This window comes from Pseudomonas fluorescens (assembly GCF_001307275.1).
GTDB classification, from domain to species: Bacteria; Pseudomonadota; Gammaproteobacteria; order Pseudomonadales; family Pseudomonadaceae; genus Aquipseudomonas; species Aquipseudomonas fluorescens_AA.
Genome location: NZ_CP012831.1, coordinates 4,066,622 through 4,123,176 on the forward strand (window position 1 = coordinate 4,066,622; position 56,555 = coordinate 4,123,176).

General features: G+C 61.4%; 53 protein-coding genes and 1 tRNA gene (1 of these 54 cut by a window edge). 25 read left to right on the top strand and 29 right to left on the bottom strand.

What is annotated here, in order from left to right; genetic code table 11:
• The 11 genes from ruvB to AO356_RS18100 all read left to right on the top strand — a co-directional run.
• Window positions 1-196, top strand: the end of a protein-coding gene (gene ruvB / locus AO356_RS18050; RefSeq protein WP_003178599.1) for a Holliday junction branch migration DNA helicase RuvB. Its footprint begins 866 nt before the window's first position; only the last 196 of its 1,062 coding nucleotides appear in the window; its start codon lies beyond the left edge, outside the window; it ends in the stop codon at window positions 194-196.
• 127 nt (window positions 197-323) lie between these two features.
• A complete protein-coding gene (gene ybgC / locus AO356_RS18055; protein ID WP_003205037.1) occupies window positions 324-791 on the top strand; it encodes a tol-pal system-associated acyl-CoA thioesterase in 468 nt (155 codons plus the stop codon).
• Complete coding sequence (gene tolQ, locus AO356_RS18060; RefSeq protein WP_014339916.1) at window positions 781-1,476, top strand: protein TolQ; 696 nt, start codon at window positions 781-783, stop codon at window positions 1,474-1,476. The genes ybgC and tolQ overlap by 11 nt, the downstream gene beginning before the upstream one ends.
• Before the next feature lie 23 nt (window positions 1,477-1,499).
• Window positions 1,500-1,952, top strand: coding sequence for a protein TolR (gene tolR, locus AO356_RS18065; protein WP_161798348.1), 453 nt, complete (start codon window positions 1,500-1,502; stop codon window positions 1,950-1,952).
• The gene (gene tolA / locus AO356_RS18070) at window positions 1,952-3,031 is read left to right on the top strand and encodes a cell envelope integrity protein TolA (RefSeq protein WP_003205033.1); all 1,080 of its coding nucleotides are present in this window, start codon (window positions 1,952-1,954) and stop codon (window positions 3,029-3,031) included. Before tolR ends, tolA begins: the two co-directional genes overlap by 1 nt.
• Window positions 3,028-4,329: a Tol-Pal system beta propeller repeat protein TolB gene (gene tolB, locus AO356_RS18075; RefSeq protein WP_060740900.1), complete on the top strand. Its 1,302-nt coding sequence runs from the start codon at window positions 3,028-3,030 to the stop codon at window positions 4,327-4,329. The genes tolA and tolB overlap by 4 nt, the downstream gene beginning before the upstream one ends.
• Before the next feature lie 52 nt (window positions 4,330-4,381).
• Entirely contained in the window at window positions 4,382-4,879 is a 498-nt protein-coding gene (pal, locus tag AO356_RS18080) for a peptidoglycan-associated lipoprotein Pal (protein WP_003205029.1), read from the top strand.
• 6 nt (window positions 4,880-4,885) lie between these two features.
• Window positions 4,886-5,719, top strand: a complete 834-nt coding sequence (ybgF, locus tag AO356_RS18085; RefSeq protein WP_060740901.1) for a tol-pal system protein YbgF — start codon at window positions 4,886-4,888, stop codon at window positions 5,717-5,719.
• A 166-nt stretch (window positions 5,720-5,885) separates the two neighbouring features.
• Window positions 5,886-6,533, top strand: coding sequence for a 7-carboxy-7-deazaguanine synthase QueE (gene queE / locus AO356_RS18090; protein ID WP_003205025.1), 648 nt, complete (start codon window positions 5,886-5,888; stop codon window positions 6,531-6,533).
• Window positions 6,534-6,552: 19 nt separating this feature from the next.
• Window positions 6,553-7,227: a 7-cyano-7-deazaguanine synthase QueC gene (queC, locus tag AO356_RS18095; RefSeq protein WP_162491257.1), complete on the top strand. Its 675-nt coding sequence runs from the start codon at window positions 6,553-6,555 to the stop codon at window positions 7,225-7,227.
• Between the two features lie 63 nt (window positions 7,228-7,290).
• Window positions 7,291-7,366: transfer RNA gene (locus AO356_RS18100), tRNA-Lys, on the top strand.
• Window positions 7,367-7,484: 118 nt separating this feature from the next.
• Here the strand turns inward: AO356_RS18100 and AO356_RS18105 are convergent.
• On the bottom strand, window positions 7,485-8,420 hold the full coding sequence (locus AO356_RS18105) for a LysR family transcriptional regulator (RefSeq protein ID WP_060740903.1): 936 nt from the start codon (window positions 8,418-8,420) through the stop codon (window positions 7,485-7,487).
• 172 nt (window positions 8,421-8,592) lie between these two features.
• Here AO356_RS18105 and AO356_RS18110 point away from each other — a divergent pair, with 172 nt between their 5' ends.
• The 6 genes from AO356_RS18110 to AO356_RS18135 are packed head-to-tail and all read left to right on the top strand — an operon-like array spanning window position 8,593 to window position 15,497.
• Window positions 8,593-9,210: a thermostable hemolysin gene (locus AO356_RS18110; protein ID WP_060740904.1), complete on the top strand. Its 618-nt coding sequence runs from the start codon at window positions 8,593-8,595 to the stop codon at window positions 9,208-9,210.
• The gene (locus AO356_RS18115; RefSeq protein WP_060740905.1) at window positions 9,207-10,772 is read left to right on the top strand and encodes an AMP-binding protein; all 1,566 of its coding nucleotides are present in this window, start codon (window positions 9,207-9,209) and stop codon (window positions 10,770-10,772) included. The genes AO356_RS18110 and AO356_RS18115 overlap by 4 nt, the downstream gene beginning before the upstream one ends.
• Complete coding sequence (locus AO356_RS18120; protein ID WP_060740906.1) at window positions 10,747-11,628, top strand: TauD/TfdA family dioxygenase; 882 nt, start codon at window positions 10,747-10,749, stop codon at window positions 11,626-11,628. Before AO356_RS18115 ends, AO356_RS18120 begins: the two co-directional genes overlap by 26 nt.
• A gap of 8 nt (window positions 11,629-11,636) precedes the next feature.
• Window positions 11,637-12,761 carry an aminotransferase class III-fold pyridoxal phosphate-dependent enzyme gene (locus AO356_RS18125; protein WP_060740907.1) on the top strand — a complete coding sequence of 375 codons (1,125 nt, stop codon included), beginning with the start codon at window positions 11,637-11,639 and terminating at the stop codon, window positions 12,759-12,761.
• Window positions 12,739-14,079 (top strand): aspartate aminotransferase family protein, encoded by a 1,341-nt coding sequence (locus tag AO356_RS18130; protein ID WP_060740908.1) that lies wholly within the window; start codon window positions 12,739-12,741, stop codon window positions 14,077-14,079. Before AO356_RS18125 ends, AO356_RS18130 begins: the two co-directional genes overlap by 23 nt.
• A gap of 2 nt (window positions 14,080-14,081) precedes the next feature.
• Window positions 14,082-15,497 (top strand): amidase, encoded by a 1,416-nt coding sequence (locus AO356_RS18135; protein WP_060740909.1) that lies wholly within the window; start codon window positions 14,082-14,084, stop codon window positions 15,495-15,497.
• A 6-nt stretch (window positions 15,498-15,503) separates the two neighbouring features.
• On the opposite strand, the gene AO356_RS18140 is transcribed toward AO356_RS18135, so the two are convergent.
• The 6 genes from AO356_RS18140 to AO356_RS18165 form a co-directional block, all read right to left on the bottom strand.
• Window positions 15,504-16,415, bottom strand: coding sequence for a DMT family transporter (locus AO356_RS18140; RefSeq protein WP_060740910.1), 912 nt, complete (start codon window positions 16,413-16,415; stop codon window positions 15,504-15,506).
• A gap of 129 nt (window positions 16,416-16,544) precedes the next feature.
• The gene (locus tag AO356_RS18145) at window positions 16,545-17,732 is read right to left on the bottom strand and encodes a cyanate transporter (RefSeq protein ID WP_060740911.1); all 1,188 of its coding nucleotides are present in this window, start codon (window positions 17,730-17,732) and stop codon (window positions 16,545-16,547) included.
• 250 nt (window positions 17,733-17,982) lie between these two features.
• Window positions 17,983-18,894, bottom strand: coding sequence for a copper homeostasis membrane protein CopD (gene copD / locus AO356_RS18150; protein WP_060740912.1), 912 nt, complete (start codon window positions 18,892-18,894; stop codon window positions 17,983-17,985).
• Between the two features lie 4 nt (window positions 18,895-18,898).
• On the bottom strand, window positions 18,899-19,276 hold the full coding sequence (gene copC / locus AO356_RS18155) for a copper homeostasis periplasmic binding protein CopC (RefSeq protein WP_060740913.1): 378 nt from the start codon (window positions 19,274-19,276) through the stop codon (window positions 18,899-18,901).
• Between the two features lie 41 nt (window positions 19,277-19,317).
• Window positions 19,318-20,220 carry a copper resistance protein B gene (locus AO356_RS18160; protein WP_060740914.1) on the bottom strand — a complete coding sequence of 301 codons (903 nt, stop codon included), beginning with the start codon at window positions 20,218-20,220 and terminating at the stop codon, window positions 19,318-19,320.
• A gap of 10 nt (window positions 20,221-20,230) precedes the next feature.
• On the bottom strand, window positions 20,231-22,039 hold the full coding sequence (locus AO356_RS18165; RefSeq protein WP_060740915.1) for a copper resistance system multicopper oxidase: 1,809 nt from the start codon (window positions 22,037-22,039) through the stop codon (window positions 20,231-20,233).
• A gap of 307 nt (window positions 22,040-22,346) precedes the next feature.
• Here AO356_RS18165 and nadA point away from each other — a divergent pair, with 307 nt between their 5' ends.
• A complete protein-coding gene (gene nadA, locus AO356_RS18170) occupies window positions 22,347-23,405 on the top strand; it encodes a quinolinate synthase NadA (protein WP_003205010.1) in 1,059 nt (352 codons plus the stop codon).
• Window positions 23,406-23,511: 106 nt separating this feature from the next.
• Here the strand turns inward: nadA and AO356_RS18175 are convergent, their stop codons facing one another.
• From AO356_RS18175 to AO356_RS18210, 8 genes are all read right to left on the bottom strand, one after another.
• On the bottom strand, window positions 23,512-24,000 hold the full coding sequence (locus AO356_RS18175) for an RDD family protein (protein ID WP_060740916.1): 489 nt from the start codon (window positions 23,998-24,000) through the stop codon (window positions 23,512-23,514).
• A gap of 94 nt (window positions 24,001-24,094) precedes the next feature.
• On the bottom strand, window positions 24,095-24,307 hold the full coding sequence (locus AO356_RS18180) for a cold-shock protein (RefSeq protein ID WP_003175786.1): 213 nt from the start codon (window positions 24,305-24,307) through the stop codon (window positions 24,095-24,097).
• Window positions 24,308-24,702: 395 nt separating this feature from the next.
• Entirely contained in the window at window positions 24,703-25,827 is a 1,125-nt protein-coding gene (gene gcvT / locus AO356_RS18185; RefSeq protein ID WP_060740917.1) for a glycine cleavage system aminomethyltransferase GcvT, read from the bottom strand.
• A 31-nt stretch (window positions 25,828-25,858) separates the two neighbouring features.
• Complete coding sequence (locus AO356_RS18190; protein ID WP_060740918.1) at window positions 25,859-27,235, bottom strand: L-serine ammonia-lyase; 1,377 nt, start codon at window positions 27,233-27,235, stop codon at window positions 25,859-25,861.
• 238 nt (window positions 27,236-27,473) lie between these two features.
• Window positions 27,474-30,323: an aminomethyl-transferring glycine dehydrogenase gene (gene gcvP / locus AO356_RS18195; RefSeq protein WP_060740919.1), complete on the bottom strand. Its 2,850-nt coding sequence runs from the start codon at window positions 30,321-30,323 to the stop codon at window positions 27,474-27,476.
• Window positions 30,324-30,333: 10 nt separating this feature from the next.
• A complete protein-coding gene (gene gcvH, locus AO356_RS18200; RefSeq protein ID WP_060740920.1) occupies window positions 30,334-30,717 on the bottom strand; it encodes a glycine cleavage system protein GcvH in 384 nt (127 codons plus the stop codon).
• Between the two features lie 467 nt (window positions 30,718-31,184).
• Window positions 31,185-32,693 (bottom strand): sigma-54-dependent transcriptional regulator, encoded by a 1,509-nt coding sequence (locus AO356_RS18205; RefSeq protein ID WP_060740921.1) that lies wholly within the window; start codon window positions 32,691-32,693, stop codon window positions 31,185-31,187.
• A gap of 219 nt (window positions 32,694-32,912) precedes the next feature.
• Window positions 32,913-33,818 carry a LysR family transcriptional regulator gene (locus AO356_RS18210; protein WP_060740922.1) on the bottom strand — a complete coding sequence of 302 codons (906 nt, stop codon included), beginning with the start codon at window positions 33,816-33,818 and terminating at the stop codon, window positions 32,913-32,915.
• A 113-nt stretch (window positions 33,819-33,931) separates the two neighbouring features.
• Between AO356_RS18210 and AO356_RS18215 the strand changes: the two genes are divergently transcribed.
• Together AO356_RS18215 and AO356_RS18220 are read left to right on the top strand one after the other, a co-directional pair.
• Complete coding sequence (locus tag AO356_RS18215) at window positions 33,932-34,810, top strand: MBL fold metallo-hydrolase (RefSeq protein ID WP_060740923.1); 879 nt, start codon at window positions 33,932-33,934, stop codon at window positions 34,808-34,810.
• Between the two features lie 254 nt (window positions 34,811-35,064).
• Complete coding sequence (locus tag AO356_RS18220) at window positions 35,065-35,679, top strand: NAD(P)-dependent oxidoreductase (RefSeq protein ID WP_060740924.1); 615 nt, start codon at window positions 35,065-35,067, stop codon at window positions 35,677-35,679.
• A gap of 42 nt (window positions 35,680-35,721) precedes the next feature.
• On the opposite strand, the gene AO356_RS18225 is transcribed toward AO356_RS18220, so the two are convergent.
• The 12 genes from AO356_RS18225 to AO356_RS18280 all read right to left on the bottom strand — a co-directional run bounded on the left by AO356_RS18225 (window position 35,722) and on the right by AO356_RS18280 (window position 49,162).
• Window positions 35,722-36,051 (bottom strand): GlpM family protein, encoded by a 330-nt coding sequence (locus tag AO356_RS18225; protein ID WP_170842284.1) that lies wholly within the window; start codon window positions 36,049-36,051, stop codon window positions 35,722-35,724.
• 24 nt (window positions 36,052-36,075) lie between these two features.
• Complete coding sequence (locus AO356_RS18230) at window positions 36,076-37,356, bottom strand: sigma-54-dependent transcriptional regulator (protein ID WP_231139257.1); 1,281 nt, start codon at window positions 37,354-37,356, stop codon at window positions 36,076-36,078.
• Between the two features lie 44 nt (window positions 37,357-37,400).
• Window positions 37,401-39,302: a sensor histidine kinase gene (locus AO356_RS18235; protein WP_060740926.1), complete on the bottom strand. Its 1,902-nt coding sequence runs from the start codon at window positions 39,300-39,302 to the stop codon at window positions 37,401-37,403.
• A gap of 159 nt (window positions 39,303-39,461) precedes the next feature.
• Window positions 39,462-40,196, bottom strand: coding sequence for an amino acid ABC transporter ATP-binding protein (locus tag AO356_RS18240; protein WP_003204983.1), 735 nt, complete (start codon window positions 40,194-40,196; stop codon window positions 39,462-39,464).
• Entirely contained in the window at window positions 40,193-40,864 is a 672-nt protein-coding gene (locus AO356_RS18245) for an amino acid ABC transporter permease (RefSeq protein WP_060743144.1), read from the bottom strand. The genes AO356_RS18240 and AO356_RS18245 overlap by 4 nt, the downstream gene beginning before the upstream one ends.
• A complete protein-coding gene (locus AO356_RS18250; RefSeq protein WP_060740927.1) occupies window positions 40,864-41,610 on the bottom strand; it encodes an amino acid ABC transporter permease in 747 nt (248 codons plus the stop codon). The genes AO356_RS18245 and AO356_RS18250 overlap by 1 nt, the downstream gene beginning before the upstream one ends.
• 191 nt (window positions 41,611-41,801) lie before the next feature.
• The gene (locus tag AO356_RS18255; RefSeq protein ID WP_060740928.1) at window positions 41,802-42,716 is read right to left on the bottom strand and encodes a glutamate/aspartate ABC transporter substrate-binding protein; all 915 of its coding nucleotides are present in this window, start codon (window positions 42,714-42,716) and stop codon (window positions 41,802-41,804) included.
• Between the two features lie 447 nt (window positions 42,717-43,163).
• The gene (gene glpD / locus AO356_RS18260; protein ID WP_060740929.1) at window positions 43,164-44,702 is read right to left on the bottom strand and encodes a glycerol-3-phosphate dehydrogenase; all 1,539 of its coding nucleotides are present in this window, start codon (window positions 44,700-44,702) and stop codon (window positions 43,164-43,166) included.
• A 219-nt stretch (window positions 44,703-44,921) separates the two neighbouring features.
• Window positions 44,922-45,656 carry a hypothetical protein gene (locus AO356_RS18265; protein WP_060740930.1) on the bottom strand — a complete coding sequence of 245 codons (735 nt, stop codon included), beginning with the start codon at window positions 45,654-45,656 and terminating at the stop codon, window positions 44,922-44,924.
• Between the two features lie 221 nt (window positions 45,657-45,877).
• Entirely contained in the window at window positions 45,878-46,633 is a 756-nt protein-coding gene (locus AO356_RS18270) for a DeoR/GlpR family transcriptional regulator (protein ID WP_003204973.1), read from the bottom strand.
• 85 nt (window positions 46,634-46,718) lie between these two features.
• A complete protein-coding gene (gene glpK, locus AO356_RS18275) occupies window positions 46,719-48,224 on the bottom strand; it encodes a glycerol kinase GlpK (protein ID WP_060740931.1) in 1,506 nt (501 codons plus the stop codon).
• Between the two features lie 86 nt (window positions 48,225-48,310).
• Entirely contained in the window at window positions 48,311-49,162 is an 852-nt protein-coding gene (locus AO356_RS18280; protein WP_060740932.1) for an MIP/aquaporin family protein, read from the bottom strand.
• Window positions 49,163-49,485: 323 nt separating this feature from the next.
• Here AO356_RS18280 and ybaK point away from each other — a divergent pair, with 323 nt between their 5' ends.
• The gene (gene ybaK / locus AO356_RS18285; protein WP_060740933.1) at window positions 49,486-49,956 is read left to right on the top strand and encodes a Cys-tRNA(Pro) deacylase; all 471 of its coding nucleotides are present in this window, start codon (window positions 49,486-49,488) and stop codon (window positions 49,954-49,956) included.
• Between the two features lie 115 nt (window positions 49,957-50,071).
• Window positions 50,072-50,863, top strand: a complete 792-nt coding sequence (locus AO356_RS18290) for a PhzF family phenazine biosynthesis protein (RefSeq protein WP_060740934.1) — start codon at window positions 50,072-50,074, stop codon at window positions 50,861-50,863.
• A 216-nt stretch (window positions 50,864-51,079) separates the two neighbouring features.
• Here AO356_RS18290 and AO356_RS18295 read toward each other — a convergent pair whose 3' ends face one another.
• Both AO356_RS18295 and argF read right to left on the bottom strand, forming a co-directional pair.
• Complete coding sequence (locus AO356_RS18295) at window positions 51,080-52,189, bottom strand: ABC transporter ATP-binding protein (RefSeq protein WP_060740935.1); 1,110 nt, start codon at window positions 52,187-52,189, stop codon at window positions 51,080-51,082.
• On the bottom strand, window positions 52,186-53,106 hold the full coding sequence (gene argF / locus AO356_RS18300; RefSeq protein WP_060740936.1) for an ornithine carbamoyltransferase: 921 nt from the start codon (window positions 53,104-53,106) through the stop codon (window positions 52,186-52,188). Before argF ends, AO356_RS18295 begins: the two co-directional genes overlap by 4 nt.
• 404 nt (window positions 53,107-53,510) lie before the next feature.
• Here argF and AO356_RS18305 point away from each other — a divergent pair, with 404 nt between their 5' ends.
• The 3 genes from AO356_RS18305 (at window position 53,511) to grxD (ending at window position 56,469) form a co-directional block, all read left to right on the top strand.
• A complete protein-coding gene (locus AO356_RS18305) occupies window positions 53,511-53,798 on the top strand; it encodes a hypothetical protein (RefSeq protein ID WP_060740937.1) in 288 nt (95 codons plus the stop codon).
• A gap of 131 nt (window positions 53,799-53,929) precedes the next feature.
• Window positions 53,930-56,038 (top strand): molybdopterin oxidoreductase family protein, encoded by a 2,109-nt coding sequence (locus AO356_RS18310; protein WP_060740938.1) that lies wholly within the window; start codon window positions 53,930-53,932, stop codon window positions 56,036-56,038.
• Window positions 56,039-56,127: 89 nt separating this feature from the next.
• Window positions 56,128-56,469, top strand: a complete 342-nt coding sequence (gene grxD, locus AO356_RS18315; protein WP_060740939.1) for a Grx4 family monothiol glutaredoxin — start codon at window positions 56,128-56,130, stop codon at window positions 56,467-56,469.
• Window positions 56,470-56,555 lie beyond the last annotated feature (86 nt).

The following is a 56,555-nucleotide window of genomic DNA, read 5'->3' on the forward strand; positions in this document are numbered from 1 at the left end:
GGCGGCCATCAGCGAAGAGCGCCACACCATTGAAGATGTGCTGGAACCGTACCTGATCCAACAGGGCTACATCATGCGCACGCCTCGTGGGCGCGTGGTGACCCGCCATGCTTATCTGCACTTTGGCTTAAACATCCCGACACGAATGGGCGAGATGCCGGTGGTAGACGAATTCCTCGATGCCGTGGACGATTGAACGAGCTCTGTACGCCGACTTTTTTCCGGTTCGTGCTGTCCCAGACGAAGCCCGGAGCGTCAATGCGTTCGAGAATGAAAAAACAGTTGCCTGGCCGATTGGCAACCTGAGGAGTAAGCACTAGAGTATGCGCGCGCAAAACGGGCTGGAGTCGTTCGCACATCGCTGTCGCGTTTATTACGAGGACACCGATGCCGGCGGCATCGTCTACTACGTCAATTACCTCAAGTTTATGGAACGGGCTCGAACCGAACGGCTGCGGGAACTGGGTTTTGCCCAATCCGCGCTGGCAGGGGAGGACCTGTTATTCGTCGTGCATTCCAGCGAAGCGCGTTACCACGCGCCGGCGCGACTGGACGACGAACTGGTGGTAAGTGCCGATGTCATCGAATTGAACCGTGTCAGCCTGCGCTTCAAGCAGCAGGTCAGGCGGGCTACGGATAACGTGCTGCTCTGCGAAGGGCAGTTTTTGGTGGCCTGTGTGCGCACCCATAGTTTGAAACCCCGGGCCATTCCCGAAGCTCTACGTGCGGCCTTTGCCGGCGTGAGCGGCGCGGGTACACACTCAGAGCAGGAGATAAAGCGTGGAAGCTAACGTCGTCGACCATTCCTCCATGTGGAGCCTGGTCAGCAATGCCAGCGTCGTGGTGCAACTGGTAATGCTGACCCTGGTAGCCGCATCGGTGACCTCATGGATCATGATCTTTCAGCGCAGCAACATGCTGCGCGCCGGTCGTCGTGCCCTGGAGAGCTTCGAAGAGCGCTTCTGGTCCGGCATCGACCTGTCCAAGCTCTATCGCCAGGCCGGCAGCAACCCGGACCCGGACTCGGGCGTCGAGCAGATCTTCCGTGCCGGCTTCAAGGAGTTCTCTCGCCTGCGCCAGCAGCCGGGCGTCGACCCTGAGGCGGTGATGGAAGGTGTGGCCCGTGCCATGCGCGTCGCCATTTCCCGCGAGGAAGAAAAGCTCGAACAGGGCCTGTCGTTCCTGGCCACCGTTGGCTCGGTCAGCCCGTACATCGGTCTGTTCGGTACCGTGTGGGGGATCATGAACTCCTTCCGTGGCCTGGCTTCCGCCCAGCAAGCGACCCTCGCCACCGTGGCCCCGGGCATCGCCGAGGCACTGATCGCCACCGCCATCGGTCTGTTCGCGGCCATTCCAGCCGTTATCGCCTACAACCGCTTCGCTGCCCGCAGCGAGATGCTGACTGGCCGTTACTACACCTTCGCCGATGAATTCCAGGCGATCCTGCACCGTAAAGTGCACACCAGCGAAGAATAAGCAGGTATTTCCCAATGGCTTTAATCGCTCGAGCCCGAAAAAAGCGCAAGCCGGTCGCCGAGATGAACGTGGTGCCCTACATCGACGTGATGTTGGTGCTGCTGGTCATCTTCATGGTGACTGCGCCCATGCTCAATCAGGGCGTGAAGGTCGATCTGCCCAAGGTTTCCAGCGAAGCCTTGCCGCAGGACAACAACACCCAGGTACTGACCATTTCGATCAAGGCTGACAAGACCTACTACTGGAACCTTGGCAGTGAAGTGGATACCGAGAAGCAGCAGGACCGGGCCATGACCTTGCCGCAGATGACCGATGCGGTGACCAAGATCATTCGTGTCGGCAACGATGCCGGCAAGCGCACGCAAGTCTTCATTCGCGGCGACAAGACCGTCGACTACGGTGCCGTGATGGGCGCCATGGGCGGCCTGCAGAAAGCCGGTGTCGGTAATGTTGGCTTGATCACCGAGGCCCCCTGATGCAGCAACAGCGAGAGCCGTCCGCCTCGGAAAGCTACTTCTGGCCCAGTGTCCTGGCCATCGGCCTGCATGTGCTGGTGTTCGGCATGCTGTTCGTCAGTTTTGCCATGACCCCGGAGTTGCCGCCGGCCAAGCCGATCGTGCAGGCGACGTTGTACCAGCTCAAGTCGAAAAGCCAGGCTACGACCCAGACGAACCAGAAGCTTGCCGGTGAGGCGAAGAAATCCGCCGCGCGCCAGACTGAAGTCGAGCAGATGGAACAGAAGAAGGTCGAGCAGGAAGCGATAAAGGCCGCGGAACAAAAGAAAGAGGAAGCGGCTCAAAAGGCCGAGGAAGCCAAGAAGGCCGATGAGGCGAAAAAAGCGGACGAGGCGAAAAAGGCTGATGAAGCCAAGAAAGCCGACGAAGCGAAGAAAACCGCCGAGGCCAAAAAGGCAGAAGAGAAACAATTGGCTGATATAGCCAAGAAAAAAGCCGAAGAAGAAGCCAAGAAAGCCGCTGAAGAAGAGGCCAAGAAAGCGGCCGCTGAAGAAGCGAAGAAAAAGATCGTCGAGGACGCCAAGAAGAAAGCGGCCGAAGACGCCAAGAAAAAAGCTGAAGCTGAAGAGGCGAAAAAGAAAGTCGCCGAAGATGCGAAGAAGAAAGCCGCCGCCGACGCCGCCAAGAAAAAGGCCCAGGACGCAGCGCGTAAGTCCGCCGAAGACAAAAAGGCCCAGGCCTTGGCAGATTTGCTTTCCGACACGCCGGAGCGCCAGCAGGCCTTGGCCGATGAGCAGGGTGATGAAGTTGCCGGCAGCTACGATGATCTGATTCGCGCCAGGGCGGCAGAAGGCTGGGCTCGTCCACCTTCGGCGCGCAAAGGCATGACGGTAGTATTGCAAATCGGCATGTTGCCCGACGGTACGGTTACCTCGGTCAGCGTCGCCAAGTCCAGTGGTGACGGTCCGTTCGACGCTTCGGCGGTCGCAGCGGTCAAGAACATTGGGCGTTTGACGGAAATGCAAGGAATGAAACCGAGCGACTTTGCTCCCTATCGTTCATTCAAGATGACATTCACACCTGAGGATCTAGCCTTGTGAGAAACCTTCTTCGAGGAATGCTTGTCGTTATCTGCTGCCTGGCAGGGATAGCGGTAGCAGAGGAAAAGAACATTCTGGTCACCAGCGGCAGCGACCGGGCGACCCCGATCGCCGTCGTACCGTTCGGCTGGCAGGGCGGTAACGTCCTGCCGGACGACATGGCGGAAATCATCGGCAACGACCTGCGCAACTCGGGTTACTACGCGCCGATTCCGAAACAGAACATGATCAGCCTGCCAACCCAGGCCAGCGAAGTCATCTACCGTGACTGGAAGGCCCTGGGCGCCCAGTACATCATGGTCGGCAGCATCGTTCCGGCCGGTGGTCGCCTGCAGGTGCAGTACGCCCTGTTCAACGTCGCCACCGAGCAGCAAGTGCTGACCGGCAGCGTGTCGGGCAGCGTCGATCAACTGCGCGACATGGCGCACTACATCGCCGACCAGTCGTTCGAGAAACTCACCGGCATCAAGGGCGCGTTCTCCACTCGCATGCTCTACGTGACGGCCGAGCGCTTCTCCGAGAACAACACCCGCTATACCCTGCAGCGTTCCGACTATGATGGCGCCCGTGCGGTGACCTTGCTGCAATCGCGCGAGCCGATCCTGTCGCCGCGCTTCGCCCCCGATGGCAAGCGCATCGCCTATGTCTCGTTCGAGCAGAAGCGTCCGCGTATTTTCGTGCAGCACATCGACACCGGTCGTCGCGAGCAGATCACCAACTTCGAAGGCCTGAACGGCGCACCCGCCTGGTCGCCGGACGGCTCGCGCCTGGCGTTCGTGCTGTCCAAGGACGGTAACCCGGACATCTATGTGATGAACCTGGCTTCGCGCTCGATCTCCCGCGTCACCAACGGCCCGGGCATCAACACCGAACCGTTCTGGGGCAAGGATGGCTCGACCATCTACTTCACCTCCGACCGTGGCGGCAAGCCTCAGATCTACAAGACCAGTGCCGGTGGTGGCGGTGCCGAGCGCGTGACCTTCGTCGGTAACTACAACGCCAACCCTAAACTGTCGGCGGACGAAAAGACCCTGGTGATGATCCATCGCCAGGACGGTTTCACCAATTTCAAGGTGGCGGCCCAGGATTTGCAGCGCGGTAGCGTAAAAATCCTCACTGATAGCACTCTGGACGAGTCACCTACTGTTGCGCCCAACGGCACCATGGTAATCTACGCCACCCGCCAGCAGGGCCGGGGAGTCTTGATGCTCGTGTCCATTAATGGACGCGTGAGGCTCCCGCTTCCTACCGCTCAAGGCGAAGTCAGAGAACCGTCCTGGTCCCCTTACCTGAACTGACGCGGCGCAATACGTTTTACTTAACACACTGGGGTTCATTAGGAGTTTCACGATGGAAATGCTGAAGTTTGGTAAATTTGCTGCGCTGGCTCTGGCCATGGCTGTAGCTGTAGGTTGCTCGTCCAAAGGCGGCGACAATGCCGGTGAAGGCGCTGTTGATCCAAACGCTGGTTACGGCGCTAACACTGGTGCAGTTGACGGCTCCCTGAGCGAAGAAGCTGCTCTGCGCGCAATCACCACCTTCTACTTCGAATACGACAGCTCGGACCTGAAGCCAGAAGCCATGCGCGCTCTGGACGTTCACGCCAAAGACCTGAAGTCGAACGGCGCTCGCGTTGTTCTGGAAGGCAACACCGACGAACGTGGTACTCGTGAGTACAACATGGCACTGGGCGAGCGTCGTGCGAAAGCCGTTCAACGCTACCTGGTACTGCAAGGTGTTTCCCCAGCTCAGCTGGAACTGGTTTCCTACGGCGAAGAGCGTCCAGTTGCCACTGGCAACGACGAGCAGTCCTGGGCTCAAAACCGTCGCGTCGAACTGCGTAAGTAATTCGTCATGCGAACGTGCCGTCGTGCTGTAACTGTTCTGGCTCTCAGCCTCGCGCCGCTTGCGGCGTGGGCTGCGGTTCCTGTGGTCGATAACGATGCCGGCTATAACAATAGCGGGAGCAGCTATCCGCCTGCAGGTTACGGTACGAACGGCGCCTATGCCGGGGGAGGGGTTTCGGCCCCTGTCTCGGCACAGGGCCAGCTGTTCAACCAACTGCAGCAAATGCAGGATCAGATCTCGCGCCAACAGGGTGTGATCGAAGAACTGCAAAATGATATTTCGCGCATGAAGCAGGAAAGCCTGGAGCGATACCAGGATCTTGATCGGCGCATAGGATCCGGCGTTGCACCTGCCGCGACTCCTGAGAATTCTCCAGCCGGTGGCGACTTGAACGCCCCCGGTGCAGCCGCAGGCGCGGGGGCGGCTGCTCCGGCAGCACCTGCCGCCGGTGGCGAGCCGGCTGATCCGGCGAAGGAAAAGCTCTATTACGATGCTGCCTTCGACCTGATCAAGGCCAAGGATTTCGACAAGGCCAGCCAGGCTTTTGCCGCTTTCCTGCGCAAGTACCCAAACAGCCAGTACGCGGGCAATGCCCAATACTGGCTGGGCGAAGTGAACCTGGCCAAGGGCGACCTGCAAGGTGCCGGCCAGGCGTTCGCCAAGGTTTCGCAGCTGTATCCCAAGCACGCCAAGGTGCCGGATTCGCTGTACAAGCTGGCTGACGTCGAACGCCGTCTCGGTCACGCTGACAAGGTGAAAGGTATTCTGCAGCAGGTGGTGGCCCAATATCCGGGGACATCCGCCGCTCAGTTGGCCCAGCGTGATCTACAACGCATGTAAGCCGGTTTGACCTGTTTTGAAGAAACCCGCGCCTGTCGCGGGTTTTTTCGTTAGAATTCACGCCCTTTTTATGAAACACGCTTTTTGGGATCTGCGCGTTGGCGGGGTTCCTTGAAGTGCCTGACGGAGGCGGACAGCCTGTTTAGCTGTTACGCCCGTGGCGACTATGCAAGACACATTGAGAATCACCGAAGTTTTTTACTCGTTGCAGGGTGAAACGCGAACGGCTGGGCTGCCCACGGTATTCGTGCGCCTCACCGGTTGTCCGTTGCGTTGCCAATACTGTGACAGCGCCTACGCCTTCAGTGGCGGCACCCTGCGAACCCTCGACGATATCCTGGAGCAAGTGGCCAGTTATCGTCCGCGTTATGTCTGTGTCACGGGCGGCGAGCCCTTGGCGCAACCCAACGCCATCCCCTTGCTCAAGCAGTTGTGTGATGCCGGTTACGAGGTTTCGCTGGAAACCAGCGGCGCCCTGGATATCTCGGCCGTCGACCCGCGCGTCAGCCGCGTCGTGGACTTGAAAACCCCAGGCTCGAAGGAAGCGCACCGCAACCGCTATGAGAATATCGAACTGCTGACGCCCAACGATCAGGTCAAGTTCGTGATCTGTTCGCGGGAGGATTACGACTGGGCCGTGTCCAAGTTGATCCAGTACGGGCTCGACCAGCGGGCCGGCGAAGTGCTGTTGTCGCCGAGTCATCACGATTTGAGCGCCCGGGATCTGGCGGATTGGGTGGTGGCGGATAACTTGCCGGTGCGCCTGCAACTGCAACTGCATAAATATCTTTGGAACGACGAGCCGGGGCGCTGAGATGACTGAACATTCGAACATGGCTGAAAAACGTGCGGTCATCCTGTTGTCCGGTGGCCTGGATTCGGCCACGGTCGTGGCCATGGCCCGTGCCGAAGGCTACCGCTGCTACACCATGAGTTTCGACTATGGCCAGCGCCACCGCGCTGAGTTGCACGCCGCGCAACGGGTTGCCCGGGACTTGGGCGTGGTGGAACACAAAGTGATCGGCCTGAACCTCAACGGCATCGGTGGCTCGGCCCTGACCGACAGCTCCATCGACGTGCCCGAGGCGCCTAGCGAGGGCATTCCGGTGACCTATGTGCCTGCGCGTAATACGGTGTTCCTGTCCCTGGCGTTGGGGTGGGCTGAAGTGCTGGGCGCCCGTGACATTTTCATTGGCGTCAATGCCGTGGATTATTCCGGCTACCCGGATTGCCGTCCTGAGTTCGTCGAAGCGTTCGAGCGCATGGCCAATCTGGCGACCAAGGCCGGCGTGGAAGGGCAGGGTTTCCGCATCCAGGCGCCGTTGCAGAATCTCAGCAAGGCCGACATCGTCAAGGCGGGCGTGAAGCTTGGCGTGGACTACGGGCTCACCGTTTCCTGCTATCAGGCCGACGATCAGGGCCGCGCTTGCGGCAAATGCGACAGCTGCCGCCTGCGTGCAGAAGGCTTCACTGCGGCGGGTGTGAGCGATCCAACCCGTTATTTTTGATTTATTTCAAATTAAGTGTTGAATAGTCCTTAGAAATCAGTATTATACGCGCCACCACACAGCGGGTCGTTAGCTCAGTTGGTAGAGCAGTTGGCTTTTAACCAATTGGTCGTAGGTTCGAATCCCACACGACCCACCATTTTTAGCTGTTTTAAAAGTCTGGAAGGCCCACGAAAGTGCGGATTTCCGGATTTTTTTTTGCCTGATGAAAAGTCAGAACCTGAACCGCTCGACGACTCGAGCGGTTCTCGGCGGATTTAAAGCAGGCCGTCCTCGGCACAAACCTTGATGATCTGTTCGCGAAACCAGCTGTTGGCGCTGTCCTGGCTCGGTTTTTCGCTCCACATCATGTCCAGCGTGAAGTTCGGTAGGCCTGCCGGTGGGCGACGATGGCTGAACGTGTTCTCGTCGCAGGTCAGCGCTTGGATGCGTCGAGGCAAGGTCAGGATGAAGTCGGTACCGGCGATCATGTTCAATGCCGCTACGTAGCTGTTGGCTCGAGCGACAATTTGGCGGTTATAGCCTTGCCGGGCGAGCCATCCATCGATCATGTTGGTGTCGGATGTCCAGGGTGTCGGAAAAACGTGCTGGCAGGCGACGAACGTTTCCAGGCTGAACGCCTCTTCCGACAATGTGAAGTTCTTATCGACTACACAAACCAGTTCATCTTCCAGTAGTACTTGCGAACGCAGTCCCTTGACGCCGCGATGGAAGTTCGGGCCGAAACAAATAACCAGATCGAAGCGACCCTCCATCAACTCATCGGCTGGAATATCCCTGTGAAACTTGGTGATATTAATGATGACCGGGAAGCGGCTGCCAATAAAGCGCTTGACCAGTTTGGGCAGGATGAGGAGTTCAAAGTATTCCGGTGCGCAGACATTGAAGGTTATCTCTTTCTGGGTCGGATCGAATGCCGGAATACCAGAGTGGCATGTGTTTATTATCTTGAGGATACTAAGTATGTGAGGGTACATGGCCGTGGCTTTGCTTGTCGGCAACATGCCACTACGGGTATTAACAAAAAGTTCATCTTCGAAGCTCGTACGCAGCTTCTTCAGGCAATAGCTTACGGTTGACTGGCTGACACACAGGGCTTCGGACACCTCGGTGACGCTGCTTTGCTCATACACCGCGACAAACACCATCAAGTCCTGCATATCCAGCTTTCTAAGCATATTACTATTGAGCATAAGATCCTTCTTTGGCGCATTCCGTTGGCTAGCATCCCCGGTTTTTATGACAGGAACGTTTATTTATATATTAGCGGAAGCATTTTATTTTTTAAATGGCCTGTAGGAAATTTCCCCAATATGCTCGCCTCGCTTTTTGTAGAAATCCTGTACATGGACGGAGGAGGACGATATGCAAATACGTGTCGCGGAAACTAAGACACCGTTATGGGTGCAAGCCACAGAAGTTGTAAGGGATAAATTTCGCAGTTCTTATTCGGCCTCGGTTGAACCGAATCCGCAGTACTTTGCGGTTACTCAGGATCCGGCGGATCGTATTCTTGCCTGCGCCGGTATTACTTTCGCCGATCACCGGATACTGTTTTCCGAGCAATACCTGACGCAACCCATCGACGAGATTTTGTCTCAGCGTTTCGAGAAAACCATCGAGCGCTCGAACATTGTCGAAATCGGCAACCTGGTCTCCCATCACCTGACGGCCGGAATGATTCTGGTCAACATGATTCCGTTGTTGGCCTGGTGCATGGGCGGGCATTACCTGTTGTGCACCGTGACACCTCGCGTCCGGCAAATGATGGAAAGTTGCCAGATCGATTTCGAGCCCCTGCTGACCGCAGACCCAACGCGCCTGGCCGACGACGGCGGCAAGAATTGGGGAAGCTATTACGCCAAGTTGCCCGTCACCGGTTTCATCCGGGTCGACCCGCAACGTTCACGGTTTGCCGCCATGACGCTCAATACTTCATTCACTCAACTGCCCGGCGATGTCATGGCGAGGGCGCAGCCATGAGCGGCGGGTTTATCACTCAGCTACAACGGGCGTTGCAAGACAATCGCCAGGCCGTCTGTGCGGTGGACTGGTTGGATTCAGGCACGGAGTCGGTGACGCTGACCTACGGCGAACTGGAGCACCGGGCCCTTAACCTGGCAGCCGAACTGCAGCGACGCTTCCCGGAGCCGGCCTATGGCGATCGTGTGGTGTTGGGGATCGCGACGCGCAACAGCAGCGACTGGCTGGTCGCCGACTTGGCCTGTCTGTTCGCCGGGATCACCGCGTTGCCGCTGCCGCTGGCGTTCAGCCAATCCCAGGCCGAACACCTGGCATCACGCTGCGATGGATTTCTGGTGGATGCGGCAGGGCAGCGAACGCTGGCGCAGCGCTGGAAGCTGAATTTTGCCGACAGTCGCCTGCGCCGCCTCAACGAGCCGGTGATCGAACAGCCTTTGCTGCGGCTGCCGGACGGCGAGGGTGAGTGGATCTGCAAGATCATTCACACCTCGGGCACCACCAGTCGGCCAAAGGGGGTGCGCCTGAGCAGCCAGGCAGTCGGCACGGTGCTCGCCTCGTTGCGCCAGAGCATGCCGGTCGGTGCTCATCGCCGTTACCTGTCGCTGGTGCCCCTGAGTCTGCTGCTTGAGCAAGTCACCGCCGCCTACCTGCCACTGTTGGCGGGCGGCACCGTGCATTTCCTGCCGCCGGACGAACCGTTGCTCGGCGAGCCAGGGGCGTCGGCACAGCGCCTGGTCGACTGGATCCTGCGAGTCCAGCCAACGGCCCTGACGGTGCCGCCGGTCATGATCAATCGTTTCCTGGAGCAAGTGAACGAAGGGGGCGAGCAGGGCGAGCGGCTGGCGCGTTACCTGCAATCGGGCGCCCATATCACCTGCGGCGGCGCGGCGGTGAGTATCGATGCCCTGCGTGGCTTGGCTGCGCAAGGCATCGAGGTATATCAGGGCTACGGGCTTTCGGAGAACGCGTCGGTGGTCAGTGTGAACACCTTCGAACAGCAACGTCTCGGCAGCGTTGGCAAGCCATTGCCCCATGTCCAGGTGCGCATCGGCGCCGACCAGACCATCGAGGTCAAGAGCAGCTCGCTGTTCAGCGGTTACTCAGGTACGGACCCGAGTGCCTGTTCCATGTCGGACGACGGCTGGATGGACACCGGTGACCTGGGCGCGCTGGATGCCGATGGCTACCTCTATGTGCACGGGCGCAAGAAGAACGTGATCTGCCTGCCCAATGGCCGCAACGTCAGCCCCGAGCAGGTTGAACTGGAGTATCGCAAATACCCCGGCGTGAGCGACGCCGCGGTGTTTTTCGATGAGCAGCACGGTCTGGTGGCGTTGCTGTGTGTCGAGTCGACACCGGCGCGCGATGAACTGCTCGCCTGGTCGGCGGGGCGCTTCTCTGATATCGAGCGCCCGAACCGGCTCTGGTTGTTGACCCAGGACGACCCGTTGCTCGAGCAACTCTACACCGTTACGGGGCGGCCGAAACGCGCCGATATCGCTACGACTTTTTCCACGCTGCAAAGGAATGCATCCAATGAGCACACCTGCCTTTCACTTTGAGAACCCGGACGTCTCCATCGTCGAGTCGCGCCACTTCGCCAGCCTGGGCAAGGCTGAGTTGTATGAGTTGCTGGGGCATTACGGCGTCGTACTGTTTCGCAACTGTATTCACAACGCCGAGGATTTCAGTGCCTACGTGAAGCAAAACAGTTCGCGGTTGAGCCTGGACCCAGCCCGGGTCATGGTCGGCGGCGCGGCGCAATTGGTGGACGCCGGGCGCCAGGCGGTTGGCCTGCACTGCGAAAATGGCAACTCACCGTTCTGGCCGGACATGACCTGGTTCTATTGCCAGGAAGCACCGCGCAAGGGTTCGCAAACCACCCTGTGCGATGGCGAACGGGTGCTGGAGAAACTGTCCCCAGGCTGCCGCACGTTCTTTGAAGAAAATCCGATTCGCTACAGCCGCACCGTGGCGGGGGAGAAATGGCGCCGGCTGGTCTGTCATTACTCGCCAACGTTGTCGGATCCGGCAGCCGTCGTGATCGAGGATCTGTTGCAGATCATCGGTGACGACCCGCAAACCCTGATTTCCTTCAACCCGGCCGATGACTCGATCCATTACGCCTTCAGTACGTCGGCGATCCTGACGTCCCCCTTCAGCCAGCGTCCGGCCTTTGCCAACAGCATTCTGGGGCCTTCCTTCAATTACGAGGCGCCGGTCATCGACACGGTGTCCGGGCAGCCGATCCCAGCCGGGTTCCTGGCTGAAATCGCTGAGGTTTCCGCCCAATACACCTACCCGGTTGGCTGGCGTGACCACGACATGGTGATGATCGATAACCGCCGGGTCATGCACGGTCGGGAAACCATCGTCGATGAGCGTCGACGCATTTTCAACGCCTTGAGCTATCGCTGAGAGAGTCCATGAAAAACAACAAACAGATTATCGGCGGGCAGTACGAGACCTACCTCGACGGCGAGGGTCGGCAGATCATTGACCTGACCGGCGGGTTTGGCTTCCAGGTGCCGCCCGTGATCGAGGCGGTCACTCGCCAGGCAGAGATCATGGGCCTGTCCAATCGGGTGCTGATGTCCGAACCGCTGATTGCCTTGTGCCGACGCCTGGCCGAGCTGCTGCCCGCCCCGCTGGCCAGCTCTTATGTGTGCAGCTCCGGCGACGAAGCGTTCGAGGGCGCCTTGAAGTTGTGCAAAGGGCTCAAGCCCAAGGGCAACACCATCGTGTTCATCCAGGGCGGCGACTACGGTTCGCTGACTTACGGACGCTGCCTCAATGCCGCGCAAGGTGACCTGGGTGTCCAGGCGTTCCTGGGGTTCAAGCGGGTGGCGATCCGTCACTTGGCTGACCTGGACACGGTGGACTGGAATGATTGCTTCGCGGTGTGCCACAGCAATACCCGCACGGATGCAAACGGCCGGTTGCAATTGCTCGATGCCGATTTGATCGAGCAATTGCATGCTCGCGCGGCAAAAGCGTCGGCACCGGTCATCGCGGTCGATACCCACAGTTGCCTTGGCAGCCTGGGTTCGCTGTTCGGCTTCCAGCGTTATCGTCCGATTCCGGACATCGTTGTACTCGGCGGCCCCTTGGGCGGCAGTGCAATTCCCATCGGCACCTATACCTGCAGCGAACACATGGCCTGGCAGGTCTATGGGCGCAGCAGCCCGGCCAAACACGGCAGCACCACTGCCGGTAATCCCATGGCCTGTGTGGCAGCCCTGGCCGCGCTGGATTACGTGCAAGCCCACGACTCGCCCCGGCACTGTCAGGAAAACGGCCAGTACCTGGCACAAGCCCTGGCGTCATTGGGGGCTGTGGCTGTCGGTGCCTGGGTCAGCTTGCCGCTGGCCGACGACCTGCAACCGGCCGTGCTGTGCGAGGCGCTTTACCAGCAGGGGGTCTATGTCAGTACGCCCCGTGGCCGCGAAGTGATTTTGCGCTGCCCGATCACTGCACGCCCCGAGCAGATCCAACGTGCCGCACTCATCATCAAGGAGACGTTAAGCCATGTCCTTACTCAGGCCGCATGAACAATTGCTGGACGATTGCCAGCGCCACTGGAGTGCGTCGGCGGCCAAGCTGTATCGCCTTGGCAAGACCACTGTCGAACAGCAGACCGATGGCATCCACGTCACTGACCACACGGGCAAGCGCTTCATCGACTGCGCGTGCAGCTACGGGGTGTTTATCGTCGGGCATCGCAACCCGATGGTGCGTGAGCGGGTGCAGGCGCAACTGAATCAACTGGCCTGGGTGCCGGAAGGCCGGCGCCATCCGCTGCAGGACACCTTGTCCGAGCGACTGTGCCAGTTGGTGCCGGGGGAGTGGGGCGACGTGCAATTCATGGTCTCGGGCGCCGAGGCCGTCGAGCAGAGCCTGCGCTATGTGCTGCGGATCCAGCCTAAACGGCGTGGCATCGTGGTGATGAGCGGCTCCTACCATGGCAAGACCCTGGCGGCGATGAGCATCCTGGGCCAGCAGCAGAACCATGGCAGCTATGGTATCGATCCTCCCGACGTGACCTGTGTGCCCTACGGTGATTTCGCCGCGTTGCAGAAGGCGGTGGGCGAAGGCGTGTGTGCGGTGTACGTCGAGCCGATTCTGGGCGGGGCTCATTTGCAGGTGCCGCCGGTGGGCTACATGGCCAACATCCGGGCCCTGTGCGACGCCACCGGCACCCTGTTGGTGGCCGATGAAATCCAGACCGGTTTCGGTCGCTGCGGCAAATGGTTCGCCGTGCAATACGATGACGTGGTGCCCGACATCATGATCCTTTCCAAGGGCTTGACCGGCGGCTATACCTCGTTTGCCTGTGCCATGTACAGCCAGCGCCTGGCCACCCAGTACCCCCTCAGTGATATCGAGCCGGATACGCGCACCAACGGCGGGCACCCGGTCGCATGCGCGTCGGCGCTCGCGGCCATCGATTACATCGAACAAAACAACCTGGTGGAGCTGTCCCGGGTCAACGGCGGCGTGTTGCGCCACGGCCTGCAACGGTTGGCCCTGCGCTATCCGCACATTGTCGAAGACGTCCCGGGCGTCGGCTTGATGACAGGCCTGCGTTTGCGTGGCTCAGTCTATGAAGCCTTGATGAGCATGGAATTGGGCAAGCGTGGCGTGCATGCCGGGCATTCGATGAATGAGAAGGCCGAACGCCCGGTGCTGCGCTTCTATCCGCCGTTGAATATCGAACCCGAAGCGTTGCGGCATGTGCTGGCGATGATCGAAGAGGCCCTGGAGGCCATCGACCAACGTCCGGCCCTGGCGGTGAAGGCGTTTTCCCTGGTGGTGCGCAATATGTATCAGTTGCCCAACAAGTGGTTGCGCAGCAAGGAGGCGTCGTGAGTATGTTCAACCCCGACACGCTGACGTTGCGGGAAATGGCCGGCCTGTTGCGCCGTGGTGTGCTGACCAGCGTGACGTTGCTGGAGTTCTACTTGCAGCGCATCGCCGAGCGTAACCGGCAGATCAATGCATTGATCCAACTGGCGCCGGTCGAGGACCTGCGGCGCCAGGCCCGAGAGGCCGACGAGATGGCGCGCATCGGCCAGATCAGCGGTCCGCTGCATGGCATCCCCATCACGGTCAAAGACGTCCTCCATGTTCGCGGATTCAAGATGTCCCGCGGCGTGGGGGAGCTGATGGGGGATGTCAGCCAGGAGGACGCGACGGCGGTCGCCCGACTTCGGCAGGCCGGCGCGATCATTCTGGGCATCAGCAATGTGCCGGAACTGTGCATGGCTTTCGAGACCGAGAACCTGATCTACGGGCGCACCCTCAACCCCCACGATCTGCTTCGCTCGGCGGGCGGCAGCAGTGGCGGTGAAGCGGCCGCCATCGCCGCCGGGTGTTCACCCGCGGGGCTGGCGTCCGATGCCTGCGGCAGTGTGCGGATCCCGGCGCACTTCAATGGCATCTGCGGCCTGAAACTGACCCAGGGACGGGTGCCGTTGACCGGCCAGTTTCCCAATGACCGTTCCGGGCTGTTTCACCTGACCTCGGCCTTTGGCGTGATGGGGCGCTATGTCGATGACCTGGCGCTGCTCGGGCCGCTGATCAGCGGTGCCGACGGCCATGACCCAGACACCGTCGATGTGCCGTTCGCCGCCAGCGAGCCCCTGGCCGACCTGCGTATCGCGCTGTTCTCGGCGTCGAGCCGAACCCCCGTCAGCGCGGCGGTGAGCCAGGTGTTGCAGCAGGTCGAACGGTGCTTGAGCCCCGTGGTGACGCAGGTGAGCGAGGTCGCGCCGCCGATGCTCGACGAAGCCTGCGATGTCCTGTGGCGGGTGTTCATTACGGGCGCCGACGCCGGACGCGGCTGGCGGCGTTTGTTCGAGTCCATGAACAAGCGCAGCTTTACCCCGGCGATCGCTCAGTTGCTGGACATGAGCGAGGCCGTGGAATTGAGCGTGGATGAAGTCAAGCGCGACTGGATCATGATCGATACCTTCCGCTATCAGTTGGCGAAGTTCTTCAAGCAGCACGATCTGTTCATCTGTCCGGTCTTCCCGGATGTCGCGTTCCGCCATGGGGCGTCCCTGGAGGACCGCGATCAGTATGCCTTCGTGTTCCCGTTCAGTCTCAGCGGCTCACCCGCGGTGGTGATCCGCGCCGGCGTCGACCCGTCCACCGGGATGCCCATCGGCATTCAGATTGTCGGGCCTCACTGGCAAGAGGAACGGTTGTTGGCGGTGGCCGCTTTCCTTGAACGGGAACTGGAGCGCTGGAGCCCGGTTGCGCCTCGCCCGGTATCGACGTACTGAGGGGGCTCAAGCCGTAACGGTTCTGGCGTTACGGCTGCTGACCACCAGTGCCAGCATGCCGCCTCCCACCAGCGCAGCGCCGATGATCTCGATCATCATCGGTTGCTGCCTGAGCCAGAACCAATTCAGCAGGGTGACGAACAGGGTGTTGAGGTAAACGTAGGAAATCACCGTGGAGGGCGAGATCACCCCGATTGCCCGGTGCAGCAACCAGAACGTGGCGAGGGTGCCGAACAAGGCCAGGTACACCAGCCAGCCGATGTCCAGCGTCGACAACTGCAGGCCGCTGCGCCATCCGCCACTGATCAGGCAGAACACCAGCAGGAACAGCGAACCGAACAGCATGTTCCAGAACGTCATCGCCACCGGATCGCGGCCCTGCAACGCTGTTGCCTTGAAGCGTTGGCTCAGCGGCGAATACAACGCCATCGCCAGGCAACCGGCACCGAACACCAGCACCGGATAGAGCGCCGGCATTTGCCCCGGGGCCGAGCCCTTGAGCGTCAGCAACACGGCGCCGACTGCCGCCACCAACATGGGCAGCAGGCGGGTCTTGAGGCTGGGACTGGGCAGCAGGAATACCTCGAAAAACAAAGTCATCAAGGGCACCAGCGTGTACAGCGTCGCGGTGTTGACCGCCGAGGTGTAGCGCAGCGCTTCGAACAACGAACCAAAGTAAGTCGCCAACAGCAGGCCGAGCACGGCGTGGGCCAGCAGACCCCTGATGGAAATGGGCGAGGTGTTTTTCAGGAGCAGCAGCGGCAGGAACATCAGCGCGGAAAACAGCAGCCGCAGACCCGTGAGCAGGATCGGGTCGATCGTCTGGCTGACCTGGGCCGCGGCAAAGAACGACGAGGCGATCAGCATTGCCCAAATGAGCATGCCCCAGTGAGCGGCGGCAAAACCGACGTTTTTCATCAAGGTCTTATTCCTGTGTTGCGGATCGGAACGTCATGATGGACAAAACGGTCTGCCGTCATGGGTGAATTGTCAAAACCGGGGCTGCATCGAATGCAGCCCCGGGCGCGAGCGGCCGGTCTTCGTCGACTAGCTGATATGCCGCGCGTATTGCTTGGGATTGAAGCGCAGGACCATCAGGAGCATCAATGCCATGACGGCGGTGAGCGACCACCAGGCCCATTCGAAGCTGCCCAACTGATCGCGGATCATCCCGGCAATCAAGGGCGAGAGCCCGGCGATCAGGTAGCCGATGCCTTGCACGAACGCGGTCAGGCCACCGGCCCGTCGCGGGTTGTCCAAGTGGTCGAGGGACACGATCAAACTCATTGGGAACAGGCCACCGATGCCCAGGCCCAGCAGGCAAGGCCACAACAGGCTGAAGTGTTCCGGGCTGAGGATCAGGCCGCAGAAGCCGCCCATGATCAGCACCAGCAACACGGCGAGGACCACGCGTTTATCCTGGCTGCGGTTGGCAATCGCCGGGGTGACGAGGCCGGACAGCACTTCCATGGCCGTGAGGAACCCCAGCAGCAGGCCCGCGTGTTGTTCACTCCAACCCTTTTCCACGTAGTACGGGGCCAGCCAGGCCAGTACGCAGGTGTAGGAGGCGGTGCCCAGGCCGAAGAAAATCGCCAGCAACCAAGCCCGGGAATTGCTGAAGAATGACTCTTGCTGCCGGACAGGGGCTTCGGGCAACGGTGTCACGGCTGAGCGCTGGGCATACCAGCAACCCAGGGCGACTAACGCCAACAGCGCCCAGATCGCCAGGCCGATGCGCCAGCTGCCGGTCTGCGCCAGGACAAACGGCGAAAACGACGCGGCAAGCGCCGCGCCGCCCATGATCGACGTGACATACAGGCCCATGAACAGCGAGACGTTGTCGGCGTAGCGCGACTTGATCAGCGCTGGCATCACCGCCTGGATCAGCGCGATGCCGAGTCCGGCTAGCACCGCGCTGATGATCAGCTCGGCGGCGCTGTCCAGGTACAAGCGCGATGCGGTGGCGATACCGATGATCAGCAGCGACAGGACAATGGTGCGGTGCTCACCGATGCGCAGGGCGATGCGCATGCCCAGGAACATCGCCAGGCCCATGGCCATGACCGGCAACATGGTCAGCAGCGAGGCCGTGCTGAAGCTCAGGGGGACCTCGCCGCGAATGGCTGACAGCAACGGCCCGACCGCGGCCATCGAGGGCCGCAGGTTCAGCGCCACCAACACGATGCTGACCATCAGCCAGACGGCGTGGGTGCTTGATGTTCGAACGTTTTCCATAACAGAGCCTTGGTTAACAAAGCGTCATTTAGGCTGGGGTGGCCTGGTATGGGCAAACTGAAAACTGGCGGGGGGTATTGAAAAATTAAATGCGGCGCGCAATCAGTCAAGATCCAGGGCTTTTGTGGCGAGGGAGCTTGCTCCCGCTGGGGCGCGTAGCGGCCCCTTGCGGTGTGTCAGGCAAAACCAGGGGGCTGCTTCGCAACCCAGCGGGAGCAAGCTCCCTCGCCACACTGTAGTTCACTACCCCTTATTCCATCGCCGGGCTCAGCGTGCCCAGCCAGGCCACCAACCCCAGGATGACCACCGCCACGGCGAACTCCAGCACCATGCTGCGCCGCAGGGCCTTCACCGCAACCTCGTGCTCGCCGCTCTGTCGGGCTTGTTCCAGCAGCGGGCTCAGGTGAAAACGGTTCAACGCGGCGAACACCAGCATGGCCGCGAACAAGATGAGTTTGAGCGCTAGCAACTGACCATAGGTGCTGTCCAGCAGCCCTTCGACACTCGGGCCGACGATGAACAGATAATTGGCCACCCCTGTCACGCTGATGACCACCACGATCACCGCCCCGGCGGTTTCGAACCCGGTCAATGTCCGGGCCAGCACCGCCAACGCAGGTTCGGCCTGGCGAAGCAGCAGGGCAAACGCGGCCAAGGCACCGACCCAGCCACCTGCCGCCCACAGGTGCAGGAAGTCGGTGATGAAGTGCCAGTTGCGACGGCTGCCTTCGTCCATGGCGCCGTGACCTGCCCAAGCCAGTGTCGCCAGCGCTACGGCCCCGGCCAGTGTGACCAGGCCGAGGCTGGCGCTCGGCCAACGGTGATTGAGCGTCACGGCGAAACCGGCCAGCAGCAGCGCCGCCATGCGCACTGTCCAACTCAAGCCGACATCGGTTTGCACGACCATCATTTCAAGGTGCGGCCACAGTTCGGCCCACGCCGAAACACCGCTCATGGCCCAGGCCATGCACGCCATGGCCGCCAGGGAGAGCAAGCCCCCCAGCAGCGCCGTGGTCAGCAGCAGCGGTGCGAAAGGCAACTGCATCCCCGAGACCCGCTCCTGGCCTCGCAGGCTATAAAGGCCAAACGCAGCGAGGCCAAACAGCAACATCAGATCCAGGTACAAGGCAAAGCGCAGCGCGATGTTGATCGAATCGCTCATCAACTCACTTCACCTTGAACGTGACATTGCCGGTGATCGGGTGAGTGTCGGACGACACCGCGCGCCACTGGACTTGGTAAGTGCCGGTGGCAAGCGGGGCATTCGGCGTGATGACCATGGTTTTCGGATCATCGCTGCCGGACACCTTGGCCGGCATGGGCATCGGCGAATGCGCCGCCATGCCCGGCATCGCGGTCATCATCAGCTTGGCGCCGGAAAACTGGGTCATCAGGTTTTCGGAAAAATGCAGCTCGATCTTCGCCGGCGCCGCCCCTTCGGCGCCTTCTGCCGGGGAGGAGGACAGCAGTTTCGGATGGGCCTGGGCCAGGCCACTGAGCAACAGGCCGGCGGACAAGGCGACGGCGGTTTTGATGAATGACATGCAAGGACTCCTAGCTCGATTTTTAGTTTTAGTGAAACAGATCAGAACCACAGGCGCAGGCCCAGCACCAGGCGCGCTTCGCTGCGGTCTTCGCCTTCTTCCCGGGCGTAGTCGGCGGTGTTGCCGTAGACCCGATTCCAGGTGACGCCAATGTAGGGCGCGAATTCGCGGCGTATTTCATAGCGCAGCCGCAGGCCGAGCTCGGTGTCCGACAGCCCCGAGCCGACGCCACGGGCGGGATCGTTCTTGCCATAGAAGTTGGCTTCGGCGGTGGGCTGCAGGATCAGGCGGTTGGTCAGCAAGATGTCATAGTCGCCCTCCAGGCGCGCCGCGCTCTGGCCACCTTCGCCGATGAACGCGGTGGCCTCGGCTTCGAAGTTGTAGAGCGCCATGCCTTGCACACCGAAGGCGGCCCAGGTTTGCGGATCGCCTGGCTTGAAGTCCTGGCGCACGCCGGCCACCAGGTCCCACCAGGGGCTGACGGCGTGGCCCCACAGGGCCTGCAATTCGGCTTCTTCGGTCTTGCCGTTGAGGCGTTCACCTTCGGAGCGCAGCCACAAACGGTCGATGTCGCCGCCGATCCAGCCCGATGCATCCCAGCTCAGGGCGCTGCCGTCATCGGCGTCCTGCCATTCCAGTTGGTCGATGAGGAAAAACGAATGGATGGCGCTGTCATGCACCGCGTGCCCGCCATGATCTTCGTAGACAGCGGCGCGGTCGGCGGCGGTCAGTGCCGGGATCGGTGTGCGGCTGCTGGTCGGCGCTGATTGCATGGGTTCCATGCCCTGCATTGAGTCCATGCCTTGCATCTGGCTGTGGTCCATTCCCGGCATCTGGCTGTGATCCATGCCGGGCATGTCGTTGCTGGCCGCCCAGGTCGAGGTGGTGGCGCTGAAGGCCAGGCTGGCAATGAGTGCCATGGAGTAGTGAAAAACAGTGGTCATGGTCGGCTCCTCATTCCTGCACCCGAACTTCACGGAACATGCCCATCTCCATGTGAAACAGCAGATGGCAGTGATACGCCCAGCGCCCGAGGGCATCGGCGGTGACCCGGTAGCTGCGCCTGGCGCCCGGTGGCACGTCGATGGTGTGCTTGCGGACCATGAATTGGTTGTTCTCATCCTCCAGGTCGCTCCACATGCCGTGCAGGTGGATGGGGTGGGTCATCATGGTGTCGTTGATCAGCACGATGCGCAGTCGCTCGCCGTACTTGAGCAGCAGCGGCGCGGCGTCGGCGAACTTCACGCCGTTGAACGACCAGACGAATTTCTCCATGTGCCCGGTCAGGTGCAGCTCGATCGTGCGGCCCGGCTCGCGGCCGTCGGGGTCGGGAAAGGTGCTGCGCAGGTCGGAGTAGGTCAGCACTTTGCGGCCGTTGTCCCGCAGCCCCATGCCCGGGTCATCGAGCTTGGGTTTGACGCTCATGGCCTGCATGTCCACCAGGGGATTGTCTTTCTCGGTGTCGGGGTGCGCGAGCATGCTGTCCATGCCCTGCATGGCACCGTGATCCATGCCGGCCATGTCGCCCATGCCCTGCATCTGGCTGTGATCCATGCCTTGCATCGAGCTGTCGTCCATTCCCGCCATGCCCTGCATCGAGCCGTGGTCCATGCCGTTCATTTGCCCCATGCCGCCGTGGTCCATGCCACCCATGCCCATGTCGTCCATGGTCACCAGGGGCCGAGGGTCCAGGGGCGGTACCGGTGCCGACAATCCGGCCCTGGTCGCGAGGGTGCCGCGGGCATACCCGGTGCGGTCCATGGACTGGGCGAACAGGGTGTAGGCCTCTTGGGTCGGTTCGATGATGACGTCATAGGTTTCGGCCACGGCGATCCGGAACTCATCGACGCTCACCGGTTTGACGTATTGGCCGTCGGACGCCACCACTGTCATCTTCAAGCCGGGAATGCGCACGTCGAAATAGCTCATGGACGAACCGTTGATAAAGCGCAGGCGAAGGCGCTCGCCAGGCTTGAACAGGCCGGTCCAGTTCATGTCCGGTGCCTGGCCGTTCATGAGGTAGGTGTAGGTGGCGCCACTGACGTCGGCCAGGTCTGTGGGGTTCATCTTCATCTCGGCCCACATCTTGCGGTCGGCCACGGTGCTGGCCCAGCCGTTCTTGCCCACGTCGTCGATGAAGTCGCCGACGGTGCGTTTGTTGTAGTTGTAGTAGTCCGATTGCTTCTTGAGCTTGCGCAGGATGTTGGCGGGGTCTTCATCGGTCCAGTCGGTGAGCATCACCACATAGTCCCGTTCGTACTGGAAGGGCTCGGGCTCCCTGGCGTCAATCACCAGCGGGCCGTAGACCCCGGATTGCTCCTGGAAACCGGAATGGCTGTGGTACCAGTAGGTGCCGTTCTGCCGGACCTTGAATTGATACACGTACAGGCCGCCGGGCTCGATGCCTTTGAAACTCAACCCCGGAACACCGTCCATGTTGGCCGGCAGCAGGATGCCGTGCCAGTGGATGGAGGTGGTGTCCTGCAAGCGATTGCGCACCCGCAGGGTCACGGTGTCGCCTTCACGCCAGCGCAGCAGCGGGCCGGGGATGCCGCCGTTGATGGTCTGGGCGGTGCGGGGGTTGCCGGTGAAATTGACCGGGCTTTCGCCGATGAACAGGTCGAACTCGGTACCGCTCAGCACGTTGGGCTGGCCCGGGCCGGTGACTGCCCAGACGGGCGCGCGCCACAAACCCAAGCCGCCGAGGATGCCGCCGGCAGTCAGGCCCTTTACGAAGGTTCGCCGGGAAGTTTTTGTTTGCATGCGATGAGAGTCCGTCAGTCGATTCGCTGCGTGCATGGGAGGTGGTCTCCCTGTGCAGGTTTGAGCGAAAGATGACACAGGCGGACGAGGCGAGTGATTACATTTCAGTCAGCTTGGCCGGGCGCGAAGTCGCCTGGCGGGGCACAGGTCAGAATGATCTTTTGCATCGGCGGGATATTCTGTAGCCTTGCCGGCTTCACGCTGTCCCGTGCCTGATTGATACCCACTTTCCCGGCGGTACCCGAGTGGTCCGGAGCCGGGTGTATACTCGACTTTCGCGCTAAACGCGCTTGCAGGTCTTGCGAACATGACGCAAATTTCCGAACGCCTTCTGGTCCAGGCCCACCTCGACGCCAAGCAGCCCAAGCCGCTGACCGCCGAGCAGGAAGCCTGGTACCGCGCCGCCATCGCCGCCGAGCTCAAGGCTCAGGACGCGGTACTGGTCGCGCACTTCTACTGTGACCCGATCATCCAGGCCCTGGCCGAAGAGACCGGTGGCTGCGTGTCCGACTCCTTGGAAATGGCCCGCTTCGGCAATGCCCACCCGGCCAAGACCGTGGTGGTGGCCGGGGTCAAGTTCATGGGCGAGACCGCCAAGATTCTCAACCCCGAGAAACGCGTGCTGATGCCCACCCTGGAGGCCACCTGCTCCCTGGACCTGGGCTGCCCGGTGGACGAGTTCTCGGCGTTCTGCGACCAGCATCCGGAGCGCACCGTGGTGGTTTATGCCAACACCTCGGCGGCGGTCAAGGCCCGGGCCGACTGGGTGGTGACGTCCAGTTGCGCGTTGGAAATCGTCGAGAGCCTGATGGACAACGGCGAGACGATCATCTGGGGGCCGGACAAGCACCTGGGCACTTACATCCAGCGCAAGACCGGCGCCGACATGTTGCTCTGGGACGGTGCCTGCATCGTCCACGAAGAGTTCAAGTCCAAGCAGTTGGAGGACATGAAGGCGCTGTACCCGGATGCTGCGATCCTGGTGCACCCGGAGTCGCCGACGTCGGTGATCGAGCTGGCGGATGCCGTGGGCTCCACCAGCCAGTTGATCGCCGCGGCCCAGACCCTGCCGAACAAGACGCTGATCGTCGCCACCGACCGGGGTATTTTCTACAAGATGCAGCAGCTGTGCCCGGACAAGGTCTTCATCGAAGCCCCTACCGCCGGTAACGGCGCGGCGTGCCGCAGTTGCGCGCACTGCCCATGGATGGCCATGAACACCCTGGAGCGCACGCTCAAGAGCTTGCAGGAAGGTGCCAACGAGATCTTCGTCGACCCGGCGCTGATCCCCCAGGCGATTCGCCCGCTCAAGCGCATGCTGGACTTCACCCAGGCGGCGCGGATGAAGCTGGCGGGCAATGCCTGATCGTTGGGAGGCTGATGGTCTTTGAACGTTAGGGGCTTGAGGCCTTAAAGCTTTTTGTGGCGAGGGAGCAAGCTCCCTCGCCACAAGGCTGTCTTGCAGTCGGGAATTACTTGGTCTTCTTGGGAATTCGCACCAGCTGCGTTTCCGAGTAGATGTCATGCCAACTGCGCTGGCGCTTGTCGAACAGCGCCCAGATGAACCCCAACCCCACCAGCAGCAGTGATGCAATCGACACCACGAACCGCAACAGCGCCTGCCACAGGCTGATGGCCGTGCCATCGGCGTTCTGTACGCGGATGCACCACACTTGCATGCCCAGGGTCTGGCCGTTGTGGGTCCAGAACTTGGCGAAGAAGCCGAACAGCACGAACAGCAGCACGGTGGACAGCAGCGGGTCGCCGTCCAGCGCACCGGCTTCGGTCAGGGCGCGCATTTTTTCTTCGCCGATGATCGCCATCTGGATCATCTTGTAGGCACCGCTGGTGACGATCAGCAGCGCTGTGCACAGCAAAAAGTCATAAAACATCGCCGCCAGGCGACGGCCCAGGCCGGCGGGGGGAAAGTCGCCCTGGGGCGTGAGCAGGTGTTTCGGCATGACGGCCTCGGCTGAAAAAAGAAGCCATTTTACGGATTTACGCCCATAAAAAAGCCCCTGATATCAATCAGGGGCTTTTTAGTGTGCGAAAGCCTCAGGCTTCGGCTTGAACCTCGTCAGCCTGCATGCCTTTCTGGCCTTGCACGGCAACGAAAGTGACTTTCTGGCCTTCTTTCAGGCTCTTGAAGCCGTTGCCTTGGATGGCGCGGAAATGCACGAACAGGTCCGGACCGCTTTCAGGCGTGATAAAACCAAAACCCTTTTCGTCGTTGAACCACTTGACGGTACCGCTCTGACGTTGAGACATTTTCTTATTTCCTTTGACGCTAAAATTGATGACAGCCTCTTTCACATGAAAGAGTACTGGGCTGGGTTGCAGGAAAGTAAGAGACGTCGAACGGGATGTAGCGAACTTCATAAGCTACTGCCCAGGTCACGATTCCAAGCGACCCATGCAAACACAGTGACCAAACTCTACGCCAACTTCGAATAAAAAAACAACCCCCTCGGAAGGCCCCGTATTTGCTCAGCTTGCCCGCATTTACGCCGCTTGCGGAGCAGGGCTTATTCGATAGGCTAGTTCAATTGTTTACGATCGTTATAAGGTCGGTTGAATGTCTAAAGATATGCACCTTTTTATGGCGGTTGCGTGACACATTAGTGCACGTATAACGCAACCGCGTTACTTATAGAAACAACCAATCAGCCGCGGTAGTAGCGCTGTGGAACGAATGGCATTTTGCTTACAAGCAAAGGCACCCTTTTCCCACGCACGATGGCCCAGACCGGCGTATCCAGTGCCACATAGGCGCTGTCCAGGTAACCCATCGCCAGCGGAGCGCCCAGGGTCGGGCCGAAACCGCCGCTGCACACAGAACCGATGATCTCGCCGGCGTCGTTGACGATCTCCGCGCCTTCACGCACGGGTGTGCGTTCCTGGGGCAGCAGGCCGACGCGTTTGCGCTTCACGCCGCCCTGTTGTTGGGCGAACACGCTCTCGGCGCCGGGGAAACCACCGGCGCGGCCGCCATCGGCACGGCGCACTTTGGAAATGGCCCACAGCAGGCTGGCTTCGATCGGCGTCGTCTCGGTGTTCATGTCGTGGCCATACAGGCACAGGCCGGCTTCCAGGCGCAGGGAGTCACGGGCACCGAGGCCGATGGCCGCGACTTCCGGCTCGGCCAGCAAGGCGCGGGCGAGTTTTTCCGCGTCGGCGGCGGGTACGGAAATTTCGAAACCGTCTTCACCGGTGTAGCCCGAACGGCTGACAAAGCAATCCACGCCCAACAGCGTGACGCGCTGGAACTGCATGAAGGTCATCTTTGCCACGTCCGGCGCCAGGCGGGCGAGCACGGTGACGGCGGCCGGACCTTGCAGGGCAAGCAGGGCGCGGGCCTCGAACAGCGGCTCGATGTTGCACTGATCGCCAATGTGCGCACGCAGGTGGGCCAGGTCCTGATCCTTGCAGGCGGCGTTGACCACCAGGAACAGTTCGTCATTGCCCAGGTTGGCGACCATCAGGTCGTCAAGGATGCCGCCGTTGTCGTTGGTGAACATGGCGTAGCGCTGCATGCCCACCGGCAGGTCGATGATGTCCACTGGTACCAGGGTTTCCAGGGCCTTGGCGGCGCCTGCGCCGCTCAGGCGGATCTGGCCCATGTGGGACACGTCGAACAGCCCGGCCTGATCGCGGGTGTGCTGGTGTTCCTTCATCACGCCCAGTGGGTACTGCACCGGCATGTCGTAGCCGGCGAACGGCACCATGCGGGCGCCGAGTTCGAGGTGCAGGGCGTGCAGCGGGGTTTTCAACAGTTGTTCGGTGGACATATCAGCTCCTGGAAAATGAGAATGGCGCGCGTCAGCATTCGATGATGTTGACCGCCAGACCGCCGCGGGCGGTCTCCTTGTATTTGCTTTTCATGTCGGCGCCGGTCTGGCGCATGGTGCGGATGACTTTGTCGAGGGAGACAAAGTGATGCCCATCGCCGCGCATGGCCATGCGCACCGCGTTGATGGCTTTCACCGAGCCCATGGCGTTGCGTTCGATGCACGGCACCTGCACCAGCCCGCCGATCGGGTCGCAGGTCAGGCCGAGGTTGTGTTCCATGCCGATCTCGGCGGCGTTTTCCACTTGCTGCACGGTGCCGCCGAGCACTTCGCACAAGGCCCCGGCAGCCATGGAACAGGCCACGCCGACTTCACCCTGGCAACCGACTTCGGCGCCGGAGATGGAGGCGTTTTCCTTGTACAGGATGCCGATGGCGGCGGCGGTCAGCAGGAACCGCACCACGCCATCCTCGCTGGCCCCTGGGATGAAGCGCATGTAGTAATGCAGCACAGCCGGGATGATGCCTGCCGCCCCGTTGGTCGGGGCGGTGACGACGCGCCCGCCGTAGGCGTTTTCTTCGTTGACGGCCAAGGCGTACAGGTTGACCCAATCGAGCACCGACAGCGGGTCGCGCAGGGCGGCTTCGGGGTTCTTGCACAACTGGCGATGCAACGCCGCGGCCCGGCGCTTGACCTTCAGCCCGCCCGGCAGAATCCCTTCGTTGCGACAGCCGGCCGCCACGCAATCCTGCATCACCTGCCAGATCTTCAGCAGGCCGGCGCGGGTCTCGGCTTCGGGGCGCCAGGCGCTTTCGTTGGTCAGCATCACCTGGCTGATGGACAGGCCATAGGTGGTGCAATGGCCCAGCAGGTCCTTGGCGCTCTTGAACGGGAAGGTCAGGGGCGTGGCGTCTTCGACGATGCGGTCGGCGCCAGCGGCGTCTTCATCCACGACAAAGCCGCCACCGACCGAGTAGTACTCGCGGCTGCGCACTTGCAGCCCGGCGGCATCGAAGGCGCGGAAGATCATGCCGTTGGGGTGAAAGGCCAGCGGCTTGCGGATCATCGCCAAGTGCAGTTTTTCGTTGAATTCGATGGCGTGTGCGCCGAGCAGGTTCAGGCGGCCGTTGCTGCGGATCTCCTGGAGCCGGGCGTTCACCGTTTCGGTGTCCACGGTGTCGGGATGCTCGCCCTCCAGGCCCAGCAGCACGGCCTTGTCACTGCCGTGGCCCTTGCCGGTGGCACCGAGCGAGCCGTAGAGCTCGACCTTGACGCTGGTAATGCTTTCAAGCAGGTCGTCACGGCGCAGCCCCTCGGCGAAACGGGCAGCGGCACGCATCGGGCCGACGGTATGGGAGCTGGAAGGACCGATACCGATCTTGAACAGGTCGAACACGCTTAACGACATGGTGTTTCTCCGGTTTCTTTTTATGAGGATCGACGGTTATGAAATGGGGCACAGGCTCCTTTGTGGGAGCGAGCTTGCTCGCGATAGCGGAGTGTCAGTCAACATTTCTGTCAGCTGTCACACCGCTATCGCGAGCAAGCTCGCTCCCACAGGGAGATGTGGTTTCCTTGAGAAGGTGACCTTCCACAAGGTTCGCGGTGTTGTTGAGAGGTGGCGAGCAAGCCCGCCCCTCCATAGGTCAAGCGTAGCTTTCGAGCGACGGGCAGGCGCAGACCAGGTTGCGGTCGCCGAACACGTTGTCGACCCGGCCCACCGGCGGCCAGTACTTGCCATCGATCAACGACGCCACCGGGTACACCGCCTGTTCGCGGCTGTAGGGGTGGGTCCACTCGCCGACGAGCTCCGCCGCGGTGTGCGGGGCGTTCTTCAGTGGGTTGTCGTCTTTGTCCAGGCTGCCGTTTTCCACCGCGCGGATTTCTTCGCGGATGCAGATCATGGCGTCGCAGAAACGGTCCAGTTCTTCCTTGGATTCGCTTTCGGTCGGTTCGATCATCAACGTGCCGGCTACCGGGAACGACATGGTCGGCGCGTGGAAACCGAAGTCGATCAGGCGCTTGGCCACGTCATCGACACTGATGCCACTGCTGTCCTTGAGCGGACGCAAATCGAGAATGCACTCGTGGGCCACCAGGCCGTTGCTGCCGGAGTAGAGCACTGGGTAGTGTTCTTCCAGGCGACGGGCGATGTAGTTGGCGTTGAGAATCGCCAGTTGCGACGCGCGCTTGAGGCCCGCGCCGCCCATCATGCGGATGTACATCCAGGTGATCGGCAGGATGCTCGCGCTGCCGAACGGCGCCGCGCACACTGCGCCTTCCTTGCGCGCCATGTTGGCGTGGCCCGGCAGGAACGGTGCCAGGTGCGACTTGACGCCAATCGGGCCGACGCCCGGGCCGCCACCGCCGTGAGGAATGCAGAAGGTCTTGTGCAGGTTCAGGTGCGACACGTCGCCGCCGAACTTGCCCGGGGCGCAGAGGCCGACCATGGCGTTCATGTTGGCGCCGTCGATGTACACCTGGCCGCCATTGTCATGAATGATGCCGCAGATTTCGCGGATGCCTTCTTCGAATACGCCGTGGGTGGACGGGTAGGTGATCATCAGCGCCGCGAGGTGTTCGCGGTGCTCGATGGCCTTGGCCCGCAGGTCTTCGATGTCGACGTTGCCACGGGCATCGCAGGCGGTCACGACCACGCGCATGCCGGCCATGTTGGCGGTGGCCGGGTTGGTGCCGTGGGCCGAGGACGGGATCAGGCAGATGTCGCGACGGTCTTCGCCACGGCTCTGGTGATAGGCGCGGATCGCCAGCAGGCCGGCGTATTCGCCCTGGGAACCGGCGTTGGGTTGCAGCGACACCGCGTCATAGCCGGTGGCGGCGCAGAGCATGGCTTCCAGTTCGTCGGTCAGTTGCTGGTAGCCAGCGCTTTGCTCGGCCGGGGCGAACGGGTGCAGGGCGCCGAACTCGGCCCAGGTCACCGGGATCATTTCGCTGGCGGCGTTGAGTTTCATGGTGCAGGAACCCAGCGGGATCATGGTGCGATCCAGGGCCAGGTCCTTGTCGGCGAGCTTGCGCAGGTAGCGCATCAGCTCGGTTTCGGAGTGGTAGCGGTTGAACACCGGGTGGCTGAGGATCGCCGATTGGCGCACCAGCTCGGCCGGGATGCGGCTTTGCACCGTGGCGGCCAGTGCCGCGAAGTCCGGCAGGGCCTTGCCGTCGGCCAACAGGCTCCACAGTGCTTCGACGTCAGCTTGGCTGGTGGTCTCGTCCAGGGACAGGCCCAGGCGTTGCGTGTCCACCACACGCAGGTTGATGCGTTGGGCGCGGGCCTTGTCGTGCAGGGCGGCGGTTTGCGCGCCGGTGCGCAGGGTCAGGGTGTCGAAGAAGCTCTCTTGCTCGACGCTCAGGCCCAGCGCGCCCAGGCCCTTGGCGAGGATCGCGGTCAGGTGATGGATGCGATTGGCAATTTGCACCAGGCCCTTGGGGCCGTGGTACACGGCGTACATGCTGGCGATGTTGGCCAGCAGCACCTGGGCGGTGCAGATGTTGCTCGTGGCTTTCTCGCGGCGGATGTGTTGCTCGCGGGTCTGCATCGCCAGGCGCAGGGCCGGCTTGCCGAAACGGTCCACGGAAACACCGACCAGGCGGCCGGGCATGTCGCGCTTGAACGCGTCCTTGGTGGAGAAGTACGCCGCGTGTGGGCCGCCGAAGCCCAGCGGCACGCCGAAGCGCTGGGCACTGCCGATGGCCACGTCGGCACCGAATTCACCCGGTGGGGTCAGCAAGGTCAGGGCCAGCAGGTCCGCGGCAACGGCCACCAGGGCGTTGGCGGCGTGGAAGCGTTCGGTCAGTTCGCGATAGTCGAACAGGTCGCCGTTGCTGGCCGGGTATTGCAGCAGCGCGCCGAAGAAGCCGCTGACGTCGCTCAGTTCGCGCTCATCGCCCACCACCACGTCGATGCCCAGGGGCTCGGCACGGGTGCGTAGCACGTCGAGGGTTTGCGGGTGGCTGTGCACGGAGGCGAAGAAGGCGTTGCTGCCCTTGTTCTTGCTCAGGCGCTTGCAGAAGGTCATGGCTTCGGCGGCGGCGGTGGCTTCGTCGAGCAACGAGGCGTTAGCGATCGGCAGGCCGGTGAGGTCGCTGATCAGGGTCTGGAAGTTCAACAGCGCTTCGAGACGGCCCTGGGAGATTTCAGGCTGATACGGGGTGTAGGCGGTGTACCAGGCCGGGTTTTCCAGCAGGTTGCGCAGGATCGGTGCCGGCGTGTGGCAGTTGTAGTAGCCCTGGCCGATGTAGGTCTTGAACAGTTGGTTCTTGCTGGCGATGGCCTTGATCGAGGCCAGTGCGTCGGCTTCGCTCTGGCCGTCGCCCATGTCCAGCACGCTGGTGCCCTTGATGCTTTCCGGGATGACGCTGGCGCTCAACGCTTCCAGGGAGTCGTAACCCAGGCGCTCGAGCATGGCTTGCTCGTCGCTGGAACGCGGGCCGATGTGGCGGGCGATGAATTCGTTGGCGGTGCCGAGATTAACGGTCATGGTGCGCTCCTCAGGCTTCGGCGTTGGCTTTGATCAGGCGATCGTAGGCGTCTTGATCCAACAGCTTAGCCACTGCGTCGGCGTCGGTCGGTTTAAAGCGGAAGAACCAGCCTTCGCCCAGCGGATCTTCGTTGACCAGTTCCGGGCTGGCGTCGAGCTTGTCGTTCACTTCGAGCACTTCACCGTCCAGGGGCATGTACACACCGCTGGCAGCCTTGACCGACTCCACGGTAGAGGCCTCGGCGCCTTTGTCATAGGCCTGCAATTCAGGCAGTTGCACAAAAACCACGTCGCCCAATGCGTTCTGCGCGAAAGCGGTAATGCCTACGGTGACGCTGCCGTCGGCTTCGGTGCGCAGCCATTCGTGATCTTCAGTGAAACGCAACTCGCTCATGGAAACTCCTGGGGCCAGATTCGTCTGGTGGACGCGAAGAAAGGCGCGGGGCTTGGCCCGGCCGAATGGTTATATCCATAGCAAGAATGCGGCCAATGTTATTAATGCCTTATGTATCAATGGTTTGAATGGTTTCATCAAGTCTTGGATTGACTTGGCTGTAGCGAAATCGCTACAGCTGGACGCCTGGAAAAAATCGTTGTGGGATCAAAGCCTTGCACGGTGCAGGTTAGCGCAAGGTGTAGCGATATCGTTCCACTGTAGCGCTTTCAGTACAGGTGGAGGTCGTTTTTGGCTTCGATTCTGAAGGCACGCCGGCCCATGGAAAACCCAAAAAGTCAGAGGGGTGTCCACCTTTTTGGGGTCAGTCACCTTGTGGGAGCGAGCTTGCTCGCGATAGCGGTGGTTCAGTTTGCATTGAGGTGACAGGCAGTCCCCATCGCGAGCAAGCTCGCTCCCACAGGGGCCTACGGCTTCCCGGGAATTCCGTATTTGCGCAACCGATGGGCAATCGCGGTATGGGAGGTTTGCAGGCGGCTGGCCAACTGGCGGGTGGAGGGGTAGTTGGCGTAGAGGCTTTCGAGCAGGTGCTTCTCGAAGGTTTCCACGGCCTGTTCCAGGCTTTCGACTTCCACATCGCCCTGGCGCGCCACGGAGGTGCCGGCGATGTCCAGGTCGCCGATGTCCACCAGGCTGCTTTCGCAGATGGCGGCGGCGCGGAAGATCACGTTCTGCAATTGCCGCACGTTGCCCGGCCAGCGGTTGCCCAGCAGCGCCGGGTAAGTACCGGGAGCCAGGCGGCAGACCGGGCGCTGGATCTGCGCGCAGGCCTGCTGCATGAAGTAGCGCGCCAGCAGCAGGATGTCCTGGCCGCGTTCGCGCAGCGGCGGGACTTCGACGTTGAGCACGTTCAGGCGATAGAACAGGTCCTCGCGGAACGAGCCCTCGCTGACCATTTTCTCCAGGTTGCGGTGGGTGGCGCTGAGGATCCGCACGTTGACCTTGACTTCCCGGTCGCCGCCCACCCGGCGGAAGCTGCCATCGTTCAAGAAACGCAGGAGCTTGGCTTGCAGGTACGGCGACATCTCGCCGATTTCATCGAGGAATACCGTGCCCTGGTTCGCCAACTCCATCAGCCCTGGCTTGCCGCCCCGTTGCGCCCCGGTGAAGGCGCCGGGGGCGTAGCCGAACAGCTCGCTTTCCGCCAGGTTCTCCGGCAGCGCGGCGCAGTTAAGGGCCAGGAACGGCGCGCTGTGACGGGCGCTGATGGCGTGACAGGCCCGGGCCACCAGTTCCTTGCCGGTGCCGGTTTCGCCCTGGATCAGCAGCGGTGCATCCAGGGCCGCGACGCGCTGGGCCCGGGCCTTGAGGGTGCGGATCGCCGGGGATTCGCCCAACAGTGCGTCGAAACCTTCGGCGTGGTCGTGGTGCAGGGCTGACAGACGCTCGCCGATGCGATTGGGCTGATAGAGCGTCAGCAGCGCGCCGGCGTCGGTGATGGGGGTGGCGTCCAGCAGCAAGGTCTGGCCATTGAGGGTGACCTCCCGCAAGGGCAGGCGGAAGCCATTTTCCAGCAAGGCGCCGAGCAATGCCTCGTCACTGAACAGCTCGGCCACGCTTTCCCCGGCCGGTTCACGACCATACAGGGCGATCAGCGCCGGGTTGGCCAGCAACACCTTGCCGACGCTGTCCAAGGCCAGTACAGGGTCGGTCATGGCGGCGAGCAAGGCATCGAGCTGCAAGTGCCGACGCTGGCCCGGCAAGATGTCCACCACGGTGACCGCCTGCACGCCGCGCACGCTGAACAGGGCCTCGCGCAACTCGTCGAGCACTTGCGGGCTGAGGGTAGGGGCATCGATGTAGACGTTGGGCGGCACCATCTCCACCGCATCCAGGTTGAGATTGCGCCCACCGAGCAAGGCCAGGACTTCCTGGGTGATGCCGACGCGGTCGATGAAACTGACGTGGATACGCATGGGGCGGTTTTGGGTTCTGGGATGCGGAGGGTGGCCAGTATGCCTTGGGGCGGGCTGTTGGTGAAATCCTGGGACGGTACTTGAGAAAACTACCTTGGCCCTTGTGGGAGCGAGCTTGCTCGCGATAGCGGAATGTCAGTCAACCTCTCTGCTGGCTGTCACACCGCTATCGCGAGCAAGCTCGCTCCCACAGGTGGACAGTGGTGAGGCGAATATTTTCTACAACCCCACATCCCACTCCGGCGTCTCGGGAAACTTCAGCACCAGAAAATCCAGCAGGCTGCGCAGCGCCGAGGGCATGTGCTTGCGTGAGGCGTACACCGCGTACATGTTCATCCGGCGCGGTTCGGCATGGGGCAGCAGGCGGATCAGTTCGCCGTTCTTGAGGTGGGCGCCGGCCTGGTAGCTGGGCAGCATCGCCACGCCTGCGCCGGCTATCGTGGCTTGAAGCAATGTGCTGGCTTCGTTGGCGCTGATGTTGCCTTGCACCGGCACCGAGACCTGCTCGCCGTCCTGCTCGAAATGCCACAGGCTCTTGCCGACGTAGGAGTGGGTCAGGCAGTTGTGCCGGCTCAGGTCTTCCACGCGCAGCGGTGTCGAATGCTCACGCAGATACCGCGGCGAGGCGCAGATCACCGAACGGCAGACCGTCAGGCGGCGGGCGATCAGGTTCGGGTCCAGGTCGTTGCTCATGCGGATCGCCAGGTCGATGCGCTCGTCCACCAGGTTCACGGTGCGGTCGAGCATCTGCAGGTCGATGCTCACCCCTGGATAGTGCTTGACGTAGTCGGCCATGGCGCTCGCCAGTTGGGCCTGGCCGAACGAGGTGCTGGCGCTGATGCGCAACATGCCCCGTGGCGCGTCGTCCGGGGTTCCGACGGCGGCTTGCATGTCGCCGGACAGCTCCAGCATCTGCCGACAGCGCGGCAGGATCTCGGAACCTGCGGCCGTCAGGCTCAGCTTGCGGGTGGTGCGGTGCATCAACCGGGCGCCGACCCAGTCTTCCAGCTCCGCCAGGTAGCGCGACACCACGGGTCGCGACAGGTCCAGGTGCTCAGCCGTTGCCGACTGACTGCCCAGGTCGACCACCGTGACAAACACCCGCATTGCTTGTAGACGATCCATGATTTGCCCGATTTCAGAAACAAACTATGTTCCAGCATCGCATTTTTTGTAACGAGTCAGGTAACTAAGCTCAGTCTCATTCCCCTGACGGGTTTTTGGACAACGGAGCACACATGACCGGCTTTATCCCACTCAAGCGCCTGCTGCTGGCAACTGCCGCCCTGGCTTTCACTGCCCAGACCTGGGCCGCCGACTTGACGCTCGACGTCTACAACCCTGGCGCGGCGGCGGTTTTCCCGGTGACCTCGGTGTTGGTCAGCGGTGAAAAAGAGGCGATTCTGGTGGACGCCCAGTTCGGCAAATCCCAGGCCGCCCAGGTGGTGGAAAAAATCCGCACCAGTGGCAAGCGATTGACCACGATCTACATCAGCCATGGCGATCCAGACTACTATTTTGGTCTGGAGACCCTCACCGCCGCGTTCCCTGAGGCCAAGGTGCTGGCGTCGGCGCCGACCGTCGAACACATCAAGCAGACCATGGACGGCAAACTGAAATACTGGGGGCCGATCCTGAAGACCGATGCGCCGGCCAAAGCCATCGTGCCCCAGGTGCTCAAGGGCGACAGCCTGACCCTGGAAGGCCAGCGCTTGCAGGTCGTCGGCCTCGATGGTCCGCAGCCGGACCGCAGTTTCGTGTGGATTCCATCGATCAAGGCCGTGGTGGGTGGTGTCGTGGTGGCCGAAAACATTCATGTATGGATGGCCGATACCCAGACGCCGCAGTCTCACAAGGATTGGCTGGCGACGCTGGACACTATCGAAAAGCTGCAACCGAGCACGGTGATTCCGGGTCACTACCTGGGTGACAGCGCCCGTTCCCTGGCCCCGGTGCGCTTCACCGCCGGCTACATCAAGGCTTTCGACGAAGAAACCGCCAAGGCCAAGGATTCCGCCGCGCTGATCCGCGCCATGAAACTACGCTATCCGGACCTGGGTGAAGACAGCTCCCTGGAGCTCAGTGCCAAGGTGGCGAAGGGCGAGATGAAGTGGTGAATGACTGATTGTGTGGCGGGGTGCTTGTCATCGATGGCTTTTGGCTGAGGTGCTTTTGTGGCGAGGGAGCTTGCTCCCGCTCGGCTGCGAAGCAGCCGCAAAACGATCCACGGGGTGTGCCCGACGTAGGGTATCCACCGGTTTGGGGCCGCTGCGCGACCCAGCGGGAGCAAGCTCCCTCGCCACATATGCCACGACGATGTACCGCGTCAACCGTTTCAAATGGCATTTATGTGTAATCACTGGAGAACACCATGAGCAAGATCGCAATCATCGGCGCCACCGGCCGGGCCGGCAGCCAACTGTTGGAAGAGGCCCTGCGCCGTGGTCACAGCGTGACGGCCATTGCCCGCAACACCGCGAAAATCGGCGAAAGGGCCGGGGTGGTCAGCAAGCAGGTGGACGTATTGGACAGCGAGGCGCTGATCGCCGCCATCGACGGGCATGACGTGGTGATCAGTGCCACGCACTTTGCCAGCGTGCCGGCAGACAAGGTCATCGCACCGGTGAAAGCCGCCGGGGTCAAGCGCTTGCTGGTGGTCGGCGGGGCCGGTTCGTTGCTGCTGCCGGATAACAGCCGGGTGATCGACAGCGACGGCTTCCCGGAGGAATACCTGGCCGAAGCCAGCGCCGGTGCCTTGTTCCTGGATGTGCTGCGCAAGGAACAGGACCTGGACTGGACCTTCCTCTCGCCTTCGGCGGAGTTCGTCGAAACCGAGCGCACGGGCCAGTTCCGTGTCGGCAAGGATCACCTGCTGTTCGACGCCGACGGGCGTAGCTGGATCAGCTTTGCCGACTACGCCATTGCGATGATCGATGAAGTGGAGACGCCGCAGTTTTCGCGGACGCGATTTACTGTCGGCTATTGAGCCGTAGGTTTTGTAGGCGCTGTCGAGCAGCGCCTACAGGGATCAGCCGTGCACCCGCACCCAAACGGTGACCAGCACCGTCGCTGCCATCAGCCAGGCGACGGCTGCCACGGCCAATGAGGCTTCGAGGCGCAGGCGGTCGACCATGACGTACAGCGTTGCGAGATAGACGAAGTACGGAATGATCGACCACATGCCAAACACGATGGTGGTCTTCAGATCGTCCACCGAGCGGCCTTTGCCGACGATGTAGTGGGCGATCAGGGCGAAGGTGGGGAACAGCGGTACCAACCCGGCGATGTAGTAATTCCGGGTCTTGGCCAGCATCGCCAGGATGACCACCACGGCTGCACCCAGCGCCGCCTTGAAAATCAGGTCCACACGTTCACCTTTCGGTTAATGGCTCAGGCCATATTTTTTGACTTTGTCGAACAGCGTGGTCTTGGCCATGCCCAGCTCCTGACTGGCCTGGGTCAGGTTGCCGCCGCTGCGTTGCAGGGCGTCCACCAGCAGGTTGCGCTCGAACGCTTCCACCGCTTCGGCGAAGGCCAGGCCCTGGCTGCCGCCACTGGCACCGGAGCGCTTGAACGCCGGCAGGCCGAGGGCGTAGCGCTCGGCGACGTTGCGCAGTTCGCGCACGTTGCCCGGCCAGTCGTGGCTCATCAGGTTCGACAGGGTCTGGTTGTCCAGCTCCGGCACCGTACGGTCGAAGCGCAGGGACGACTGCTGAAGAAAATGCTCGAACAATTGCAGGATGTCTTCGCGCCGCTCGCGCAAGGGCGGCAGTTCCAGGGTCACCACGTTGAGGCGGTAATACAGGTCGCTGCGGAATTGCCCGGACCGGCCCATTTCGTCCAGGTCGGACTTGGTGGCGGCGATCACCCGGCAATCCACCGCCACGCTCTGGTTCGAGCCCAGGCGTTCGAGGGTGCGTTCCTGCAACACGCGCAGCAACTTGATCTGCAAGGGCAGGGGCATGCTTTCCACTTCATCGAGAAACAGCGTGCCGCCATCGGCGTGCTCGATCTTGCCGATCCGGCGTTTGCCGGCCCCGGTGAAGGCGTTGGCCTCGTGGCCGAAAATCTCGCTTTCGAACAGGTTCTCCGGCAGGCCGCCGCAGTTCAGCGCGACGAACTGCTTGTCGTGGCGCCGGCTGAAATCATGCAGGCAGCGGGCGACCAGTTCCTTGCCGGTGCCGGTTTCGCCTTCGATCAGGACGTTGGCCGAGGTGTCGGCGACGTTGGCGATCAGCGCGCGCAGATGCTGCATGGCCGGCGAGCGGCCAATGATCCGGCCTTCCAGGGAGTCGCGTTCGGCCAGTTGCCGACGCAGCGATGACACTTCCCGGGCCAGGCTGCGCTGTTCCAGGGCGCGACGGGCGACGTCCACCAGGCGCTCAGGGGAGAAGGGTTTCTCCATGAAGTCATAGGCGCCTTTTTGCATGGCTCCGACGGCCATGGAAATGTCGCCGTGGCCGGTGATCAGCACCACCGGCAGGCTGCGGTCCCGGGCCTTGAGACGAGTCAGCAGTTCCAGGCCGTCGATGCCCGGCAGCCGAATATCGCTGATGACGATGCCGGCAAAGTTATCGTCGACTCGCTCCAGGGCCTCTTCGGCGCTGCCCACGCCGATGCAGGGAATGTCCTCCAGGCTCAGGGCCTGCTGGCAGCCCAGCAGGACGTGGGGGTCGTCTTCGACGATCAGTACGCTCAGGTCGTGGTTCATAGCGGCTCGGCAGGTGAAAGGCTGACCAACGGTAGATTGAGGACAAACGTAGTGCCACGCTCGAGCGGGTACTCGACGCCCAGGTGTCCACCCGCGGCGGCGGCCAGGCTCGCCGAGAGCGTCAGGCCCAGGCCCAGGCCCTGTTCGCCAGGTTTGGTGGTGAAGAACGGTTCGAACAAATGCTTGCGGGCTTCAGGATCGATGCCGTGACCATTGTCCCGCACCCGAAGGCGATATTTGCCATCGGCGGCCTGGCCGTCGAGCCACAGTTTCGGCTCGGGTTGCGTTTGCATGGCGTCCAGGGCGTTGCCGATCAGGTTCACGAGGATCTGTTCGAGGCGGGTCTGGTCGATTTGCAATTGGACGTCATCGAAACCGCTGTGGATCTGGATGTCCAGGTTTTCCAGGCGCCCGCCCAGCAATTGCAATGCGGCCTCGACGGCCTTGCCCAGGCTCGCCCGGCCCTGGTCGTCGCCGCGCCGGGCGAAGGCGCGCAGGCTGGCGGTGATCCGGCCCATGCGGTCGATCAATTCGTTGATGGTCTTGAGGTTGGTGCTGGCGATGTCCAGCTGGCCGCGCTCCAGGAAGCGCACGGTATTGCCGGACAAGGTGCGCAGCGCCGCCAGCGGCTGGTTGAGCTCATGGGCGATGCTGGTGGACATCTGGCCGATGGCCGCCAGTTTACCGGCCTGGACCAGTTCGTCCTGGGCCCGGCGCAAGGTCTCTTCGGCCTGGCGCCGCTCGCGGATCTGGCCCTTGAGTCGTTCGTTGCTGGCGCGCAGGTCGGTGGTGCGTTCGGTAATCCGACGCTCGAGCTGGTTGTTGGCTTCCTGCAAGGCTTCCCGGGCCGCAAGGCGGGTGGCGATGACCTTGCGTCGTTCGTTCCAGGCGATCAGCAGGAACGCCACCAGGGCGAAGGCCACGGCCACCAGGATGCCTTGGTTGATCGCCTGGCGACGCAGGTCTTCAAGAGGCGTCAGCAGGGTGAAATTCCACGGGGTATCGCTCAAGGGGCGGGTCTGCGACAGGTAGCTGATGGCGCGTTCGTCGGACACCAGTTCGGTGTTGGCCGGGAAGGTCAGCTTCTCCATGCCTTCGGCCAGGCGTTCCCGGGCCAGGGGCACCAGTTCGTTGAGCGGGAACCAATAATATTGCAGGCTGCGGGCCAGGCGCTCCTTGGTCTCGTCGCTCAGGGGGCGCACCGACTTGAGCCGTCGCGCCGGGTCGCTGGACAGGATGATGATGCCGTTCTCATCACTGACGAACGCCTCCAGCCGCGCTCGCTGCCAGCGCTCTTCCATGGCTTCGAGGCGCACCTTGACCACGGCCACGCCAATGATCTTGCCCTGTTGCTCCAGGCCATGGGCCAGGTAGTAGCCGGGTTCGCCATTGGTGCTGCCGATGCCGTAGAACCGTCCCGGCTGGCCGCGTACGGCGTTCTGGAAATAGGCGCGGAAGGACAGGTCTTCGCCCAGGTAACTGTCGACATCGCGCCAGTTGCTGGTGGCCATCACCCGACCGGTGGTGTCCATCACGTAGATGGCCCGGCTGCGGCTGCGGCGGTTCAGGCCTTCGAGGTATTCGTTGACGGTCTTGCGATGCTCGGGCGTGGGGTCGTCGAGCAGTTGCGAGACACTCGATTCAAGCTCCAGCAGGCTGGGCAGGTAGGTGTACTTGCTGATCTCGCTCTCGACCGCACGGGCGTGCAGCTCCAGCTGACGCTCGCCATTCTCGGCGAGGCCACGTACGCCATAGTGCTCGCTGATCCAGAAGCCGAGGTAACCCAGGCCGATCATCAGTGCAATGACCAGCGGCGGCAGGAACAGATGGCGGATCAGGCGGGGTTTCACGGCGAGTGATGGCGGCGCGGCGCGATAAAGGGTGGGGTCGCATTTCATCACAGAAGCCTTGGGTCAACCACAACACAAATCTACAAGCCAACTCCGATCTCTTGTGGGAGCGAGCTTGCTCGCGAAAGCGGTGTGTCAGCCACATTGATGTTGAATGTGCTGCCCTATTCGCGAGCAAGCTCGCTCCCACAGTGGGGAGCGGTGTTTTTAGTGCTGCAGGATTTTCTCAAGGAAATGCTGCGCGCGTTCGGAGCGGGCACTGATGTCGCCGAAGAACTCTTCTTTCTTGCAGTCCTCGATGATCTGGCCCTGGTCCATGAAGATCACCCGGTTCGCCACTTTGCGGGCGAAGCCCATTTCGTGGGTCACGCACATCATGGTCATGCCTTCGTGGGCCAGTTGCACCATCACGTCGAGCACTTCGTTGACCATTTCCGGGTCAAGGGCCGAGGTCGGTTCGTCGAACAGCATCACCACCGGGTCCATCGCCAGGGCACGGGCAATCGCCACGCGTTGCTGCTGGCCGCCGGAGAGCTGGCCCGGGTGCTTGTGGGCGTGGGCCGAGAGACCGACCCGCTCAAGCAGTTGCAGGCCTTTCTTGGTGGCTTCTTCCTTGCTGCGGCCCAGCACCTTGATCTGCGCGATGGTCAGGTTTTCGGTGATGGTCAGGTGCGGGAACAGTTCGAAATGCTGGAACACCATGCCCACCCGCGAACGCAGTTTCGGCAGGTTGGTCTTCGGGTCGGCGATGGAGGTGCCATCGACCACGATGTCGCCTTTCTGGAATGGCTCCAAAGCGTTCACGCATTTGATCAGCGTGGATTTGCCCGAACCCGATGGTCCGCACACCACCACAACTTCACCCTTGCTGACCTCGGTGCTGCAATTGGTCAGTACCTGGAAGTCCCCATACCACTTGTTGATGTTCTTGATAGAGATCATACGGCGAACCTTTTTTGCAGACGCTTGACCAGCAGCGAGGCGGCAAAGCTGATTGTGAAGTACACGAGACCTGCGACGATCAGGAACTCATTGGAGCGGCCGATGATGTCGCCATTGGCCCGCGAAGCATTGAGGAAGTCCACCAGGCCGACCGTGTAGACCAGCGAGGTGTCCTGAAACAGGATGATGCTCTGTTGCAGCAGCAGCGGGGTCATCTTGCGAAACGCCTGGGGCAGGATGATCAGGCGCATGGTCTGGCCATAGTTCATGCCCAGTGCCTGTGCCGCGCCCATCTGGCCCTTGGGGATCGACTGCACGCCGGCCCGCACGATTTCGCAGAAGTACGCCGCCTCGAACATCATGAACGCCACGACGCAAGAACCGAATGCACCGATCGGCGTGTCTTCGCCGGTGATCCAGCGCAGCACGAACGGCACGGCCAGGTAGAACCAGGTGATGACCAGCAGCAGCGGAATCGAGCGGAAATAGTTGACGTAGGCGCCGGCGATGTTGGAGATCAGCTTGTTGTGGGACAGGCGCATCAGCGCCAGGATCGTCCCCAGGATGATCCCGCCGACCACGCCCATGGCCATCAGCTTGAGGGTCATGACCATGCCGTTCCACAAGCCGGGAATGGCCGGTATGACGCCAGTGAAATCGAATTCCATCATTTACCCCCCACGGAGATCAGGCCGGGCACCGCGACTTTCTTCTCGACCATGCGCATGAGCAGCATCAGGCTCATGTTCAGGGTGAAGTAGATCAGCGTCGCCAGGGTGAAGGCTTCGAACAGGTTGGCGGAGAACTCGGCGGTCTGCTTGGTCTGCGCGAGCAGCTCCATCAGCCCGATCAGCGAGGCCACGGAGGAGTTCTTGAAGACGTTGAGGAATTCCGAGGTAAGCGGCGGAATGATGATCCGATAGGCCTGGGGCAGCAGCACGTTCCAGTAGATCTGCGGCAGCTTGAAACCCATGGCTCGGGCGGCGGATTCCTGGCCGCGCGGCAGCGCCTGGATACCGGTGCGCACTTGTTCGCAGACCCGGGCGGCGGTGAACAGGCCCAGGCACACGACGACGCTCAGGTAGGCCGAGGTGGTCGGGTTCAGGTCCTGCTTGTACCACTCCTGCATATCGGCGGGCAGCAGGTCCGGCACCAGGAAGTACCAGATGAACAGCTGAACCAGCAGCGGCACATTACGGAAGAGTTCCACGTAGCAGGTGGCGATCCCCGACACCAGCCGGTTCGGCACGGTGCGCATCACGCCGAGCAACGAGCCCAGCAGCAGGGCGATGATCCAGGCCACGACGGCGATGGCGATGGTCCAGCCCAGGCCGGCCAGGTACCAGTCGAGATAAATCTCGCTGCCCACGCCGGTGGACTTGAAGAACACGCCCCAGTCCCAGTTGTAATTCATTAGGGTCTCCCCTCAGATCGTTCGAGATACAAATGCCCGCCTGGGGAAGCTCCGTTCCCGCCCGGCTTGGAGGCCAGGCACACGCGATCGGCTCGACAGCCACCGGTTCGAGTGTTTTCCAAATTTGCCAGCAGGGAGTGACCATCCCCTGAAAGGGCCAGGCCCCTTCAGGAGATAAGGTTAGTCAGAAATCAGGATTTCTTGTCGTCAGCCGCTTTATCGGTTGGCTTGGCGATCAATGCCTTGAGTTCGTCGCTCATCGGGAAGTTCAGGTTCAGGCCTTTTGGCGGGATAGGTTGCATGAACCATTTTTCGTAGATCTTGTTGATCTCGCCCGAAGCGTAGGTGGCCTTGATGGCGTCATCCACAGCCTTTTTGAACGGCTCGTCGCCCTTGCGCATCATGCAGCCGTAGATTTCGTAGGACTGTGGTGTACCGGTCACGGCCCAGTCGTCGGCTTTCTTGGCCTTGGCGGCTTCGCCGGCCAGCAGGGCGTCGTCCATCATGAAGGCAACGGCACGGCCGCCTTCGAGCATCTGGAAGGACTCGCCATGGTCCTTGGCGGAGATGACGTTCATGCCCATTTGCTTGTCGGCGTTCATGGACTTGAGGAGGCGCTCGGACGTGGTGCCGGCGGTGGTCACGACGTTCTTGCCCTTGAGGTCGTCGAAATCCTTGTACTTGGAATCTTTCTTGGTCAGCAGCCGAGTGCCGATCTCGAAGATGCCAACGGAGAAGTCAACCTGCTGCTGACGCTCGACGTTGTTGGTGGTGGAGCCGCATTCCAGGTCCACGGTGCCGTTCTGCACCAGCGGGATACGGGTTTGCGAGGTGACCAGGTTGTACTTGACCTGCAGGTTGGGCAGGTCCAGGTCTTTCTTGATCGCTTCGACGACTTTCAGCTGGATGTCGTGGGAGTAGCCGACCGGCTTGCCGGAAGCGTCCGCGATGTAGGAGAACGGAATGGAAGCGTCGCGATGCCCAAGCGTAATGACGCCGGACTCTTTGATCTTTTTCAGTGTGCCGGTCAGTTCGGCTGCGAAAACCGGAGTGCTGATCAGAGCGGCAGCAATGGCTGCGCCCAGGAGATGGGGAACGATACGCATCGATGTTTCCTCGACATTGTTTTTTTTATTTCGGCCGGTTCGTCGGCCCTGAGTACTTCGAGATACCTGGCAGCTCCTGGTGTGTTGGCGTACAGGCATTCGTCTCCAGAAGTGTAGAGCATGACTCGTGCCAGGCCAGGGTGGTCTGTTTAACTTGTTGTTTTAAATGGTGATTAATGTTTTGTTTCAGGTTTTAGGCGGGCTGTTTTATCCGGTTAGCCGAACTGACTGGCGGGTCGTGTTCGGAAAACCGAATGGCTTGGGCCTGCCCCCGATTCATTGTGGGAGCGAGCTTGCTCGCGATAGCGGTGTGTCAGTCCAATGGATGTTGAATGTGCTGGCCTCATCGCGAGCAAGCTCGCTCCCACAGGGGCATCGGTGGACGCCAGATAGCAAAAAGCCCCTGAATCGCTGGATTCAGGGGCTTTGGGGGTTGCGGGATATCGGTCAGGCCGCTTCGATCTTGCGACGGTTGTGCTCGACCTTATCCAGGTATTGCTGCAGCTTCTCCTGCTCGGCCGGGGTGGTGAACAAGCCCAGCTTGCTGCGGCGCCACAGGATGTCCTGGGCATCGATGGCCCACTCGTCGCTGCACAGATAATCGACTTCGCGGGTGTAGAGGCCGGCGCCGAGGTGTTCGCCCAGGTCGCCCAGGTCATGCACGCCTTCGAGCATGCGCCAGGTACGGCTGCCATAAGTGGTGGCCCAGCGGCGGGCGATGTCGGTCGGCAGCCAGTCGAACTTGTCCCGCAACGCCGAGCACAGCGCTTGCGGGGTGGTCATGTTTTCACCGCCGGGGAGGGCCTCTACGGCGGTCCAGCTTCCGCGCATCTGCGTGAAGTAGGGCGCCAGTTGCGCCATGGCCGATTCGGCCAATTTGCGATAAGTGGTCAGCTTGCCGCCGAACACCGACAGCAAGGGCGCTTCTTCGCCGCCACCGGAAAGCGCCAGGGTGTAGTCCCGGGTGACGGCCGACGGGTTGTCGGACTCGTCGTTGCACAGCGGACGTACGCCGGAATAGCTGTGCAGGATATCGTCGCGGCTGATCTGCTTCTTGAAGTGGGCGTTGACCACCTTCAGCAGGTAATCGGTTTCGCCTTCGGTGATCGCTACCTTGGCCGGGTCACCGGTGTATTCGCGATCAGTTGTGCCGATCAAGGTGAACTGGTTCAGATACGGAATAGTGAACACGATGCGCTGATCTTCGTTTTGCAGAATGTGCGCATGCTCGCCTTCGTAGAGTTTCGGCACGATCAGGTGGCTGCCCTGGATCAGGCGGATGCCATAGGGCGACTCCAGCTTCAAGTCATCGCGAATGAACTTGGCGACCCATGGGCCGGCGGCATTGACCAGCGCCTTGGCGCGAATCGAAAACAGGCTGCCGTCGGCACGTTCCAGGTGCAAGTGCCACAGGCCTTTGCTGCGGCGGGCGTTCACACAGCGGGTGCGGGTGTGGACATGTGCGCCTTTTTCCCGGGCGGCCATGGCGTTGAGCACCACCAGTCGCGCATCGTCGACCCAGCAGTCGGAATATTCGAAACCTTTGGTGATTTCGCTTTTCAATGGGTTGTCGGCACCGAATTTCAGGCTTTTGGAGCCTGCGAGCTGTTCACGTTTGCCCAGGTGATCGTAGAGGAACAGGCCGGCGCGAATCATCCAGGCCGGACGCAGGTGCGGGCGGTGGGGCAGCACGAAGCGCATTTGCTTGACGATGTGCGGGGCCTTGGTCAGCAGCACTTCGCGTTCGGCCAGTGCTTCGCGCACCAGGCGGAATTCATAATGTTCGAGGTAGCGCAGGCCACCGTGGATCAGCTTGCTGCTGGCCGACGAGGTATGGCTGGCCAGGTCGTCCTTTTCACAAAGGAACACCGAAAGACCGCGACCGGCAGCGTCCGCGGCAATCCCCACGCCATTGATACCGCCGCCAATGACGGCGACGTCATAGATCTCGGCGAGAGGGGGCGTAGGCAAGGTAGAAGTGGGCATCGGCTGGCCTCGGGTTCTTTTCGTAATATTTGAATTCGAACATAAATGTTCATTTGCGAAAATACTAGCCCATAAAGACAGCAACAGCCAGTCGTCTTTGATTGAAAATACTGATCAAAGGAAAGTGAAAGGAAAATTTTCGAAGAAATTAGGGGTGGGGGCAGGCTTGGAAAATGGCGCCGGCGACACGGATAGCGCATCGCCGGCGCTTGCTTGGTGTCAACTGCGGCTGACTTGCAGGACGGCGGGAAGCGAATGTATGAGAACGTTTTCATCATTACCCGTGTAGTAGGTAATGCGTACTTCTCCGCCATCCTCGGTCAGGTCCAGGATAGGGCGAACAATGACTACAGAGAGATCAGGGCCTACCCCAAAGCGCTCCATATAGATCACTCTGCCGTCGCGTCCATAGCTTGTCCATCGAGCGTCAATAACCACAGGTCGGGGGAAAAGAACTGTGAGCCCGGGGGCGGCTATCTGGTCCGGGTCCAGCAGGCCATCAGCTGCCGCGGGCACAGTAGGAGGGAGGTTCGATGGGGTTGATGCCCAGGAGACTACAAAATACAGTCCGGTAATTGCCGACTCCTTCTTCGTACCACCAGAAGCCGGAAAAACCTCGTAGCTGACCTGAGGGCGCGCTAAATCACCTCCCGCAGGCGTGCCTGGGTCGGCCAGTAGAACGCTCTTGGGCACAATGAAATCCAGAAAGCGCTCCGTGTCTCTTACGGATAACTTCGTGTAGTAACTGCTCGCTTCAGTACTGCCTCGCCATAACAGCTGGACTGTGTCGTTTTTTGCCATTTCCGGATACACCGCCACGCGGACCACAACCCCTGAGTCGGGAGTCGCGGGCAAATCCAGCACCCCTGACTCTGGAGGGACGTCCATGACCATCGGACGATCGAGAAGATGGATGCCGGGAAGATAACGCAGGCTTTTTATCGGATCGTTCATAGTAGTAGCTCCACACACTCAAGTTATGGCAGCTACTACGTGCCGTGGTCATTTGGTTAACGCCCGCTGGGCTGGTGCGCAGCGGATCCCCAAACGAACGCAGGATTGAGAGGGCACAAACCCGATGTCCGGGTCTGTCAGCAAATCTGGTATTCGACAGCTTGGCTACTTTCAAACTAGCAGAATTTTCAAGCCCGTAACGCTGGATGGATAGATGGCAGTCAGACCACCTCCAGCCGAATCTTGTGCTGGCTCAGCAACTGCGCCAGGGCCGGCACCGGTTGCTGGTCGGTCACCAGGCAATCGATCAGGCTGATGGGGCCCAGGCGGACCATGGCATTGCGTCCGAACTTGCTGGAGTCCGCCGCCAACAGCACTTGCCGGGCGTTGGCGATGATGGCTTGGGAAACCCGCACTTCCTGGTAGTCGAAGTCCAGCAGGCTGCCGTCTTCATCGATCCCGCTGATGCCCACCAGGGCGAAGTCGACCTTGAACTGGTTGATGAAGTCGACGCTGGCCTGGCCCACCACGCCGCCGTCACGCCGTACGTTGCCGCCGGCGATCAGGACTTCGAAGTCGTCCTTGGCGCTGAGGATCGAAGCCACGTGCAGGTTGTTGGTGATGACCTTCAGATGGTTGTGATTGAGCAGGGCCCGGGCGATGGATTCGGTGGTGGTGCCGATGTTGATGAACAGCGAGGCATGATCGGGGATCTGGGCGGCGATGGCTTCGGCGATGCGTTGTTTTTCGTCGCGCATCTGGTCGGCGCGCATGGCGTAGGCGGTGTTTTCCACGCTTGAATCGTAGGCGGCGCCGCCGTGGTAGCGGCGCAGCAGGTTCACTTCCGCCAGTTGGTTGATGTCGCGGCGGATGGTTTGCGGAGTGACAACGAATAACTGCGCCATTTCCTCGATGCTGACATAGCCGCGTTCGCGGACCAGTTCGAGGATTTGCTGCTGGCGGGGAGGCAGATTCATGGGGCTTCCTTTGGGCTGCCATACAAAATTTGCCCATGATGCCGCAGGAATCCACTCCCGACCAGTTTCAGAACCTTATCAGGCTTTATTCAGCGTCTTCATGGGGCTCCCAATCGCGGGTGCGGCTGACCGCTTTCTGCCAGCCGGCATAGAGCTTTTCTTTCGCCGCCTCGTCCAGTTGCGGTTCGAATTCGCGCTCGATCACCGCTTTGCCGCGCAGTTCTTCCAGGCTGCCCCAGAAGCCGCACGCCAGGCCGGCCAGGTACGCCGCACCCAGGGCCGTGGTTTCACGCATTTTCGGCCGCTCGACCTGGGTGCCGAGGATGTCGGCCTGGAACTGCATCAGGAAGTTGTTCGCCACCGCGCCACCGTCGACGCGCAGGGCCCTGAGGCGTTCACCCGAATCCTGTTGCATGGCGTCGAGTACGTCGCGGGTCTGGTAGGCAATCGACTCCAGTGCTGCGCGAATGATGTGATCGACCCGTACGCCGCGGGTCAGGCCAAACAGTGCGCCACGGGCATAGGGGTCCCAATACGGCGCGCCCAGGCCGGTGAAGGCGGGCACCAGGTACACACCGTTGCTGTCCTTGACCTTGTTGGCAAAGTATTCGGTATCCAGGGCGTCGTTGATGATCTTCAGTTCATCGCGCAGCCACTGGACGGTGGAGCCGCCGTTGAATACAGCGCCTTCCAGGGCGTAGGCCACTTCGCCACGGGGGCCGCAGGCGATGGTGGTGAGCATGCCATGATTGGATTTCACGGCCTTTTTCCCGGTGTTCATCAGCAGGAAGCAGCCGGTGCCGTAGGTGTTTTTCGCCTGCCCCGGCTCCACGCACATCTGCCCGAACAGGGCGGCCTGCTGGTCGCCGGCGATGCCGCCGATGGCGATACCGCTTTTGGTGCGGCCATAGATTTCCGAGGACGACTTCACTTCCGGGAGCATTTCCCGGGGGATGTCGAGGATCTCGAGCATCTTCGCGTCCCATTCCAGCGAGTGGATGTTGAAGAGCAGGGTGCGCGAGGCGTTGGTGTAGTCGGTGACGTGGACCTTGCCACCGGTGAATTTCCAGATCAGCCAGCTATCGACCGTGCCGAACAGCAGCTCACCGTTGCGCGCACGCTCGCGGCTGCCTTCGACGTTGTCCAGGATCCACTTGAGCTTGGTGCCGGAGAAGTACGGGTCGGTGACCAGGCCGGTGGTCTGGCTGATGTATTGCTCGTGGCCGTCGCGCTTGAGCTGTTGGCAGATCTCGGTACTGCGGCGGCACTGCCAGACGATGGCGTTGTAGATCGGCCGGCCGGTGGTCTTGTCCCAGACCACGGTGGTTTCTCGCTGGTTGGTGATGCCGATGGCGGCCACCTGGTCATGGTGCAGGCCGGCCTGGGCCAGGGCTTCGACCATGACAGCGCTCTGGGTGGCGAAGATTTCCATCGGGTCGTGTTCGACCCAGCCGGCCTGCGGGTAATGTTGGGCGAATTCGCGTTGGGCGGTGCAGACCACATTGGCGTCACGGTCGAAGATGATCGCGCGCGAGCTGGTCGTACCCTGGTCGAGGGCAATGATGTAGTTCTTGTTCTGGATATCGGTCATGTCGATTGCCTCGGGTCTTTCATAAAGGGAGACGTAAAAAGAAGCCACGGCGCAGGCTTCGAATGGCAGGGCCTGCGCCGACTGTTTCAGGATGTTCTGGGCTTGCCGTCAATGGCCGGTTCTGCATCCTTTGTAGCTGTTACAGCGCTGGGCAGGTGGCGGGCAATCAGCCCGCGATAGGCCGCAGCACCGAGGCATGCACCCACGATCGGCGCAAAAATTGGAACCAGGAAGTACGGGATGTCGCGTCCACCCGTGAGGGAAATTTCACCCCAGCCTGCGAAGAAAGTCATCAGTTTAGGACCGAAGTCCCGCGCCGGGTTCATCGCAAAGCCCGTCAGCGGCCCCATGGAGCTGCCGATCACGGCTATCAACAGGCCTATCAACAAGGGGGCCAGTGGACCACGGGGCAAACCGTTGTTGTCATCGGTCAGGGACATGATCACCCCCATCAGGATGGCGGTGATGATCGCTTCCACGAGGAAGGCTTGGCCAGTGGAGAGTGCCGCGTGCGGGTAGGTGGAGAACACCGAAGCCAGTTCGAGGCTCATTTCGGTGCCGCGAACCATGTGCCGGGACTGTTCGAAATCGAAGAATAGATTGCTGTACAGCGTGTAGACCAGAAGGGCGCCGCAGAAGGCACCGGTCACTTGGGACGCTATATAGAAAGGCAGCTTGCGCTTTTCGAAGTCGGTGAACATGCACAGGGCGATGCTGACGGCGGGGTTGAGGTGGGCGCCGGAAATGCCTGCGCTCAGATAGATCGCCATGCTGACGCCGACGCCCCAGATGAGGCTGATTTCCCACAAGCCGAAGCTCGCACCCGCGACCTTGAGCGCCGCGACGCAACCAGTGCCGAAAAAAATCAGCAGGCCAGTTCCCAGGAATTCCGCCAGGCATTGGCTGGACAGGGACGGCTGTTGTAAAGCAGTTGTCATTCAAACCTCGGTTTTTTGTTGTTTTGCAGCGCGTTCAGTACAGCACGATTACGCGATTTCCACCGAGGCAGGATCCCCATCCTGAACTCGGGTTGCTGTTTGAGACATGTAATGTGGCTTTCAGTTTCGAAAAAATATAGACAAGAAACGCTGGTGTCAAAGGTCGAAAGTGAACCATTGGTCACATTTCAACTATTCGTGCTGTGAATGACTCTCCCCTTGGCGATGCGTCACCGATAGAGGCAGCGCAGCCGCAAAGCCTTTTCAGAGGCGATGGCTTAGAATCCGCTCACTCTTTTTTGATTTCCTTATCAGGAGCGGTCATGACACCCGCGTTGGATCTGCTTAAGAAAGTACGCGCCGAACATCGCATCCACAGTTATGAACACGATCCCAAGGCCGCCTCCTATGGCTTGGAGGCGGCGGAAAAGCTCGGGCTGGATCCGGCGCAGGTGTTCAAGACATTGTTGGCGGCCAGTGAAAAAGGTGAGCTGTTGGTGGCGGTAGTGCCCGTGGCCGGGAGCCTGGATTTGAAAGGCCTGGCCCACGCCGCCGGCGTGAAGAAGGTCGAGATGGCCGACCCGGCCGCCGCGCAGCGTTCGACCGGTTATTTGCTCGGCGGAATCAGCCCGCTGGGGCAGAAGAAGCGTTTGCGCACGTTTATCGACAATTCCGCACAGCCACTCGCCAGCATGTTCGTCAGTGCGGGGCGGCGTGGGTTGGAAGTCGAGTTGGCGCCTTCGGTATTGAAGGAACACACCGCGGCGGTGTTTGCTGATATCGGGCGTGCTTGATAGAGCAGGGTGGCCGCTGCGCAGCCTGTAGGGTGAAAATTCTGCTGATCTGTCACTGGATAATCCGTGTCGCTACACCCCATGCTGGCGCATCAGAAAAATAAGGAGAAGTGCCATGCAGCTTGCGTTTCATCAGGTCGATGCGTTCAGTGACCGGCCGTTCGGCGGCAACCCGGCGATGATCTACCGGCTCGACGGCTGGCTGGCGGACGACCTGATGCAGAAGATCGCCGCCGAGCATAACCTGGCTGAAACCGCGTTCCTGGTGCGTGAAGGTCAGCATTGGCATATCCGCTGGTTCACCCCCACCACCGAAGTCCCGCTATGTGGTCACGCCACGTTGGCCAGCGCTTATGTACTGTTCGAGGTCTATCACGAAACCGTTGAGCGCCTGGATTTCATCTGCCGGTCCGGTTCGTTGAGCGTGACGCGCGAGGGTGATCGGCTGTGGTTGGATTTTCCGGCCGTCGTGCCTGCCGAGCTGGGCGTGTCCCTGGCCGTGCAGAGTGCCTTGGGCGCCGAGGCGGTGGATGTGCTGAGTTCCAACGAGTTGTTCGTGGTGCTGGAATCGGAGCAAGCGGTGCTCGATTGCAAGCCGGACATGGTGGCCCTGGCAAAACTGCCCTGGCCCGGCGCTATCGTCACCGCGCCGGGGAGCAAGCATGATTTTGTCTCGCGCTATTTTGCCCCGGCGATCGGCATCAACGAAGACCCGGTGACCGGCTCGACCCACTGCAGCCTGATTCCCTATTGGTCCAAGCGCCTGGGCAAGCACGGACTGACGGCTTATCAGTGTTCGGCCAGGGGCGGGGCATTGTTTTGCCGGTTGGAGGGTGAACGGGTGAAGATCGGCGGGAACGCGACGTTAGTGGCCAGCGGGACGTTGATGCTGCACTCAAGTCAATGACATCAAAATGTGGGAGCGAGCTTGCTCGCGATAGCGGTGGTTCGGCCTGCACTGATGCTGAATGTGGCTATGTCATCGCGAGCAAGCTCGCTCCCACAGGATTTGTGGATGACAGTCGATTTGTGCCTGTTGAAAATTTCCATGTGGGAGCGAGCTTGCTCGCGATAGCGCTGGTTCGGCCTGCATCGATGCTGAATGTGTCCACTCCCACAATGATTAGCTGGCCGCGCTGTAGCGTCGCACACCGCTGTCCACTGGTGGGATATGCGCCGCGGTGCTGCCCGAGGCCTGGAACAGCACCAGGTGTTCAGCCGCCACGCGGATGCCGACGGCGGCGCCGACCTGATGGTCGACATGGCTGGGGAAGATCGATTCCAGTTGCGCACCTGTGGGTAATTGCAGGCGGTACAAGGTTGAAGCACCCAGGAAGGTCCTGCCAACGATTCTGGCAGTAAGCGGGCTGTCCGGGGCGTAGACGATGTCGTCTGGCCGCAGCAGCACGTCCACCGCGCCGCCGATGGGCCAGGTGTAGGCCCGGTTGCCGCGCAGCAGGCCAAGCTCGGTCTGTACCGATTCCGGGCTGTCGAGCTGGCCGCGAATGAAGTAGCCCTGGCCAACGAAACTGGCGACGAATGGCGTCAGTGGTTCGTGATACAGGTTGTAGGGCGTGTCCCACTGTTCCAGGCGACCTTCCCTGAAGACACCGACATGGTCACTCACGGCGAAGGCTTCTTCCTGGTCGTGGGTGACCAGGATCGCGCTGGTGCCGCGGGCCTTGAGAATGTCTCGCACTTCATGGCTGAGCTTGCGGCGCAGCTCGCCATCGAGGTTGGAGAACGGTTCATCGAGCAACAGCAGCTGCGGCTCCGGCGCCAGCGCACGGGCCAGGGCCACGCGCTGCTGTTGTCCGCCGGACAGTTCATGGGGAAAACGCTTGCCCAGGTGTTTCAGGTTGACCAGTTCCAGCAATTCTTCGACGACGCGGTCCTTGTTCGGATGCTTGCGGATGCCAAAGGCAATGTTCTGGGCCACGCTCAGGTGGGGGAACAGGGCGTAGTCCTGGAACACCATGCCGATGCGGCGTTTTTCCGGGGCCAGGGTGAAGCCGGCGCGGGAGATGGTTTCCCCGGCCAACTGGATTTCACCCTCGTGCACCGGTTCGAAGCCGGCAATGGCGCGCAAGGTCGTGGTCTTGCCGCACCCGGACGAACCGAGCAGGCAACCGATATCACCGGCATTGAGGTGCAGGTTGAGGTTCTGCACGACCCGCTGGTCCTGATAACCGCAGGCCAGGTTGTGCAAGTTCAGCAGCAAGGCGTGGCTCATGCGTGGTGATACGCCGGCTCGACCAGGAACTCGAGCAAGGCCTTTTGCGCATGCAGGCGATTCTCGGCCTGGTCCCAGGCTACCGAACGCGGGTCATCCAGCAGGTCCATGCTGATCTCCTCGCCACGGTGGGCCGGCAGGCAGTGCATGAACAACACGTCGGCATCCGCCAGGTCGAGCAGGGCCCGGTTGACCTGCAGTGGCGCGAACAACTCCAGGCGCCTGGCGGTTTCTTCTTCCTGGCCCATGGAGGTCCAGACGTCGGTGCTCACCAGGTGCGCACCGGCCACGGCCAGTTTCGGGTCACGGACGATGGACACCCGGTCCCCGGCCTTGGCCAGCAACTCGGCATTGGGGTCAAAGCCTTCGGGGCAGGCGACGCGCAGTTGGAAGTCGAATTGCATCGCCGCTTCTATATAGCTGTTGCACATGTTGTTGCCGTCGCCGATCCAGGCCACGGTCTTGCCCTGGATCGAGCCACGGTGCTCGAGGAAGGTCTGCATGTCGGCCAGCAACTGGCAGGGGTGCAGGTCGTCGGACAGGCCGTTGATCACCGGTACGCGGGAATGGGCCGCGAACTCGGTCAGGGTGCTGTGGGCAAAGGTACGGATCATCACCGCGTCCAGCATGCTCGACATGACGATGGCGCAATCGCCGATGGGTTCGCCACGGCCCAGTTGGGTGTCGCGGGGCGACAGGAAAATCGCCTGGCCGCCCAGTTGGATCATGCCGGCTTCGAAAGAGATGCGGGTGCGGGTCGATGATTTCTCGAAGATCATCCCCAGCACGCGGTTTTTCAAGGGCTCGAACAGTACGCCGCGATTACGCAGGTCCTTGAGCTCCACGCCTCGACGGATCACGCCGAGCAACTCATCGGGCGTGAAATCCATCAGGGAGAGAAAGTGCCTTGCGCTCATGATTGACTACCTTTTTGTAACTGACCGCAGATGCTCAAAGCCTTGTTTAATGAAAAAACGGGCGAGACCTGCGGCAAAAGCCGCACGGGGCGACGAAAATAGGGGAAGGCGCGATATTGACATTAAATGTCGCGTCTTACCAATAGGGCTACGGTTTTTGGGGATTTCAGCGAAGCCATCACGCGAATGCGATGACGTATTTGAGGCCGGTTTCCTGACTGCAGCGGCCCATTTGTACACTGGCGCTGCTCGGCTTGGCAATCAAGCGCGGCCGGGCGCGCCATGGATGGTGGCGGTTTATGCCATGTCCTTCGACTCTTGCGCCTGCCTGCTGGTGGTTGTGAAACATTTCCTAATGCAAAGGCCTGGGTTATAAATGAGCCTCAGCGGCACAGGAGCCCGAAATGGATTCGAAAGAGCGACAATTGATGGAATTGCTGGGGCTGACCGCACGCTCGCTGACCCACCTGACGGCATCGGTGACGTCCATGTCATTCGAATTGCTGCGCAGCGATGATGAAGTGACCAAGGCCGCCGGCCGCCGGATGATCGATCGCATGGCCACGATCAGCAGCGGCCTCGACGAGCATTGGCGATTGATTGGCGAACTGACCGGTGTGCCCATCGCCCAGGAGGAAGTGGAAACCGTCGAGGAAATCCAACTTCTGGCACCGCCCCCCGAGGGCCCTTGATGGCACTGCATCGGCGGGCCTGATGCCCGGCAATTCACAGGACGAACGTCGCTGGCGCTGCCGGGAAGCACGGGCCATAGTTTTGTTCCCGCGGCCGAAAGTGCCCGCCACGAATAAAACAGAGACTGGCCATGACCAAGACTCTCCACCACCGTGCGTGCCATCTGTGTGAAGCCATCTGCGGCTTGACCCTCGAAACCACCGAAACCGACGGCCAGGGCCTGGCGATCACCTCGATCAAGGGCGATGCGCTGGACACCTTCAGTCGCGGTCACATCTGCCCCAAGGCAGTGGCCCTGCAGGATATCCAGAACGATCCGGACCGCTTGCGCCAACCCATGCAGCGCATCGGCAACGAATGGCACCCCATCGCCTGGGGCGACGCCTTCGCATTGGTGGCCGCGCGCCTGGCGGATATCCAGGCGCGCCATGGCCAGAACGCGGTGGCGGTCTACCAGGGCAACCCCAGCGTGCATAACTATGGGCTGATGACCCACAGCAACTATTTCCTGGGCCTGTTGAAGACCCGCAGCCGTTTCTCGGCAACCTCGGTGGACCAACTGCCCCATCACCTGACCAGCCACCTGATGTACGGCCACGGCTTGCTACTGCCGATTCCGGACATCGATCACACCGACTTCATGCTGATCCTGGGCGGCAACCCATTGGCCTCCAACGGCAGCATCATGACCGTGCCGGACGTGGAGAAGCGTCTCAAGGCGATCCAGGCCCGTGGCGGCAAAGTGGTGGTGGTCGATCCGCGCCGCAGCGAAACGGCGGCCATTGCCGACCAGCATGTCTTCGTGCGTCCCGGTGGCGATGCCGCGCTGCTGTTTGGCTTGCTCAATACCCTGTTCAGCGAAGGCCTGACCCGTGACAGCCACCTGCCGGTGGACGGCCTGGATGAGGTGCGCGCGGCCGTTGCTGCTTTCACGGCTGAAGCGATGAGCCCGCTCTGTGCGGTGCCGGCCGCGCAGATCCGGCAATTGGCCCGGGACTTCGCCGCCGCCCCGTCAGCGGTGTGCTACGGGCGGATGGGGGTGTCGACCCAGGCGTTCGGTACGCTGTGCCACTGGCTGATCCAGGTGATCAACCTGGTGACCGGCAATCTGGATCGGGTGGGCGGTGCGCTGTGTACCGAGCCGGCGGTGGACCTGGTGGCGACCACCTCGGGTGGGCATTTCAATCGTTGGCAGAGCCGGGTCTCCGGGCGTCCCGAGTACGCCGGGGAGCTGCCGGTGTCGGCCCTGGCCGAGGAGATGCTGACCGAGGGCGAAGGCCAGATTCGGGCGCTGGTCACCGTGGCCGGCAACCCGGTGCTGTCTACACCCAACGGGCGGCAGTTGGAGCAGGCCCTGGATGGGCTGGAGTTCATGGTCAGTGTCGATCTGTACATCAACGAAACCACCCGTTACGCCGACCTGATCCTGCCCTCGACCTCGGCCCTGGAAAACGATCATTACGACACCACCTTCAACCTGTTCGCGGTGCGCAACGTGACCCGTTTCAACCGGGCGATCCTGCCCAAGCCCGAGGGGGCGCTGCACGACTGGGAGATCTTTGTCGGCCTGGCCAAGGCCTTCGCTGCCCACACCGGCAAAGAGCTCAAGCCGACCATGCCGCCGGCGCAGATGATCGATCTTGGCCTGCGCAGCGGAGCCTATGGCGACGCCTCGCCGCACAAACTGTCTCTGGCGACCTTGTTCGACCATCCCCATGGCATCGACCTCGGCGCACTCAAGCCCAACCTGGCCCCACGCTTGAAAACCGAAAACCAACGGGTGCAGGCCGCGCCGGCGGTGATTCTTGCCGACCTTGCGCGCTTTGCCGCGTTGCAGGCGCCAGAGCCGGATGAGTTGCTGATGATTGGCCGCCGCCATGTGCGCAGCAACAACTCCTGGATGCATAACTTCCATCGACTGGTGAAGGGCAAGCCGCGTCATCAATTGCTGATGCACCCGGATGACCTCGCCTCCCGCGGCCTTGCCGACGGGCAGCGCGTGACGGTCAGCTCGCGGGTGGGGGCCATCGAAGTCGAGGTACTGGGCAGCCTGGACATGATGAAAGGCGTGGTCAGCCTGCCCCACGGCTGGGGCCATGCCCGGCCGGGCGTGCAGATGACCATTGCCAGTGGGCAGCCGGGATCCAGCGCCAATGACCTGACCGATGATTGCCAGCTCGATGAGTTGTCCGGCAACGCGGCGCTCAACGGTGTACCGGTGAAGGTGGCGGCTGCGTAAAATTGTCTCTGAGCAGCACGTTCTGCTTTCCGTTACAATGCGCCACCGTGTCGACAACTGACGTCGCAAAGTTTAAGCCGAGGTGCTCCGTGGATATCATCGAAACGATTAAAGACCAGATTGCCAACAACACCATCCTGCTTTACATGAAAGGCTCGCCGAACGCGCCACAGTGCGGTTTCTCGGCCAAGGCTGCTCAGGCTGTGATGGCGTGTGGCGAGAAGTTTGCCTACGTGGACATCCTGCAGAACCCGGAAATCCGCGCCAACCTGCCCAAGTACGCCAACTGGCCAACCTTCCCGCAATTGTGGGTGGGCGGTGAGCTGGTCGGTGGTAGCGACATCATGACCGAGATGGCCGCCGACGGTTCTTTGCAGGCCACGATCAAGGCTGCGGTAGAAAAAGCGTCCGCGAACAAGACCGAAGCCTGATCCATGGAAGCCTGTTCACCACGCCGGTTGTGGTGAACGGGAAACCTTGTGGGAGCGAGCTTGCTCGCGATAGTGGTGTGTCAGTC

What these genes read in the sequence shown, in the direction of transcription:
- AO356_RS18295 (WP_060740935.1), bottom strand. Translation starts at nt 52,189, where the DNA reads ATGAGCCACGCCTTGCTGCTGAACTTGCACAACCTGGCCTGCGGTTAT.
- pal (WP_003205029.1), top strand. Translation starts at nt 4,382, where the DNA reads ATGGAAATGCTGAAGTTTGGTAAATTTGCTGCGCTGGCTCTGGCCATG.
- AO356_RS18190 (WP_060740918.1), bottom strand. Translation starts at nt 27,235, where the DNA reads ATGTCGTTAAGCGTGTTCGACCTGTTCAAGATCGGTATCGGTCCTTCC.
- AO356_RS18220 (WP_060740924.1), top strand. Translation starts at nt 35,065, where the DNA reads ATGAGCAAGATCGCAATCATCGGCGCCACCGGCCGGGCCGGCAGCCAA.
- AO356_RS18140 (WP_060740910.1), bottom strand. Translation starts at nt 16,415, where the DNA reads ATGAAAAACGTCGGTTTTGCCGCCGCTCACTGGGGCATGCTCATTTGG.
- ybgC (WP_003205037.1), top strand. Translation starts at nt 324, where the DNA reads ATGCGCGCGCAAAACGGGCTGGAGTCGTTCGCACATCGCTGTCGCGTT.
- AO356_RS18145 (WP_060740911.1), bottom strand. Translation starts at nt 17,732, where the DNA reads ATGGAAAACGTTCGAACATCAAGCACCCACGCCGTCTGGCTGATGGTC.
- AO356_RS18305 (WP_060740937.1), top strand. Translation starts at nt 53,511, where the DNA reads ATGGATTCGAAAGAGCGACAATTGATGGAATTGCTGGGGCTGACCGCA.
- gcvP (WP_060740919.1), bottom strand. Translation starts at nt 30,323, where the DNA reads ATGACCGTTAATCTCGGCACCGCCAACGAATTCATCGCCCGCCACATC.
- AO356_RS18235 (WP_060740926.1), bottom strand. Translation starts at nt 39,302, where the DNA reads ATGAAATGCGACCCCACCCTTTATCGCGCCGCGCCGCCATCACTCGCC.
- AO356_RS18120 (WP_060740906.1), top strand. Translation starts at nt 10,747, where the DNA reads ATGAGCACACCTGCCTTTCACTTTGAGAACCCGGACGTCTCCATCGTC.
- AO356_RS18210 (WP_060740922.1), bottom strand. Translation starts at nt 33,818, where the DNA reads ATGGATCGTCTACAAGCAATGCGGGTGTTTGTCACGGTGGTCGACCTG.
- AO356_RS18270 (WP_003204973.1), bottom strand. Translation starts at nt 46,633, where the DNA reads ATGAATCTGCCTCCCCGCCAGCAGCAAATCCTCGAACTGGTCCGCGAA.
- AO356_RS18280 (WP_060740932.1), bottom strand. Translation starts at nt 49,162, where the DNA reads ATGACAACTGCTTTACAACAGCCGTCCCTGTCCAGCCAATGCCTGGCG.
- AO356_RS18310 (WP_060740938.1), top strand. Translation starts at nt 53,930, where the DNA reads ATGACCAAGACTCTCCACCACCGTGCGTGCCATCTGTGTGAAGCCATC.
- queC (WP_162491257.1), top strand. Translation starts at nt 6,553, where the DNA reads ATGGCTGAAAAACGTGCGGTCATCCTGTTGTCCGGTGGCCTGGATTCG.
- AO356_RS18215 (WP_060740923.1), top strand. Translation starts at nt 33,932, where the DNA reads ATGACCGGCTTTATCCCACTCAAGCGCCTGCTGCTGGCAACTGCCGCC.
- gcvT (WP_060740917.1), bottom strand. Translation starts at nt 25,827, where the DNA reads ATGTCCACCGAACAACTGTTGAAAACCCCGCTGCACGCCCTGCACCTC.
- ybaK (WP_060740933.1), top strand. Translation starts at nt 49,486, where the DNA reads ATGACACCCGCGTTGGATCTGCTTAAGAAAGTACGCGCCGAACATCGC.
- AO356_RS18165 (WP_060740915.1), bottom strand. Translation starts at nt 22,039, where the DNA reads ATGCAAACAAAAACTTCCCGGCGAACCTTCGTAAAGGGCCTGACTGCC.
- AO356_RS18180 (WP_003175786.1), bottom strand. Translation starts at nt 24,307, where the DNA reads ATGTCTCAACGTCAGAGCGGTACCGTCAAGTGGTTCAACGACGAAAAG.
- copD (WP_060740912.1), bottom strand. Translation starts at nt 18,894, where the DNA reads ATGAGCGATTCGATCAACATCGCGCTGCGCTTTGCCTTGTACCTGGAT.
- AO356_RS18265 (WP_060740930.1), bottom strand. Translation starts at nt 45,656, where the DNA reads ATGAACGATCCGATAAAAAGCCTGCGTTATCTTCCCGGCATCCATCTT.
- AO356_RS18125 (WP_060740907.1), top strand. Translation starts at nt 11,637, where the DNA reads ATGAAAAACAACAAACAGATTATCGGCGGGCAGTACGAGACCTACCTC.
- tolA (WP_003205033.1), top strand. Translation starts at nt 1,952, where the DNA reads ATGCAGCAACAGCGAGAGCCGTCCGCCTCGGAAAGCTACTTCTGGCCC.
- AO356_RS18205 (WP_060740921.1), bottom strand. Translation starts at nt 32,693, where the DNA reads ATGCGTATCCACGTCAGTTTCATCGACCGCGTCGGCATCACCCAGGAA.
- queE (WP_003205025.1), top strand. Translation starts at nt 5,886, where the DNA reads ATGCAAGACACATTGAGAATCACCGAAGTTTTTTACTCGTTGCAGGGT.
- AO356_RS18105 (WP_060740903.1), bottom strand. Translation starts at nt 8,420, where the DNA reads ATGCTCAATAGTAATATGCTTAGAAAGCTGGATATGCAGGACTTGATG.
- AO356_RS18160 (WP_060740914.1), bottom strand. Translation starts at nt 20,220, where the DNA reads ATGACCACTGTTTTTCACTACTCCATGGCACTCATTGCCAGCCTGGCC.
- nadA (WP_003205010.1), top strand. Translation starts at nt 22,347, where the DNA reads ATGACGCAAATTTCCGAACGCCTTCTGGTCCAGGCCCACCTCGACGCC.
- argF (WP_060740936.1), bottom strand. Translation starts at nt 53,106, where the DNA reads ATGAGCGCAAGGCACTTTCTCTCCCTGATGGATTTCACGCCCGATGAG.
- AO356_RS18290 (WP_060740934.1), top strand. Translation starts at nt 50,072, where the DNA reads ATGCAGCTTGCGTTTCATCAGGTCGATGCGTTCAGTGACCGGCCGTTC.
- glpK (WP_060740931.1), bottom strand. Translation starts at nt 48,224, where the DNA reads ATGACCGATATCCAGAACAAGAACTACATCATTGCCCTCGACCAGGGT.
- AO356_RS18135 (WP_060740909.1), top strand. Translation starts at nt 14,082, where the DNA reads ATGTTCAACCCCGACACGCTGACGTTGCGGGAAATGGCCGGCCTGTTG.
- AO356_RS18110 (WP_060740904.1), top strand. Translation starts at nt 8,593, where the DNA reads ATGCAAATACGTGTCGCGGAAACTAAGACACCGTTATGGGTGCAAGCC.
- AO356_RS18175 (WP_060740916.1), bottom strand. Translation starts at nt 24,000, where the DNA reads ATGCCGAAACACCTGCTCACGCCCCAGGGCGACTTTCCCCCCGCCGGC.
- AO356_RS18115 (WP_060740905.1), top strand. Translation starts at nt 9,207, where the DNA reads ATGAGCGGCGGGTTTATCACTCAGCTACAACGGGCGTTGCAAGACAAT.
- AO356_RS18255 (WP_060740928.1), bottom strand. Translation starts at nt 42,716, where the DNA reads ATGCGTATCGTTCCCCATCTCCTGGGCGCAGCCATTGCTGCCGCTCTG.
- AO356_RS18240 (WP_003204983.1), bottom strand. Translation starts at nt 40,196, where the DNA reads ATGATCTCTATCAAGAACATCAACAAGTGGTATGGGGACTTCCAGGTA.
- AO356_RS18250 (WP_060740927.1), bottom strand. Translation starts at nt 41,610, where the DNA reads ATGAATTACAACTGGGACTGGGGCGTGTTCTTCAAGTCCACCGGCGTG.
- copC (WP_060740913.1), bottom strand. Translation starts at nt 19,276, where the DNA reads ATGTCATTCATCAAAACCGCCGTCGCCTTGTCCGCCGGCCTGTTGCTC.
- gcvH (WP_060740920.1), bottom strand. Translation starts at nt 30,717, where the DNA reads ATGAGCGAGTTGCGTTTCACTGAAGATCACGAATGGCTGCGCACCGAA.
- AO356_RS18130 (WP_060740908.1), top strand. Translation starts at nt 12,739, where the DNA reads ATGTCCTTACTCAGGCCGCATGAACAATTGCTGGACGATTGCCAGCGC.
- ybgF (WP_060740901.1), top strand. Translation starts at nt 4,886, where the DNA reads ATGCGAACGTGCCGTCGTGCTGTAACTGTTCTGGCTCTCAGCCTCGCG.
- AO356_RS18245 (WP_060743144.1), bottom strand. Translation starts at nt 40,864, where the DNA reads ATGGAATTCGATTTCACTGGCGTCATACCGGCCATTCCCGGCTTGTGG.
- glpD (WP_060740929.1), bottom strand. Translation starts at nt 44,702, where the DNA reads ATGCCCACTTCTACCTTGCCTACGCCCCCTCTCGCCGAGATCTATGAC.